56 protein-coding genes and 1 pseudogene (2 of these 57 cut by a window edge) are annotated in these 55,121 nt (G+C 61.2%); 34 read left to right on the plus strand and 23 right to left on the minus strand.

Going from position 1 to position 55,121, the window contains the following annotated elements:
* Together M2397_RS01640 and yaaA are read right to left on the minus strand one after the other, a co-directional pair.
* On the minus strand, positions 1 to 858 hold the 5' portion of the coding sequence (locus M2397_RS01640; protein WP_131698349.1) for a nucleotide sugar dehydrogenase. 459 nt of this gene lie to the left of the window's left edge; the window shows 858 of its 1,317 coding nt (coding positions 1–858); it begins with the start codon at positions 856 to 858; the stop codon falls past the left edge of the window.
* An 888-nt stretch (positions 859 to 1,746) separates the two neighbouring features.
* Entirely contained in the window at positions 1,747 to 2,526 is a 780-nt protein-coding gene (yaaA, locus tag M2397_RS01645) for a peroxide stress protein YaaA (RefSeq protein WP_184744599.1), read from the minus strand.
* Positions 2,527 to 2,645: 119 nt separating this feature from the next.
* Between yaaA and M2397_RS01650 the strand changes: the two genes are divergently transcribed.
* From M2397_RS01650 to moaE, 5 genes are all read left to right on the plus strand, one after another.
* Positions 2,646 to 3,770 (plus strand): polysaccharide deacetylase family protein, encoded by a 1,125-nt coding sequence (locus M2397_RS01650; protein WP_145335271.1) that lies wholly within the window; start codon positions 2,646 to 2,648, stop codon positions 3,768 to 3,770.
* 347 nt (positions 3,771 to 4,117) lie between these two features.
* The gene (locus tag M2397_RS01655; protein WP_131698346.1) at positions 4,118 to 5,512 is read left to right on the plus strand and encodes a PhoH family protein; all 1,395 of its coding nucleotides are present in this window, start codon (positions 4,118 to 4,120) and stop codon (positions 5,510 to 5,512) included.
* Between the two features lie 88 nt (positions 5,513 to 5,600).
* Positions 5,601 to 6,074: a cyclic pyranopterin monophosphate synthase MoaC gene (moaC, locus tag M2397_RS01660; RefSeq protein ID WP_131698345.1), complete on the plus strand. Its 474-nt coding sequence runs from the start codon at positions 5,601 to 5,603 to the stop codon at positions 6,072 to 6,074.
* The gene (gene moaD / locus M2397_RS01665; RefSeq protein ID WP_131698344.1) at positions 6,071 to 6,313 is read left to right on the plus strand and encodes a molybdopterin converting factor subunit 1; all 243 of its coding nucleotides are present in this window, start codon (positions 6,071 to 6,073) and stop codon (positions 6,311 to 6,313) included. The genes moaC and moaD overlap by 4 nt, the downstream gene beginning before the upstream one ends.
* Before the next feature lie 2 nt (positions 6,314 to 6,315).
* A complete protein-coding gene (gene moaE, locus M2397_RS01670; protein WP_145335269.1) occupies positions 6,316 to 6,765 on the plus strand; it encodes a molybdopterin synthase catalytic subunit MoaE in 450 nt (149 codons plus the stop codon).
* Between the two features lie 130 nt (positions 6,766 to 6,895).
* On the opposite strand, the gene rhlB is transcribed toward moaE, so the two are convergent.
* Positions 6,896 to 8,359, minus strand: coding sequence for an ATP-dependent RNA helicase RhlB (rhlB, locus tag M2397_RS01675; RefSeq protein WP_167654877.1), 1,464 nt, complete (start codon positions 8,357 to 8,359; stop codon positions 6,896 to 6,898).
* 95 nt (positions 8,360 to 8,454) lie between these two features.
* Complete coding sequence (locus M2397_RS01680) at positions 8,455 to 9,111, minus strand: alpha/beta hydrolase (protein WP_131698341.1); 657 nt, start codon at positions 9,109 to 9,111, stop codon at positions 8,455 to 8,457.
* A 345-nt stretch (positions 9,112 to 9,456) separates the two neighbouring features.
* On the opposite strand from M2397_RS01680, the gene M2397_RS01685 reads away from it, so the two are divergent.
* The 6 genes from M2397_RS01685 to M2397_RS01710 all read left to right on the plus strand — a co-directional run bounded on the left by M2397_RS01685 (position 9,457) and on the right by M2397_RS01710 (position 15,801).
* On the plus strand, positions 9,457 to 10,488 hold the full coding sequence (locus M2397_RS01685) for an amino acid ABC transporter substrate-binding protein (RefSeq protein WP_131698340.1): 1,032 nt from the start codon (positions 9,457 to 9,459) through the stop codon (positions 10,486 to 10,488).
* Positions 10,489 to 10,560: 72 nt separating this feature from the next.
* Complete coding sequence (locus tag M2397_RS01690; protein WP_131698339.1) at positions 10,561 to 11,742, plus strand: amino acid ABC transporter permease; 1,182 nt, start codon at positions 10,561 to 10,563, stop codon at positions 11,740 to 11,742.
* 10 nt (positions 11,743 to 11,752) lie between these two features.
* Positions 11,753 to 12,850, plus strand: a complete 1,098-nt coding sequence (locus M2397_RS01695; RefSeq protein WP_131698338.1) for an amino acid ABC transporter permease — start codon at positions 11,753 to 11,755, stop codon at positions 12,848 to 12,850.
* Between the two features lie 11 nt (positions 12,851 to 12,861).
* Positions 12,862 to 13,626: an amino acid ABC transporter ATP-binding protein gene (locus tag M2397_RS01700; RefSeq protein WP_003171943.1), complete on the plus strand. Its 765-nt coding sequence runs from the start codon at positions 12,862 to 12,864 to the stop codon at positions 13,624 to 13,626.
* Positions 13,627 to 13,886: 260 nt separating this feature from the next.
* On the plus strand, positions 13,887 to 14,546 hold the full coding sequence (locus M2397_RS01705) for a FadR/GntR family transcriptional regulator (protein ID WP_131698337.1): 660 nt from the start codon (positions 13,887 to 13,889) through the stop codon (positions 14,544 to 14,546).
* On the plus strand, positions 14,536 to 15,801 hold the full coding sequence (locus M2397_RS01710; RefSeq protein ID WP_131698336.1) for a CynX/NimT family MFS transporter: 1,266 nt from the start codon (positions 14,536 to 14,538) through the stop codon (positions 15,799 to 15,801). Before M2397_RS01705 ends, M2397_RS01710 begins: the two co-directional genes overlap by 11 nt.
* On the opposite strand, the pseudogene M2397_RS01715 reads toward M2397_RS01710, so the two are convergent.
* The 8 genes and pseudogenes from M2397_RS01715 to M2397_RS01750 all read right to left on the minus strand — a co-directional run bounded on the left by M2397_RS01715 (position 15,798) and on the right by M2397_RS01750 (position 23,514).
* A pseudogene (locus M2397_RS01715) lies at positions 15,798 to 16,445 on the minus strand (DUF1120 domain-containing protein). The gene M2397_RS01710 and the pseudogene M2397_RS01715 sit on opposite strands and share 4 nt — an antisense overlap.
* A gap of 17 nt (positions 16,446 to 16,462) precedes the next feature.
* Positions 16,463 to 17,602 (minus strand): DUF1120 domain-containing protein, encoded by a 1,140-nt coding sequence (locus M2397_RS01720; RefSeq protein WP_259242180.1) that lies wholly within the window; start codon positions 17,600 to 17,602, stop codon positions 16,463 to 16,465.
* 11 nt (positions 17,603 to 17,613) lie between these two features.
* Complete coding sequence (locus tag M2397_RS01725; RefSeq protein WP_259242181.1) at positions 17,614 to 20,046, minus strand: fimbria/pilus outer membrane usher protein; 2,433 nt, start codon at positions 20,044 to 20,046, stop codon at positions 17,614 to 17,616.
* Positions 20,047 to 20,125: 79 nt separating this feature from the next.
* A complete protein-coding gene (locus tag M2397_RS01730; RefSeq protein WP_184744593.1) occupies positions 20,126 to 20,830 on the minus strand; it encodes a fimbria/pilus chaperone family protein in 705 nt (234 codons plus the stop codon).
* A 32-nt stretch (positions 20,831 to 20,862) separates the two neighbouring features.
* Positions 20,863 to 21,489, minus strand: a complete 627-nt coding sequence (locus M2397_RS01735; RefSeq protein WP_259242182.1) for a DUF1120 domain-containing protein — start codon at positions 21,487 to 21,489, stop codon at positions 20,863 to 20,865.
* A gap of 89 nt (positions 21,490 to 21,578) precedes the next feature.
* On the minus strand, positions 21,579 to 22,199 hold the full coding sequence (locus M2397_RS01740) for a DUF1120 domain-containing protein (protein WP_259242183.1): 621 nt from the start codon (positions 22,197 to 22,199) through the stop codon (positions 21,579 to 21,581).
* 31 nt (positions 22,200 to 22,230) lie between these two features.
* Complete coding sequence (locus M2397_RS01745) at positions 22,231 to 22,845, minus strand: DUF1120 domain-containing protein (protein WP_131698330.1); 615 nt, start codon at positions 22,843 to 22,845, stop codon at positions 22,231 to 22,233.
* 42 nt (positions 22,846 to 22,887) lie between these two features.
* Entirely contained in the window at positions 22,888 to 23,514 is a 627-nt protein-coding gene (locus tag M2397_RS01750) for a DUF1120 domain-containing protein (RefSeq protein WP_131698329.1), read from the minus strand.
* 629 nt (positions 23,515 to 24,143) lie between these two features.
* Here M2397_RS01750 and M2397_RS01755 point away from each other — a divergent pair.
* The 7 genes from M2397_RS01755 to dacB all read left to right on the plus strand — a co-directional run bounded on the left by M2397_RS01755 (position 24,144) and on the right by dacB (position 31,304).
* Positions 24,144 to 24,392, plus strand: coding sequence for a hypothetical protein (locus tag M2397_RS01755; protein WP_145622915.1), 249 nt, complete (start codon positions 24,144 to 24,146; stop codon positions 24,390 to 24,392).
* A 207-nt stretch (positions 24,393 to 24,599) separates the two neighbouring features.
* Complete coding sequence (locus M2397_RS01760) at positions 24,600 to 25,235, plus strand: response regulator transcription factor (RefSeq protein WP_131698327.1); 636 nt, start codon at positions 24,600 to 24,602, stop codon at positions 25,233 to 25,235.
* Between the two features lie 96 nt (positions 25,236 to 25,331).
* Entirely contained in the window at positions 25,332 to 25,802 is a 471-nt protein-coding gene (locus tag M2397_RS01765; RefSeq protein ID WP_065938610.1) for a nuclear transport factor 2 family protein, read from the plus strand.
* A gap of 36 nt (positions 25,803 to 25,838) precedes the next feature.
* Positions 25,839 to 26,114 (plus strand): GIY-YIG nuclease family protein, encoded by a 276-nt coding sequence (locus tag M2397_RS01770; RefSeq protein WP_090409144.1) that lies wholly within the window; start codon positions 25,839 to 25,841, stop codon positions 26,112 to 26,114.
* A 75-nt stretch (positions 26,115 to 26,189) separates the two neighbouring features.
* Positions 26,190 to 27,125: a glutathione S-transferase family protein gene (locus M2397_RS01775; protein WP_131698326.1), complete on the plus strand. Its 936-nt coding sequence runs from the start codon at positions 26,190 to 26,192 to the stop codon at positions 27,123 to 27,125.
* Positions 27,126 to 27,234: 109 nt separating this feature from the next.
* Positions 27,235 to 29,652: a TonB-dependent receptor gene (locus tag M2397_RS01780; RefSeq protein WP_167654763.1), complete on the plus strand. Its 2,418-nt coding sequence runs from the start codon at positions 27,235 to 27,237 to the stop codon at positions 29,650 to 29,652.
* Positions 29,653 to 29,858: 206 nt separating this feature from the next.
* Positions 29,859 to 31,304 carry a D-alanyl-D-alanine carboxypeptidase/D-alanyl-D-alanine-endopeptidase gene (dacB, locus tag M2397_RS01785; protein ID WP_259242184.1) on the plus strand — a complete coding sequence of 482 codons (1,446 nt, stop codon included), beginning with the start codon at positions 29,859 to 29,861 and terminating at the stop codon, positions 31,302 to 31,304.
* A gap of 1 nt (position 31,305) precedes the next feature.
* On the opposite strand, the gene M2397_RS01790 is transcribed toward dacB, so the two are convergent.
* Positions 31,306 to 32,085, minus strand: coding sequence for an IclR family transcriptional regulator (locus M2397_RS01790; RefSeq protein ID WP_131698323.1), 780 nt, complete (start codon positions 32,083 to 32,085; stop codon positions 31,306 to 31,308).
* Positions 32,086 to 32,205: 120 nt separating this feature from the next.
* On the opposite strand from M2397_RS01790, the gene hmgA reads away from it, so the two are divergent.
* Genes hmgA through maiA form a run of 3 tightly spaced genes read left to right on the plus strand, consistent with a single transcriptional unit; the run spans position 32,206 to position 35,427 of the window.
* On the plus strand, positions 32,206 to 33,489 hold the full coding sequence (gene hmgA, locus M2397_RS01795) for a homogentisate 1,2-dioxygenase (protein WP_167654765.1): 1,284 nt from the start codon (positions 32,206 to 32,208) through the stop codon (positions 33,487 to 33,489).
* A gap of 3 nt (positions 33,490 to 33,492) precedes the next feature.
* Entirely contained in the window at positions 33,493 to 34,779 is a 1,287-nt protein-coding gene (gene fahA / locus M2397_RS01800; RefSeq protein WP_167654766.1) for a fumarylacetoacetase, read from the plus strand.
* A 12-nt stretch (positions 34,780 to 34,791) separates the two neighbouring features.
* On the plus strand, positions 34,792 to 35,427 hold the full coding sequence (maiA, locus tag M2397_RS01805) for a maleylacetoacetate isomerase (protein WP_259242185.1): 636 nt from the start codon (positions 34,792 to 34,794) through the stop codon (positions 35,425 to 35,427).
* A gap of 161 nt (positions 35,428 to 35,588) precedes the next feature.
* On the opposite strand, the gene M2397_RS01810 is transcribed toward maiA, so the two are convergent.
* Entirely contained in the window at positions 35,589 to 36,392 is an 804-nt protein-coding gene (locus M2397_RS01810; RefSeq protein WP_131698319.1) for a SirB1 family protein, read from the minus strand.
* A 184-nt stretch (positions 36,393 to 36,576) separates the two neighbouring features.
* Between M2397_RS01810 and M2397_RS01815 the strand changes: the two genes are divergently transcribed.
* Positions 36,577 to 37,596: a Glu/Leu/Phe/Val dehydrogenase dimerization domain-containing protein gene (locus M2397_RS01815; RefSeq protein ID WP_027604689.1), complete on the plus strand. Its 1,020-nt coding sequence runs from the start codon at positions 36,577 to 36,579 to the stop codon at positions 37,594 to 37,596.
* 55 nt (positions 37,597 to 37,651) lie between these two features.
* On the opposite strand, the gene M2397_RS01820 is transcribed toward M2397_RS01815, so the two are convergent.
* Complete coding sequence (locus tag M2397_RS01820) at positions 37,652 to 37,912, minus strand: YebG family protein (RefSeq protein WP_012722374.1); 261 nt, start codon at positions 37,910 to 37,912, stop codon at positions 37,652 to 37,654.
* A gap of 423 nt (positions 37,913 to 38,335) precedes the next feature.
* Here M2397_RS01820 and M2397_RS01825 point away from each other — a divergent pair, with 423 nt between their 5' ends.
* From M2397_RS01825 to M2397_RS01840, 4 genes are all read left to right on the plus strand, one after another.
* Positions 38,336 to 38,581: a DUF6124 family protein gene (locus M2397_RS01825; protein ID WP_065924200.1), complete on the plus strand. Its 246-nt coding sequence runs from the start codon at positions 38,336 to 38,338 to the stop codon at positions 38,579 to 38,581.
* A 154-nt stretch (positions 38,582 to 38,735) separates the two neighbouring features.
* Positions 38,736 to 38,924 (plus strand): antitoxin, encoded by a 189-nt coding sequence (locus tag M2397_RS01830; RefSeq protein WP_115487608.1) that lies wholly within the window; start codon positions 38,736 to 38,738, stop codon positions 38,922 to 38,924.
* Positions 38,914 to 39,183, plus strand: coding sequence for a type II toxin-antitoxin system RelE/ParE family toxin (locus M2397_RS01835; protein WP_145335240.1), 270 nt, complete (start codon positions 38,914 to 38,916; stop codon positions 39,181 to 39,183). Before M2397_RS01830 ends, M2397_RS01835 begins: the two co-directional genes overlap by 11 nt.
* Before the next feature lie 168 nt (positions 39,184 to 39,351).
* Entirely contained in the window at positions 39,352 to 39,840 is a 489-nt protein-coding gene (locus M2397_RS01840) for a phosphate-starvation-inducible protein PsiE (RefSeq protein ID WP_027604688.1), read from the plus strand.
* Here M2397_RS01840 and M2397_RS01845 read toward each other — a convergent pair.
* Together M2397_RS01845 and M2397_RS01850 are read right to left on the minus strand one after the other, a co-directional pair.
* Complete coding sequence (locus tag M2397_RS01845) at positions 39,837 to 40,154, minus strand: DUF3509 domain-containing protein (protein WP_131698318.1); 318 nt, start codon at positions 40,152 to 40,154, stop codon at positions 39,837 to 39,839. The two genes, M2397_RS01840 and M2397_RS01845, sit on opposite strands and share 4 nt — an antisense overlap.
* Positions 40,155 to 40,491: 337 nt before the next feature.
* Complete coding sequence (locus M2397_RS01850; protein WP_184744581.1) at positions 40,492 to 41,868, minus strand: L-serine ammonia-lyase; 1,377 nt, start codon at positions 41,866 to 41,868, stop codon at positions 40,492 to 40,494.
* Between the two features lie 137 nt (positions 41,869 to 42,005).
* Here M2397_RS01850 and M2397_RS01855 point away from each other — a divergent pair, with 137 nt between their 5' ends.
* Both M2397_RS01855 and M2397_RS01860 read left to right on the plus strand, forming a co-directional pair.
* On the plus strand, positions 42,006 to 42,953 hold the full coding sequence (locus M2397_RS01855; RefSeq protein ID WP_131698316.1) for a LysR substrate-binding domain-containing protein: 948 nt from the start codon (positions 42,006 to 42,008) through the stop codon (positions 42,951 to 42,953).
* 213 nt (positions 42,954 to 43,166) lie between these two features.
* Entirely contained in the window at positions 43,167 to 43,577 is a 411-nt protein-coding gene (locus M2397_RS01860; protein WP_131698315.1) for an HPF/RaiA family ribosome-associated protein, read from the plus strand.
* Positions 43,578 to 43,626: 49 nt separating this feature from the next.
* On the opposite strand, the gene M2397_RS01865 is transcribed toward M2397_RS01860, so the two are convergent.
* Complete coding sequence (locus M2397_RS01865; RefSeq protein ID WP_184744579.1) at positions 43,627 to 45,138, minus strand: MFS transporter; 1,512 nt, start codon at positions 45,136 to 45,138, stop codon at positions 43,627 to 43,629.
* A gap of 104 nt (positions 45,139 to 45,242) precedes the next feature.
* Here M2397_RS01865 and M2397_RS01870 point away from each other — a divergent pair, with 104 nt between their 5' ends.
* Positions 45,243 to 46,115, plus strand: a complete 873-nt coding sequence (locus tag M2397_RS01870) for a LysR family transcriptional regulator (protein ID WP_184744577.1) — start codon at positions 45,243 to 45,245, stop codon at positions 46,113 to 46,115.
* Here the strand turns inward: M2397_RS01870 and fecA are convergent.
* The 3 genes from fecA to M2397_RS01885 form a co-directional block, all read right to left on the minus strand.
* The gene (fecA, locus tag M2397_RS01875; protein WP_184744575.1) at positions 46,112 to 48,451 is read right to left on the minus strand and encodes a TonB-dependent Fe(3+) dicitrate receptor FecA; all 2,340 of its coding nucleotides are present in this window, start codon (positions 48,449 to 48,451) and stop codon (positions 46,112 to 46,114) included. The genes M2397_RS01870 and fecA overlap by 4 nt on opposite strands.
* A 90-nt stretch (positions 48,452 to 48,541) precedes the next feature.
* Positions 48,542 to 49,483, minus strand: coding sequence for a FecR domain-containing protein (locus M2397_RS01880; RefSeq protein WP_184744573.1), 942 nt, complete (start codon positions 49,481 to 49,483; stop codon positions 48,542 to 48,544).
* On the minus strand, positions 49,480 to 49,968 hold the full coding sequence (locus M2397_RS01885) for a sigma-70 family RNA polymerase sigma factor (RefSeq protein ID WP_131698310.1): 489 nt from the start codon (positions 49,966 to 49,968) through the stop codon (positions 49,480 to 49,482). Before M2397_RS01885 ends, M2397_RS01880 begins: the two co-directional genes overlap by 4 nt.
* A 183-nt stretch (positions 49,969 to 50,151) precedes the next feature.
* Here M2397_RS01885 and M2397_RS01890 point away from each other — a divergent pair, with 183 nt between their 5' ends.
* From M2397_RS01890 to M2397_RS01910, 5 genes are read left to right on the plus strand one after another with little or no spacing between them, the layout of a single operon-like run.
* On the plus strand, positions 50,152 to 50,454 hold the full coding sequence (locus tag M2397_RS01890; protein WP_184744571.1) for a DUF3649 domain-containing protein: 303 nt from the start codon (positions 50,152 to 50,154) through the stop codon (positions 50,452 to 50,454).
* Entirely contained in the window at positions 50,451 to 52,025 is a 1,575-nt protein-coding gene (locus M2397_RS01895) for a PepSY domain-containing protein (protein ID WP_259242186.1), read from the plus strand. The genes M2397_RS01890 and M2397_RS01895 overlap by 4 nt, the downstream gene beginning before the upstream one ends.
* On the plus strand, positions 52,026 to 52,352 hold the full coding sequence (locus M2397_RS01900; RefSeq protein WP_131698307.1) for a DUF3325 domain-containing protein: 327 nt from the start codon (positions 52,026 to 52,028) through the stop codon (positions 52,350 to 52,352). It begins immediately after the preceding gene.
* A gap of 9 nt (positions 52,353 to 52,361) precedes the next feature.
* Positions 52,362 to 52,940, plus strand: coding sequence for an RNA polymerase sigma factor (locus M2397_RS01905; RefSeq protein WP_131698306.1), 579 nt, complete (start codon positions 52,362 to 52,364; stop codon positions 52,938 to 52,940).
* Positions 52,937 to 53,914, plus strand: a complete 978-nt coding sequence (locus tag M2397_RS01910; protein ID WP_145335222.1) for a FecR family protein — start codon at positions 52,937 to 52,939, stop codon at positions 53,912 to 53,914. Before M2397_RS01905 ends, M2397_RS01910 begins: the two co-directional genes overlap by 4 nt.
* Here the strand turns inward: M2397_RS01910 and M2397_RS01915 are convergent, their stop codons facing one another.
* Positions 53,915 to 54,265 carry a glutaredoxin family protein gene (locus tag M2397_RS01915; protein ID WP_131698304.1) on the minus strand — a complete coding sequence of 117 codons (351 nt, stop codon included), beginning with the start codon at positions 54,263 to 54,265 and terminating at the stop codon, positions 53,915 to 53,917.
* Positions 54,265 to 55,121, minus strand: partial view of a nucleoid-associated protein YejK gene (gene yejK / locus M2397_RS01920; RefSeq protein WP_131698303.1) — the 3' portion only. The gene runs 148 nt beyond the window's last position; 857 of the gene's 1,005 nt are visible here — the last part of the coding sequence; its start codon lies off the right edge, out of view; the stop codon is at positions 54,265 to 54,267. Before yejK ends, M2397_RS01915 begins: the two co-directional genes overlap by 1 nt.

Raw genomic sequence — 55,121 nt, forward strand, 5'->3', positions numbered from 1 at the left:
TTCCACGTCCAGGGAGCTGGCGCGGTAGGTCAGGGCGCGAACGTCTTTAGGCAGGCAGGAGCCGCCGAAGGCAAAGCCTGGGCGCATGTAGTACTGGGACAGGTTGAGGGTCTTGTCCTGGCAGACCACTTCCATCACTTCGCGACCGTCGACGCCGACTGCCTTGGCAATGTTGCCGATCTCGTTGGCGAAGGTGACCTTGGTGGCGTGCCACACGTTGCAGGTGTACTTGATCATCTCGGCCACAGCGATGTCCTTGCGGATGATCGGTGCGTCGAGTTCTTCGTACAGCGACTGCAGGACATCGCCGGAGGCTTTGTCGAATTCGCCGATGACGGTCATCGGTGGCAGGTCGTAATCGGCGATGGCGGTGGATTCGCGCAGGAATTCCGGGTTGACCGCAACGCCGAAGTCGACGCCGGCTTTCTTGCCGGAGCAGTCTTCGAGGATCGGGATCACCACGTTGGCGACGGTGCCCGGCAACACGGTGCTGCGTACCACGATGGTGTGGCGGGTGGTCTTGTCACGCAGGACAAAACCGATCTCGCGGCATACCGATTCGATGTAGTTGAGTTCCAGGTCGCCGTTTTTCTTACTCGGCGTGCCGACGCAAATCATCGACAGGTCAGTATCACGGATGGCTTCGGCGAAGTTGGTGGTGCCGCGCAGTCGACCGTTTGCGATGCCCTGGCTCAACAGTTCGCCCAGACCCGGCTCGACGATCGGCGATTTGCCGGCGTTGATCAGGTCGATCTTTTCCTTGGAGATGTCTACGCCAACCACTTCGTGGCCACGGGCAGACAGGCAACCGGCACACACTGCGCCAACGTAACCCAAACCAAATATGCTGATGCGCATCGCAATTACCTCTGTATTTAAATCATGCCATTAGATGGCCGGAGTTCATGTTTGCAAACGTCACAAATGCCGCGAAAGTTGGGCGAATAGACGCCGACTTGCCGCGTACAGGCATGTTGAATAACGAGTGACTAACTATTGCACTCAAGTTGTGCGCAACTTGGCCTTGTTATTGGGGCCTGCCCTGAAATGCAGCCAGCCTTCTTGGGAGAAGGGTCTGGCGCCAGTGCCGCAGGGCCTTGATAGAGGCTGTAAGCCTTTAAATATCAACGCCTTGGGGTGTCTCACTGACCCATTAGGGTAAGCACAGCCTTGGCCTTATAGTTCGTGGCAATGGATCCTTATCGCCGCTCTCAACTAATCGGTTGGTAATGTGACCACTGAGTCAAAGTTGAATATGACAACTTCGCTACTTCCGTTGGTCCGCCTTGTAAGTCATCTCCTACAGAAACAGAGAATTTCGTTACCGGTGGTATGAGCGGTGCTTTAGGACGAAGTTCCTGGCCGCTCATCCTGTTTCCGGAAATTTCTTGAAATATAGGCAAAGATGGCACTGGTACTATATTGATAGCACTTGCTATTTGGGCCAGTAGTTACAGGTAGTTGGTGTACGGGGATAGTTTTGTGCCACTAGTGATTTTAAAAAGTGGTGCCACTACGAAAAAAAATTGGAAATGTCGAGTGAAAGAATTGTTAGGGATGTGTCGGTATATTTTTTGACGTCAAATAAGTGACGATTTTTGGTGTGGAATGCAGGCAAAAATGTGGGAGGGGGCTTGCCCCCGATTGCGTTGTGTCAGTCGACTATGTATCGACTGATGCACTGCCATCGGGGGCAAGCCCCCTCCCACATTTGGATTTCGTTGTCTGAAAGAGGCTGGTACGGCGTTATTCCGGTGCGTGATCGCGCAAGAACACCAGATTGTCCGGCTTGGACTGCTCCGCATTGAAGCGGTAACCCTGCACATCGAACTGCTTGAGCTTGGCCGGATCGTTGATGCGCTCTTCGATCACGAAGCGGCTCATCATGCCTCGGGCCTTTTTTGCGTAGAAGCTGATGATCTTGTACTGGCCGTTCTTCAGGTCCTTGAACTCGGTGTTGATGATCCGCGCGTTCAGGGCCGTGCGCTTGACCGCCGAGAAGTACTCGTTGGAGGCCAGGTTGAGCAGTACGTCGTCGCCTTGTTCGGCCAGGGCTTCGTTCAGCCACTCGCTGATGCGCGTGCCCCAGAAGGCGTACAGGTCCTTGCCACGGGCGTTGGCGAGTTTGGTGCCCATCTCCAGGCGGTACGGCATCATCAGGTCCAAGGGGCGCAGCAGGCCGTACAGGCCCGAGAGCATGCGCAGGTGGTCCTGGGCGTAGCTGAAGTCGGCAGCGGTGAAGGTCTCGGCGTTCAGGCCGGTGTACACGTCGCCCTTGAACGCCAGCAAGGCCTGCTTGGCATTCTCAGGGGTGAAGGCCGGGGTCCAGCTGCCGAAGCGGGCGGCGTTGAGGCCGCCGATCTTGTCGGACACGTGCATCAATTCGCTGATCTGCGCCGGGCTCAGTTCGCGCAGTTGCTCGATCAGCACCTGGGAATGGTCCAGGTACTGCGGCTGGGTAAAGCGCTGGGTCACCGCTGGGGTCTCGAAATCGAGGGTTTTGGCGGGGGAAATCACCATCAGCATGAAGTCGTCTCCTGTAATCGTGCGGGGATTCTAGGGGCTCGGGCGTTTTGACTCCACCTATGATGGCGATAGGCGCGATCCGCTATGATGGCCGGTGACTCTGGAGAGGGAGACCCTGTGTGCGAATAGCGCTTTTGTTGTCGGCTTGCCTGCTGTGCCTGAATGCCCAGGCGGCGCCGGTGGATGTAGCCAGTCTGGATCGTGGTACCTGGCCGGAAAAACTCAGCAGCCCGGCGCTGTTCGATGTGGCTTCGCGTGCGGAAATCCTGATGTTCGCCCACAGCCTGCTGGCCAGTGAATCCCTGGACGAAGCCGCACTCAAGCAGCGCCTGGGCTTGAAGATCATCAACCTGGCGGCCATCGACGACCTGCGCCGCGAGCTTTGGCAGCGCCTGCTGGAGAACTACACCTTTGCCCAGCAGAGCTGCGAAGTCGACGCCTCGTTCTGCTACCTGGTGGAGAGCATGGACGACCTGCGCGAGCAGGCCGGCAAGTTGGCGATCAGCGAAGACTCTTTCTATATAGGCTGGGCAGCCCCCAGCCATGCCTTCCATGAGCGCTATCTGGACGAACTGCTGCGCAAGGCCGCGCTGTTTCCGCAGATCAGCAGCGAAGTTGCGCGCTTTGGCGAGCATGAACGCAATGGCGACGAGTTCAACGACCGCCTCTTCCTGCTGACCTTCGACGGCGGACCGGCGCCGGTCGGCGGCAATACCGACTGGGTCGCCGACTACCTGCGCAAGCAGAAGATGAACGCCACCTTCTTTGCCCTCGGCAGCAGCCTGCAAACCCGTGTGGAGCGCAGTTCCGCCGCGGAGGTGGAGGCGTTGTACCAGGGGCAGTGCGTCGGCACCCAGGGCTGGCAGTACCGTTCCCACAGCCATTGGGTGGACTGGCAAGGCTCCATCACCCGCAGCGCGCAGTTGGTGCAGAACCTGATGCCGGAAAACTACGTGCCGCTGTTCCGCCCGCCTTACGGGCAACGTCGCGCGGACAGCCAGGGGTTTTTCCAGTCGCAGGGCTTGCAGGTGGCGTTATGGGACATCGATTCCCAGGACGAGCCGGGCAAGCTCAAGGCCGATGAGTCGGCGCAGCGGGTGCTGACGTTGATGCTGTTGTGGCGCAAAGGCGTGATTGTGTTTCACGACACCCAGGACAAGGCGCGGGTGGCACTGCCGATGTTGCTGCAGGCAACGGCGCAAAGTGGGCTGGGTTGGCAGGACTGCCGGGAGGCATTTCGTTAAAAAGATGAAGTGCCCGGCCCTGTTGGGCGAGAGGCATTTTTGGGGCAATTTTGTGCGACATTTCGATGCAGGCGGACTTCCGACTTTAACGGTGCATCGGGCACTCGGCTAGTGCTATTCGTCATCCTGAAAAATAAACTTCAAAAAAGCGTCAAAGTGCTTTTTCCTGTCATGGGTTTTGCGGTATTACGAAGTCAGATCGCCGAAACCTGCAACACAGGTGGCGTCTTCCAAGACTCCTCATGTGGGCACTGCGCTTGACGTCACTCAGGTGCAGTCGGTGGTCGAATCGAGGCGCAGCACTGTCGTGGTATTGCGTCGACTGGCTCCCACAAAGGTGACCGAGTATGGATGATCATGGACGCACCCCTTCTTCCGACCAGCCAATCCTTTATGTGCTTGATACCAATGTATTGATCCACGATCCAAACGCACTGCTTAACTTCGAAGAACACCACGTCGCCATCCCGATGATCGTGCTTGAGGAGCTCGACAAACTCAAAAGCGGCCACCACAGCGTGGCTGCCGAATGCCGCCAGGCCATCCGCCTGATCGACAAGACCCTGGGCGAAGCGTCACCCGACGACGTTGAGGTCGGTGTGCCGATCCAACGCGGCAAAAGCGGGCCCAAGGGCTTGCTGTCGATCCTGATGAGCAAGCGCAGCGAGCCCAACAGCCTGCTGCCGGAAAACCTCAACGACAACAAAATCATCAACCAATTGATCGACCTGCACGCTCGCGACAAGGACCTGCGCGTGGTGCTGGTGACCAAAGACATCAATATGCGCCTCAAGGCACGAGCGTGTGGGATCGCCGCCGAGGACTACAGTACCGACCAACTGGTCGATGACGTGTCGATGCTGTCCCGTGGTTATCACATGATGACCGGCTCGTTCTGGGACCGTGTCAGCAAGGTCGAGACCCGTCAGGACCATGGCCGCACCTGGCACCAGGTACAGTTGATCGACAACCTGCCGGCCGTGCATATCAATGAATTCATCGTCGACGAGCAGGGCTTCGTGGGGTGGATCAAAGAGATCCAGGTCGACAAGCTGCTGATCCTCGACCTGCATCAGGAACCCCTGTTGCACCAGGAAGCCTGGGGCCTGAAACCGCGTGACATCTACCAGAGCCTGGCGCTGTATGCGCTGCTCGACCCGGACATCCACCTGGTCAACCTGACGGGTGCTGCCGGTTCCGGTAAAACCATCCTCGCCCTGGCCGCCGCCATTGAGCAGACCATGGTGACCAAGCGCTATCGCCGCATCATCGCCACCCGCTCCGTGCAGGGCCTGGACCAGGAAATCGGCTTCCTGCCCGGCACCGAGGCGGAAAAAATGGAGCCGTGGCTGGGGGCGATCACCGACAACCTCGAAGCCTTGCACATGGATGACGAAAACACCCATGGCAGCGTCGACTACATCCTCAGCAAAGTGCCGTTGCAGTTCAAATCCCTCAACTACATCCGAGGTCGCAGCTTCCAGCAAAGCCTGATTTTGATCGATGAATGCCAGAACCTGACCCCGCACCAGATGAAAACCATCATCACCCGTGCCGGTGCCGGTTCCAAAGTGGTGTGCCTGGGCAACCTGGCACAGATCGACACCCCTTACCTGTCCGCGACCAGCTCCGGGCTGACTTACCTGACGGAACGCTTCAAGGATTTCCCGAACGGCGTGCACATTGCGCTGCAAGGGGTACCTCGCTCGATTCTGGCTGAATACGCCGAATCGCATTTGTAAACGCGGTCAGTGTGGGAGGGGGCTTGCTCCCTCCCACATTTCTTATGCATTGGGTTTACAATCGCTGCTCCTGATCAGGAGTATCCCTGTGCTGACTCATCTCGATTCCCAAGGTCGCGCCCATATGGTCGACGTCACCGACAAGTCCGTGACGTTCCGGGAGGCGGTGGCCGAAGCGCGGGTGCGCATGCTGCCCGAAACCCTGCAAATGATTGTCGACGGCGCCCATCCCAAGGGCGACGTGTTTGCCGTGGCCCGCATTGCCGGGATCCAGGCGGCGAAAAAAACCAGTGATTTGATCCCCCTGTGTCACCCGCTGATGTTGACCGGGGTCAAGGTCGAACTGAGTGCCGAGGGCGCAGACTCGGTGCACATCGTCGCGCGCTGCAAGCTGTCCGGGCAGACCGGCGTGGAGATGGAGGCGTTGACGGCGGCCAGTGTCGCCGCGCTGACCATCTACGACATGTGCAAGGCCGTGGATCGCGGCATGACCATCGAAACCATTCGCCTGCTGGAAAAGCTCGGCGGTAAAAGCGGGCATTTCAAGGCGGATGAACAATGAGCATCAACGTACTGTTTTTCGCGCGTTACAGCGAAAAAATAGGCCTGGATTCACTTGAGATGGAGGGCGACTTCGCCACTGTCGACGCCGTGCGCCAGGCGCTGGCCGCTGATCCGGGCTTTGAAGTGCTCAACGAAACCAGCTTGATGTGTGCTCGCAACCAGGAGTTGTGCGGTCTCGATGAGCCGTTGCAGGCCGGTGATGAAGTTGCGTTCTTCCCGCCCGTGACCGGAGGCTGAACATGGCCATTCGTGTACAGGTCGAACCGTTTGACCCCGGTGCCGAGGTCAACGCGATGCACGCCGCGAATGTGGGCGTGGGCGCGGTGGTGAGTTTTGTCGGCTATGTGCGCGATTTCAACGAGGGCCGAGATGTGTCCGGGATGTTCCTCGAACACTATCCGGGCATGACTGAAAAAGCCCTGGCCAAGATCGGCGTCGAAGCCGAACAACGCTGGCCGCTGCTCAAGCTCGAAGTGCTGCATCGTATCGGTGCGCTGGAGCCGGGTGAGCCGATTGTGTTCGTGGCGGCCGCCAGTGCCCATCGCCAGGCCGCGTTTGATGCCTGTGCGTTTGTGATGGATTACCTGAAAACCCGTGCGCCGTTCTGGAAGAAGGAGAACACCAGCGAAGGTGCGCGTTGGGTGGAAGGTCGGGACAGCGACCACGCTGCAGCGGATCGCTGGAAATAGCCAGCCGAACACAGAACCAAATGTGGGAGGGGGCTTGCTCCCGATGGCAGTGGCACATTCAACATCTCTGTTGAATGATCCACCGCCATCGGGAGCAAGCCCCCTCCCACATTTTTATCGCATTTAAGCTTTACGGGCGTTTGCGTTCTACAGCCCGCAGCAAGTGCGTCGGCGGTGTCTCGCAGCTGATCTTGCGCCCCAGCAAGGTCTCGATCGACGGCAACTGATACGAGTCATCTTCCCCGGCAAAGCTGATCGACACACCCGCTGCGCCCGCCCGGCCGGTGCGGCCAATACGGTGCACATAGTCGTCCGGCACTTCCGGCAGGGTGAAGTTGATCACGTGGCTGATGCCGTCGATGTGAATCCCGCGCCCGGCCACGTCGGTGGCCACCAGCACGCGAATCTTGCCTTCGCGGAAGCCTTCCAGGGTCTTGATGCGTTTGTGTTGCGGCACGTCGCCGGACAGTTGCGCGGCGTTGACGCCATCGCGCACCAGGCGCTCTTCGATGCGGCGCACTTCGTCCTTGCGGTTGGCGAACACCATCACGCGCTCCCAACCGTTGTCGTTGACCAGGTTATAGAGCAGCTTGTACTTGTCGGCACCGGCCACGGCATAGATGTGCTGTTCGACATTTTCGCTGGCGACGTTCAGCGCCTCGATTTCGACGATGGACGGCTCGGTGGTCCACTGCTTGGCGAGGTTCATCACGTCTTCGGTGAAGGTCGCGGAGAACAGCAGGGTCTGGCGCTCTGCCTTTGGTGGCGTCTGACGAATGATCTGGCGCACTTGTGGGATGAAGCCCATGTCGAGCATGCGGTCGGCTTCGTCCAGCACCATCACTTCGACCATGTCCAGGTGCACATCACCGCGCTGGTTGAAGTCCAGCAGGCGGCCGGGGGTGGCGACCAGGATGTCGCAGTGGCGGGCTTCGAGGTGCTTGAGCTGCTTGTCGAAGTCCATGCCGCCCACGAACGTCATCACGTTGAGGCCGGTGTACTTGGTCAGGTCGGCGGCGTCCTTGGCGATCTGTACCACCAGTTCACGGGTAGGCGCGATGATCAGCGCGCGCGGTTCACCCATGTAGCGCTCTTTCGGCGGCGGCGTTTGCAGCAACTGGGTGATGATCGAGATCAGGAACGCGGCGGTCTTGCCGGTACCGGTCTGGGCGCGGCCGATGGCGTCTTTGCCGGCCAGGGTGAAGCCCAATACCTGCGCCTGGATCGGCGTGCAGTATGGGAACCCCAGGTCCTGGATGGCGTGCATCAGTTCCGGGGCCAGTTTGAAATCGTGGAAGCGGGTTTTGCCTTCCTGAGGCTCGACGACGAAGTCTTCGAGTTTCCACGGGATCACCGGCGGTTTGGGGGCGCGTTCCCGGCGAGGCTTGGGGGCGGGGGCGGCTTGCGTCTCAGGTTTTGCCTGTTCGGGCGGTGTCACCGTCGGCGTCTTTGGCTGGGCGACAGGTGCAGTCCGGCCTGGCTGTTGACCGTCATTGCGGCTGCCGGAGGAGGGGACAGGAGCACTGGGAACAGGCGCGAGCGGCTCAGCCTCGCTTTTGCCGAACATTTTCTTGAGTGCTTTGAGCACGGTGATCTCATTAATTGGTTAAGGAATGTACGCCGGCCAGTGTAATGCAAGAATCGGGCGCGGCGTAGTGCGTCTGTCATACGGCTACATAAACGTGGGTTTCAGCCCAGGCGAGCGGTCAACCAAGTCCCTATATCGTGTATCTCCTGCGGTAACACTTCGTGGCCCATTGGGTATTCCTGCCATGTCACGGTGACACCACGGGTTTTCAGATGCTCGTAGGCGCTGCGGCCCATGGCGTTCTGTACTACCTCGTCGTACTGACCATGCAGGCACAGGGTGGGAATGCGTTGCTGGCTGGCCGACAATTCGAGCTCGTCACTGAAGGTGGGCGCGTAGGTGGAGAGGGCGATTACGCCGCCCAATGGCCCCTCCCAATTCAGGAACGCGGTGTGGAATACCACGGCCCCACCTTGGGAAAAGCCCGCGAGGAAAATCCGCGAAGCGTCTATTCCGGTTCTCTTCTGTGCTTCGATCAGATCGGTCACCATTTTTGCCGACACTTCCAGCTCTTCCAGGCTGATCGAGCGCGCAGGGCTCATGGCCTTGATGTCGTACCAACTGGGCATCTCGTAGCCGCCGTTGATCGTCACTGGGCGGGTCGGTGCCTGGGGCAATACAAAGCGGGTGGACAGCAAGCTTTCCTGCAGCGCCTCGGCCACCGGCAGGAAGTCGTAGCGATCGGCACCCAGGCCATGCAACCAGATTACGCAGGCGTCTGCGGGCTTGGCGGGCTGAAGAATCAAGGGTTCGGTCATGTCTGCTCCATATATGTGCGTGCGCTCCGATTGGGTGCGTCGGAACGGTGCGCGACAGGTTGATCTGTTAAGAGAATGTCGCAAGGGTGAATCTTTTTCCATTGACTAGGGGCTGAAACGACTCAGCCGCCGTTCTGGTACGCGCCTTGCTATGTGTAGGGCGATGTCAGAACTTTCCTGAGACGGTAACACTATCAGTGACTGCCGCTTTCGGGATAGCAGCTGGAATTTCCGCGAAAGCCTCATGCCGCTTGACCCCAAAAAAAGCCAACACGGGTCGATATCGCCTCATAAGGGTGCGCTGAGGTTGGAGCTTCGACACAACAAGAGCAACTGGAGGTTTGAATGAAGGTATTGAAATCCACCCTGGCCATCGTTTCTGCGGCGGCTGTACTGGGTGTCAGTGGTTTCGCCCAGGCTGGCGCTACGCTGGACGCCGTGCAGAAGAAAGGTTTTGTGCAATGTGGCGTGAGTGACGGCTTGCCGGGTTTCTCGGTACCGGATGCCAGCGGCAAGATCCTCGGGATCGATGCTGACGTTTGCCGTGCCGTGGCCGCTGCCGTTTTTGGCGACGCCACCAAGGTCAAATTCAGCCAGTTGAACGCCAAGGAGCGTTTCACCGCGCTTCAGTCCGGCGAAGTCGACATCCTGTCGCGTAACACCACCATGACCAGCTCCCGCGATGCGGGTATGGGCCTGAAATTCCCAGGCTTCATCACTTACTACGACGGCATCGGCTTCCTGGTTAACAGTAAGCTGGGCGTCAAAAGTGCCAAGGAACTGGACGGTGCAACCATCTGCATCCAGGCCGGTACTACCACCGAGCTGAACGTTTCCGACTACTTCCGCGGCAACAACCTCAAGTACACCCCGATCACCTTCGACACCTCCGATGAAAGCGCCAAATCGCTGGAATCCGGTCGTTGCGACGTACTGACCTCCGACAAGTCCCAACTGTTCGCCCAGCGCAGCAAGCTGGCCGCGCCGAAGGACTACGTGGTTCTGCCGGAAACCATCTCCAAGGAGCCACTGGGCCCGGTCGTGCGTAATGGCGACGACGAGTGGCTGGCCATCGTGCGCTGGGTTGGCTACGCCATGCTCAACGCTGAAGAAGCTGGCATCACTTCCAAAAACGTTGAAGCTGAAGCCAAGTCCACCAAGAACCCGGACGTTGCACGTCTGCTCGGTGCTGACGGCGAATACGGCAAAGACCTGAAAGTGAAGAAAGATTGGGTCGTACAGATCGTCAAGCAAGTCGGTAACTACGGTGAAGTGTTCGAGCGCAACCTGGGCAAGAGCACCCCGCTGGAAATCGACCGTGGCCTGAACGCGCTGTGGAACAACGGCGGCATTCAATACGCACCACCTGTGCGCTGATCGCTGATGGTTCTGTCACCCGGTGGGCCAACCGCCGGGTGATGTTCTGTTCCATTCTCTCCGGGGCACTTCATGCAAAATCAAATCGGCGCACCAAAGCAGAAGCTCAGCTTCAGCGATCCCAAAGTGCGTGCGTGGCTCTTCCAGATCATCACGATTGTGGCGGTGATCTCGCTGGGCTGGTACCTCTTCGACAATACCCAGACCAACCTTCAGCACCGGGGCATTACCTCGGGTTTCGACTTTCTTGAGCGCAGTGCCGGCTTCGGCATCGCGCAGCATCTGATCGACTACACCGAATCGGACAGCTATGCCCGCGTCTTTGTCATCGGCTTGCTCAACACCTTGCTGGTGACCGTGATCGGGGTGGTCCTGGCGACGCTGCTCGGCTTCATCATCGGTGTGGCACGTCTGTCCCCGAACTGGATGATCAACAAGCTGGCGACCGTGTATGTGGAAGTGTTCCGCAACATTCCGCCGCTGCTGCAGATCCTGTTCTGGTACTTCGCGGTGTTCCTGACCATGCCGGGGCCACGCAACAGCCATAACTTCGACGACACCTTCTTTGTCAGCAGCCGTGGCCTGAACATGCCGGCAGCGCTGGCCGCTGACGGGTTCTGGCCGTTTGTGGCCAGCATCGTGGTTGCCATTGTGGCAATCGTGCTGATGGCGCGTTGGGCCAACAAGCGCTTTGAAGCGACCGGCGTACCCTTCCATAAGTTCTGGGCGGGCCTGGCGCTGTTTATCGTGATCCCAGCGTTGTGTGCCTTGATCTTCGGCGCGCCGCTGCACTGGGAAATGCCCAAGCTGCAAGGCTTCAACTTTGTCGGCGGCTGGGTACTGATCCCTGAACTGCTGGCGCTGACCCTGGCGCTTACCGTGTACACGGCAGCGTTTATCGCCGAGATCGTGCGTTCGGGCATCAAGTCCGTCAGCCACGGCCAGACCGAAGCTGCGCGCTCCCTGGGCCTGCGTCCTGGGCCGACGCTGCGCAAGGTCATCATCCCGCAAGCCCTGCGGGTGATCATTCCGCCGCTGACCAGCCAGTACCTGAACCTGGCGAAGAACTCGTCGCTGGCCGCCGGTATCGGTTACCCGGAAATGGTTTCGCTGTTTGCCGGCACGGTGCTCAACCAGACCGGCCAGGCCATCGAGGTTATTGCCATCACCATGAGCGTGTACCTGGCGATCAGCATCAGCATTTCCCTGCTGATGAACTGGTACAACAAGCGCATTGCGCTGATCGAGCGGTGAGGAAACGCACATGAGTTCGCATACTTTCAAACCTGATATGCCGCCGCCGAGTAAAGTCTTCGGACCGATGGCCTGGATGCGTGCCAACCTGTTTTCCAGTTGGCTCAATACCCTGCTGACGCTGTTGGCGTTTTACCTGATCTACCTGGTGGTGCCGCCGATCCTGCATTGGGCCATCCTCGATGCCAACTGGGTCGGCACTACTCGCGCCGATTGCACTAAAGAGGGCGCGTGCTGGGTGTTTATCCAACAGCGCTTCGGGCAGTTCATGTACGGCTACTACCCCGGCGACCTGCGCTGGCGTGTAGACCTGACCGTGTGGCTGGCCATTGTCGGCGTGGCACCGTTGTTCATCTCGCGTTTCCCGCGCAAGGCGATTTACGGCCTGGGCTTCCTGGTGTTGTACCCGATCATCGCGTTTTTCCTGCTGCACGGCGGGATCTTCGGCTTGACCAACGTGGCCACCAGCCAATGGGGCGGCCTGATGCTGACCCTGGTCATCGCCACCGTCGGCATCGCCGGTGCCTTGCCACTGGGTATTGTGCTGGCGCTGGGACGGCGTTCGAACATGCCGGCGATTCGTGTGGTCTGCGTGACGTTTATCGAGTTCTGGCGCGGCGTGCCGTTGATCACCGTGCTGTTCATGTCCTCGGTGATGCTGCCGTTGTTCCTGCCTGAAGGCATGGGCATCGACAAGCTGCTGCGGGCGTTGATCGGCGTGATCCTGTTCCAGTCGGCCTACGTGGCCGAAGTGGTGCGCGGTGGCTTGCAGGCGATTCCTAAAGGTCAGTACGAAGCGGCCGCGGCGATGGGCCTGGGTTACTGGCGCAGCATGGGCCTGGTGATTCTGCCGCAAGCCCTGAAGATGGTAATCCCGGGCATCGTCAACACGTTTATCGCGTTGTTCAAGGACACCAGCCTGGTGATCATCATCGGTTTGTTCGACCTGCTCAACAGCGTCAAGCAAGCCGCCGCCGACCCTAAATGGTTGGGCATGGCCACCGAAGGCTATGTGTTTGCCGCCTTGGTGTTCTGGATTTTCTGTTTTGGTATGTCGCGCTATTCCATTCATTTGGAACACAAGCTCGACACAGGCCACAAGCGTTAGGAGTTGATGTTATGAGCGAAGCGATCAAACAGCCTGTGAGCCCTGAAGGCATTATCCAGATGCAGGGCGTCAACAAGTGGTACGGCCAGTTCCACGTGTTGAAAGACATCAACCTCAACGTCAAGCAGGGCGAGCGTATCGTGCTGTGCGGCCCGTCGGGTTCGGGCAAGTCCACCACCATTCGCTGCCTCAACCGTCTGGAAGAGCACCAGCAGGGCCGCATCGTGGTCGATGGCGTGGAGCTGACCAACGACCTCAAGCAGATCGAAGCGATTCGCCGCGAAGTCGGCATGGTGTTCCAGCACTTCAACCTGTTCCCGCACCTGACCATCCTGCAGAACTGCACGCTGGCGCCGATGTGGGTGCGCAAGATGCCCAAGCGCAAGGCCGAGGAAATCGCCATGCACTACCTGGAGCGTGTGCGCATCCCGGAGCAGGCCCACAAGTTTCCGGGGCAACTGTCCGGCGGCCAGCAACAGCGTGTGGCGATTGCCCGTGCCCTGTGCATGAAGCCGAAAATCATGCTGTTCGACGAGCCGACCTCGGCCCTCGACCCGGAAATGGTCAAGGAAGTACTCGATACCATGATCGGCCTGGCCGAAGACGGCATGACCATGTTGTGCGTGACCCACGAAATGGGCTTCGCCCGCACCGTGGCCAACCGCGTGATCTTCATGGACAAGGGCGAGATCGTCGAACAGGCGGCGCCGAATGACTTCTTCGACAACCCGCAGAATGACCGGACCAAGCTGTTCTTGAGCCAGATCCTGCATTGATCGATGCTTGAAAAAATAAACCCGGCCTGGCCGGGTTTATTTTTGTCTGTTCAGGAGGCCTTGATCACCGCCAGATCGTAATGAGGTGTGTACTTTTCCATAAGACACCTGCGCTGAATAATTACCCTCTAAGGGTAATTGTACCAATCGAAAATACTGCTCCTTTTCCAGCCTAAGAACCCTAGTGCGTTGCCTTTGTAGGCAACTCTGAATAGGCTGTAGGAAAATTCATCCTATGATTGGACGAAAGCCTGCATCCCATGACTGACATCGCTCCCCTGATCAAACGCTCCCTGGTGGACCAGGCCCTTGAGCAATTGCGCTGGCGCATCAGCGAAGGCAGGTGGGCCGTCGGCGAACGTCTGCCCACCGAGCCGGAGCTGGCCGCCGAGCTGGGCATCAGCCGCAACACCGTGCGCGAAGCCATGCGTGTGTTGGCGTTCTCCGGGTTGATCGAGATCCGCCAGGGCGACGGCAGTTACCTGCGCTCCATGACCGACCCGCTGGGGGCCATGCGCGCGTTATCTCACTGCAGCCTGGAGCAGGCGCAGGAGACGCGGCAGATCCTGGAAGTGGAGGCCATCGGGCTCGCGGCGTTGCGCCGTACCGAAGCCGACCTTACGGGTTTGCACGAGGCACTCAAAGCCAGCGCGGTGCTGTACCACGGTGACCTGGAGGCCTATATCAGCGCCGACCTGGTATTCCACAAACGCCTGGTGGACGCCGCGCACAACCCGGCATTGAGCGAGCTGTACCAGTACTTTTCCGCCATCGTCGGCGCCCAGTTGCGCCAGACCCTGAACATTTCGCCGCGCCGCCAGGCGGTGTTCGACCTGCATATCGCCCTGCTCGAAGCCGTGGAACACCAGGACGCGGAACGCGCCAAATCCCTTTGCCGGCAGTTGATCAATGAACCCTGAAACCAAACGTACGACCGAGTTGGAAGAGCTGTTGATCGACGCCGAAGCCGATGACGAAGTGGTGCAAGCCAGTCACCCGCTGGTAAGCCGCCCTTGGCTGTTGCTGCTGGGCCTGATCCTGGTGGCGTTGAACCTGCGCCCGGCGTTGTCGAGCGTGGCGCCGTTGCTGGCCGAGGTTTCCAGCAGCCTGGGATTGTCGGCGGCCAAGGCCGGTTTGCTGACCACCTTGCCGGTGTTGTGCCTCGGCTTGTTCGCGCCCATGGCCCCGATCCTGGCCCGGCGGTTTGGCGCCGAGCGAGTGGTGTTGGGGATTTTGCTGAGCCTGGCCGCCGGCATCATCCTGCGCAGTTCGTTTGGCGAAGTGGGGTTGTTCGCCGGCAGCCTGATTGCCGGTGCGAGCATCGGCATCATCGGCGTATTGCTGCCGGGCATCATCAAGCGCGATTTCGCCAGACACGCCGGCGCCATGACCGGTGTGTACACCATGGCCCTGTGTCTGGGCGCAGCATTGGCGGCGGGCGCCACGGTGCCGCTGAGTCATTACTTCGGCGACCGCTGGACCATTGGCCTGGGCTTCTGGATTCTGCCGGCGTTGGTGGCAGCGTTGTTCTGGTTACCGCAGGTCGGCCAGAAACACGGCGCCCACCAGGTCGCCTACCGAGTGAAGGGCCTGTTGCGTGACCCGTTGGCCTGGCAGGTCACCCTGTACATGGGTCTGCAATCGTCCCTGTCGTACATCGTGTTTGGCTGGCTGCCGTCGATTTTGATCGGTCGTGGCCTGAGTGCCACCGAAGCCGGTTTGGCGTTGTCCGGCTCCATCATCATGCAGTTGTTCAGTTCCCTGGCCGCACCGTGGCTTGCCACGCGCGGCAAGGACCAGCGCCTGGCGATTGTGGTGGTGATGCTGTTCACCCTGGTTGGATTGTTCGGTTGCCTGTATGCACCGCTGGACGGTCTGTGGGGCTGGGCCATTCTGCTCGGCCTGGGGCAGGGCGGCACGTTCAGCCTGGCGCTGACCTTGATCGTGCTGCGCTCGCGTGATTCCCATGTGGCCGCCAACCTGTCGAGCATGGCCCAGGGCTTCGGTTACACCCTCGCGTCCGTCGGTCCATTCGCGGTGGGCCTGGTGCACGACTGGACCGGCGGTTGGTCGGCCATTGGCTGGATCTTCGCGGTGATCGGCGTGGGTGCGATCATCGCCGGGCTGGGCGCGGGGCGGGCGCTGTATGTGCAGGTCAGCAGCGAGAAACGCTAGAGATACACCACCTCCAGCGTCGCCGAGCCGTCGAGCAAGGTGTCGCTGCTCAGGTCCAGGTTCTTCGTGGCGTTGATCACGGTTTCGACCTTGACCGTGCTGATCAGCTCCCGGATCGCTGACGGGCCGGTTGTGCTGCCGGCCGTGTCGGTGAAGCCCAGGTAACTGTTGGCACCTATGTCGATCGTGTTGAGGTCGGCCGTGCGCCAGGCTATGCCACCGGTGGTGGATTCGGTCCCTTAGACCGGCGCGGTGGTGTCGACCTGGGTCTGGCGAGGGTCGAAACTCAAGGAATAGAGACCGATGCGGTTGCCGCTTTTGTCCAGCCCCAGCCCATAGTAAATCTCGCTGTTGACCGTGGCCGTGCCGTCGCGATTGTCGCGCATGCGCAGGGCGAAGCGACTCGGCGCGTTGCAACCGATACTGACTTGCAGCTGCTTGACCGGCAGGCGTGTGCCCTTGTCGACGTTGAGGTCTTGTTGGGACAGCTTGCCGTAGTCGATCACCCCGCCACTGGACAGCAGCGGTGTGCAGGCGGTCGGCGTGATCCGGCCTTTGACGTTAAGGTCCACGGAGGAAGCGGCCAGCGCTGGCTGGGCTGAGCACAGCAGCAGGGCAGAAAAACTCAGGCAGTACGTGTTCACGAGGGAAGCTCCACAGGCTAGAGGTAGATGATTTCGAGAGTGCCGGAACCATTGATCTGCACCACTTGGCGCAGGTCCAGCGATTGCAGGGGGGCCAGGTAAGCCTTGATGCGCAGGGTGCCGGTGAGGTGTTGGATCGCAACGGGCCCCTGGGTGCTGCCGGACTTGTCGGTAAAGCCCATATAGCTGTTGGCGGCGATAGGGATCTGTCTGGCACTTGCGCTGCTCCAGGCCGTGCCATTGCTGGTGGAGTCGGTGCGATAGAGCGTGCCGTAGGCATCGGCGACAAAGTCTGCCGGGTCAATGTTCACGTAGAAGCGGCCGATCTTGTTCTGGCTGTTATCCCGGTCCAATCCATAAGCGGTTTCATCGGTGCCGCCCGTGGCCGAGCCGTCGCGGTTGTCGTGCATGCGCAAGGCGAAGCGTGCCGGCCCATCACAGCCGACGGAAAATTGCAGCGGGCGGGTGGGCAGCGGGTTTTCGTGGGTGGCGCTCAGGTCCTTGGCCAGCAGCGTGCCGTAATCCACCAGGCCGCCGTTGGAGAGCTGCGGTGTGCAGGCGGCGGGCGCAAAGTGGGCGCGCAGGGTCAACTCCCGATAGCGACCGCTCTGGTGGGCGTCGAATGTTCCGGACACTTCCCACGTGGTGGCCTCGCGGACATGGGTGGCCGCCATGTCCGCCCAGGCGCTGAGGCTCAGTTGCAAGGACAGGTGTTTACCCCGTAGCACGGCCCCGCCTTGCACCGGCGCCACGCCATAGCCCGGGCGCCAATTCACTGCGCTACCGATGGCGGCGGGCGGCTGCGCGGCGGCCTGCAGCAACCCCAGCTCAACCGTCCGGCCATCCAGCACGCCATCGCTGACTTCAATTGCATAACTGCCGTGTTCGGTAAATTGCAGGCGTTGTGCGTCGGCCGCCAGGGCCCGATAGAACACACTCATGTCCGTCGTTTCCGGGCAGTTGAGGTTCAGGCTCAAGCGGCGCTCGCCGAGCAGGCGTTGGGGGGCGCTGTCGTTTTGTGCGAGGCGCTTCATCAGCCCGAAGTCCAGCAAAGGTTCGCTGATGTTCAACTGGCACTCGTCGTCGGCCAAGGCGGTGCCGACGAGACTGACGGTCATCAAGACGGCCGTCAGCCATGGGGCGCGAATAAAGGGCATGGCGATCTTCCTCATGAAGGGGTGCAGCGTGCGGGCGCGGTTTCGAAATACACCAGGGGGTCGCCCTTGGGCGGTAACTCGAACTGCAGTCGGCAGCGCGTCAATCCCGGCGCGCTGACCCACAACCCTGATTGCTCCAGGACGTTGGGTAGAAACACTTGGCCACTGTCCTGGACCAGGGTCACGAACTCGCCCGCATCGGTACTGACGGAGGCACCACGGGGCAGCAGTGCACCGTGTTCGGTGCGTACGGTGAGCAACACCCGACGAGTCAATGTCACGGCAAAATCGACCCGATCCACTGCACCACGCCCGGCCGAGATCATCGCCAGGCCGTTGTTGATATCGGCATTGCGCGGCAGTGAACGGGGCTGTACTTCAACCGGGCTGCGGCCATAGGCGCTCACGTGGGGAACCACGGCCTGGCCTTGCCAATCGGTCCAGACCGGGCCGCTGGGGGTACTCAGTTTTACGCCGCTCATCTCGCCCACCGAGACCAGGGCGAAGGTGTCACGCACCGGATACGGCGACAACGTCACCCCGGCGCCATGCAGCACCACGCCGCCTCGGGCACTGCCTTGATAGCTTGAGCGTTCGGCATCGGCGCGGCTGTAGCTGAAGTCGAGTTGGCTGTAGCGGGGCAGTGCCGAAAGACCGAGGGTGGTCTCCACCTGTTCGTCACGGGTGTCATGTTCGGCGCTGACGCGGTAGCTCAGTTGATCGTCGATCTGTTCATTCAACCCCACACCGGTGCGATGTTCGCCGCCCGAGTTGCGTACCCAGGCTCGCACTCGACGGCTCTCGCCCAGGGGCAGGCTGACATTCAGGTAGACGGCATTGTCCTGCTGCTGGCGTCCGCCCATCTGCCATTCGGCACTCGCCGACAGCGATACCCCGCCGACGTTCGTGCCCCACGACGCCAGGCCGCGGCTGCTGGTGTTGCCGTCAAAATTGCTGGAGCGCGAAACCCCGGCACTGAATGCGCCCAGCCATGGGTGGGACCAGCCCAGCGTGGCGCTTTGTTGGTCGCGATAACGGGAGCGTCGTTGCTGGGTAGATTCAGGCGCGTAGGTCGCTTCCTCCAGCTCGCGATAACCCGGTGAACGCCAGGAGTTGGCGGCGCTGAACGACCATTGATCATTCAAGCGCTGGGACCATGACAGGTCGGTTTGCACGCCACGTACGGCGTGCGGCGCCTTGGTGTCGGCAACCTGGGTGGACAGTTGGACTTGGCTGTCCAACCATGGCAGCCAACCCAGGCTCACACCCGCAGCCCGGTATTCGCTGGACGCCAGCACGCCGCTGCCCAAGGACAGCTGCGGGTGCACGGCACCGGTCCAGCCCGCGCTGACTACCCAAGGCTCGTCGCCTTGGCCGTCACCGATATTGCGCACCCGTCCCGCCGCCACCGAGTATCCGGGCGCCGCCATCCCAAGGCCGAGCATGGCCGCCGGTACGGTAAAGCGGCGCTCGCCACCGCTGCTTTCCTTGATCGTGACTTCGACGTCAGAGCGTGAGTTCAGGCGCCGTACATCGGTCAGCGAAAACGGCCCGGCGGGAACCACCGTGGAATGAATCAACGCACCGTTCTGTCGCACCTCGACTTGCGCAGGGCTGTTGGCGATACCGTCGATGGTCGCGCCCTGGCCTTGTTCTTGAAGGGCCTGTTCGGTGAGGACCTGGACCCCGGTGATCTGCGCCCCTGACAACACCGGGTTGTAGAGGTTGATTTGCCCCGCTTGCAGCACCGCCTGATGGCTGGCGAAGGTACGCTGGGCATAGGCCTCCAGATGCGTACTGCGCGAGAGGCCATCCTGCCAGGTCTGTACCTGGCGGCTGCGTACGACCCAGTCGCCGGCGTTGAACCCTACCTCGGTATTGGCCGAACCGAACCGGCTGTTGTCGTCACCGAAGCGGTTATAAAAACCGGTGAGGTCGTAATTGAGCAGGCCGGCAAAACCACCGGTTTCGTACCCTGAGACGTCCTGCTGCAGCGGTCGTAGCGCTTCAGTCGGTACCACCAGCGACACCGTGAGCGTGGCGGGGTCCGGTTCCACCAGGGTTTGCGGGTACTGGTCGAGAAAGGCGTGGCAGCGCTCGCTGTCGTCGGGAATGATCAGGTTGGCGAGATCCAGCAACGCACGGTCGAAACACAAGGCACCGTCTTGATCAAAGCCGACCTCCAGTCGCCCGCGGCGCTGGCCATTGACCAGCAGGCTCACGGCATGCCGTCCTGCGGCAAAACGCGGGGCGTCCAGCAGCAGGTTGGCGAGCGTCGGATCAATTCCACGTTGGTGCAAGGTGGTGGCATCAAAGCTCGGTCGTTCATCCGCCCAGGCCTTGGTGGGCAGCAGTGCGCACGCCAACAGTATCGTCGGCAGTGCAAAACGGGGTGGCCTGTCGGGCAGGGCTTCGCCGTCACGGTAACTCAATACTGTTTTCACGAAAGGCACTCGAAGGGTGTGGTGACGGTCAGTGAGCCGTCACTTCGTGATACAGGCGCCTGGACGCCCGGGGTTTTCGTCAGAAGGTGAGGGGCGCTTCATAAGCGCCTACGGCAAAGCCATAGACCGTTGCCGGCTGCAACCGGACTGTACTGGCCGCACCGCCGGTGGCTGCAATGCTCAGGTGTTCCCCGGGCAACACATAGGTGCGCGGCAACATCGCTCGACCATTGCCAGGCAACAGGCGCAGTTCCTGGGCCAGTCGCACCACATAAGGGGTGTCGTTACGCACCTGCAACGTACCGCCGTTGAGTGACCAGGTCAGGCCGGTCCAGGGCGTGCGGTTGGGGGCGAGCCCTTTGGGGTGAATGATGACGGGCAGGTTCTGACGTACCGTCACGCCGACCCGCGCGTGTCCGGCTTCGGTCGCCGATCGGCCTTGGGGCATACCTTCGAAAATCACGCGCTTGAGCCGTTGGGTGTGCAGCGGTTGGGGGCTTTGCAAAATGAAACGCACCAGTTGCGATTTGGACGGCTCCACCCGCGACAGCGGCGGAGTCACCACCAGCAGCGGCTCGGGGTCTTCGGGAATGTCCTCCAGCGTGACGTGGAGCAGGGCCAGTTGGCTATCGGTGTTAGTGACCGACACAGCGGCTTCACCCTCGGCTTCGTGAACGATCACGACGGAGGTGTCCGGGACCATGCCGTCAGCCTGTGCACCCGTGGCAAGCAGCAGCGTCAGGGCCAAGAAGCAGGTGGCGGTGTTGAACAATGTCGTCGTCATGACGGGGTTTTCCATTGGGGCTGTGTGAAAAATCAGAGGTAACGAAGATCCAGCACGATGGAGCCATCGAGGGGAACTTCCTGATTCAGGGTCAGGTACTGGGCAAAGTTGATGGCGGTGTCGATGCGCAACTGAGCGCGCAGTTGGCCGATAAAGTCGGGCTGGCGATCACCGAGCGGCGCAAAGCCCATGTAGGCTTTGGGGTAGGCATTGGGCTCCGGGGCCCAGGTTTCACCATTATCGTTGGAGGCCAGCACCTGTAGGGACTGCGCGTCGCCTACCGGGTTTTGATAAGACACTGCCACGGATCCCAGGCGCTCCTGCGGGGCGTGGGGGTTTTTGCCCAGGCCGTAGAACGATCCGGGCGCCAGTGAAGACTCCACTCGGTTATCAAGCCCCACCAAGGTGAACAGCATTGGTCGGCTGCACTGCACATTCAGCTCCAGCACGCGGCTGGGCAGGGCGGTGAACTCGCTGGCGTTGAGCGTATGGGAGGGGATTTTCCCGTGGTCGACCGTACCCTCGTCTGACAGCGTGACGTGACAGGCATCCGGGGTCAGGCGGCCGGTTACGGTGAGGTCGACAGCGGATGCAGCGAAGACCGGATGAGTGGTTGTCAGCAAGAGCAAAACCGCCGGCAGGCGAGGGAGCGTGTTCATGGGAAGGCGCCACGTGTCGAGGTGAATGCGGGCGATACGAAAAACACGCCCAGGCCTGCGAATCACGCCAGGCATGGGCGCCCATGGGCTTACAGGTACTTCACTTCAAGGGTGGCCGAACCGTCGAGGGTGACCTCGTTGCTCAGGTCCAAGCCATCGGTGCGGGCGATAGAGGTATCCACCACCAGCTCCGTCACCAGTTCCTTGACCGAGGCCGGCTGTGTGGCGTCATCCATCGTGGCGACCGACATATACAAGCCTGCGTCCCAGAGTTTTTCGCTGTACCAGGTATTGCCACCGTCCTCGGAGGCAATGGTTTGCATCGGCGTACCGTCGGCGACGGCATTGCGCAGCGTCAGTTGAAACCAGCCGAGTTTCTGGGTGCCGTTGATCAGGCCCAGGCCGTAGTCGGAGGTGGATATCGATGACCCGGCACGGTTGTCGACGGAGTGCAGGGCAAATTGAATCGGTGCATCGCAGGTTACCGCCATGGTCATGACGTGAGTCCCGATGTGCGTGGCGTTATCCGGGCGCAGGTCTTTGGCGGAAATCTTGCCGTGGTCGATGACCCCGCCGCTGGTCAGGTTGGGTGTGCAGGCACTGGGCACGATCAGGCCCTTGACCGTCAGGTCTACGGTGGAGGCCGCATAGGTGGAAGCGCAGGTCAGCAGCATCAGGCTGGTGGCGACGGTACTGAGCAGTATCTTCATGGTGATCGAACTCCTTTCGCTAAGAGGGTGGTTACAAGTACTTGAGCTGGACCGTGGCGTGCCCGTCGATGGGGACTTCGTCCAGCAGGGTCAAGGTGTCGGCAGGGGCGACATGGGTATACAGGCGGATCTCGGCGTCAAAGTCCCGAACGGCGATAGGCAGCCGCTGATCGCCGATTGCCACGGCCGTCAGTTTCATGTGATTGAGCTGATTGGTCGGCTCCCAAGTCACACCGCCATCGCTTGAAGTAATGATGGTTGCGGCAATGCCATCCGCCACCGGTGTGTACAGGTGAAAGGCGGTGCCGCCGAGCTTTTCATCGTTTGGCGTCATACCCAGGCCATGCCAATGATCGTGGTTGGCCGACGAGCCAGTGCGGTTATCAATGGTATTGAGGGTGAAAAATGTCGGCCCTTCGCAGCGCACACTCAATTGCATGCTTTGGTTGGGCAGCACGGTGTGTTGCTCTGCATTGAGCGACTTGGCCGACATCTTCCCGAATTCGATCACACCGCCACCGGAGACCAGTGGGGCACAGGCACTGGGAGTGATGCTGCCTTTGACTGTCAGATCGGTGGTGCTGGCGGCAAACGCTGGCGGAGTGAACAGCAGCATCAGCATGAGCCGTGAGGCTAGAGCGTTCATAGGCACGGTTTCCTTGTCAGGAGGGTTCAACGGATCGTCGGGTTACAGGTACTTCACTTCCAGGGTCGCCGAACCGTCCAGAGCGACTTCGTCGGTCAGGGTCAGGGTGTTTGCCGGGGCGATCCAGGTGTTGAACAAGACTTCCACGGAGGCATTTTCGAGGGGGTGGGGCAAGTAACCGACATCCGGAACGAAGCTGCCGAATGCAATCAATCGGTTCGGCGCGACGTAGTCATCGTCCCATTGCATCCGCCATGCGCCGTCGCGAAATTGCAGCATATCGGACGGGATATCGGCGACCGGGTTACGCACGATCACGACATACAAGCCGAGTTTTTCCGTGCCGTTGATCAGTCCCAGCCCGTAGCCTGCGATGTTGCTGTTGGACGATGTCCCGGCCCGGTTATCGACTGGATTGATCGCAAACAGAGTCTGGGCCTCGCAGTTCACCGTCAACTGAAGGGTTTTGTCTTCAAGTCGTGTCGTTCCGTCCTGATTCAAGTCTTTGGCCGAGATCTTCCCGAAGTCGACCGTACCCGGCAGTGTGAGGGTGCAGGCGCTTGGAGTGATCAGGCCCTTGACGGTCAGGTCCACGCTGCTGGCGGCAAAGGTGGATGTAGCACTGGTGAGCAACAGGGCGGCGCTCAACAGGATTAGGGACTTGCTCATTTCTATACGTTCCACTACAGGGCTGGCTGATAAAGCGCGCGCACGGCATCGTCCGGTCTTTCGGCGAAGGCGGCGAGCAAGGCGGCGGGTTGTATTTGGTCAGGGCCGCTTAAGTCAGCGAGACCATTCCCTCTTTGCGGGGTGGCGGCAATTTAGCCGGGGGGCGGGATGGGGGAAATACAACTATTACGACAATCGAAGTAACAGGTATTTGGGCGTTAGTTCGTGGGAATTTATGTTCTTAGTCGTAGGAAAACTAGATTTTTCGTAGTTGTTGTATCGTCTTTTTTACATCCTTAGGGATATTCATTGTTGCTTATGACAGTCATATGAGCGCCACGGGAATTTTGCACGCTGTTCGTTGATCTGGCTGTTGCATCTTCCAACCCCACTCAGATGGGTATTGATGAACTCATGGGCTGAACAATCAATGTAAGCGCAGTGAGGTGACCATGGTGACAAGGGTATTTTCCAATCAAGTACCTGTCCTGAAGTTGGCACCCTCGCCCCCACCACCGCTAGTGGAGGCGCCGGCGTGTTGTGCAGGTGCGATCGCGTGGCCGACGCGTGCCCGCCTGATCGACATTTTCGGCAGTGATGAGATGGTGAACCGGGCGCTGGCCAGCCTGATGGATGAAGCACGTGAAGACAACGCGTTGTTGGACCTGGCGCAGGCCCGCGCCGATGCGTCATTGGTGGTGGAGCGATTGCACCGACTCGTGGGCAGCCTGGCGTTCGTCGGGGGCGTTGACCTGGAGCGCCGCGCCGAGCAGTTGATCGCTCGAGTCCAGGCCCGTGGTGTGGTGGCGAACATGCCGCAGTTGCAAGTCTTTCAGCGTAACTTGCGCGTATACATTGCTTATCTAAGCCGGTTATGAATCCTTGGAATAGAGAGTCTTGTAGGATGTTTCCCCTTTGTGTTGGAGGCTTTGTATGTAGGTAGTTTCTTTTTGTTTTGTAGGTATAAGTTTGTCAGCTATCAAACACGGGTCGCGGTCCGGAACGTGTCGCACCGAGTGGTTGTTGACGCGCGAGGACACAGGTATTTTTGCGCCAATTCCAGTTGCCATCATTCGTGGGTATTTATGCTGCGTGTAATTATTGCCGACGATCACCCCATTGTGCGCATCGGGCAACGGGTGGTGATTGAGGCGGGCGGTAGATGCAAAGTGGTCGGTGAGGCCGACGGTCCCGATGAGTTACTCCGGTTGTTGAGTACGGTGGCGTGTGACGTGCTGGTGACTGACTTCGCCATGCCGGGTGGTCAGCAGGCGGACGGCTACGGGTTGCTGGGATTGTTGCGACGCCAGTACCCTAATTTGCCGGTGATTCTGGTCACCATGTTTGCCAATGTGGCGACGTTGCGTGCTTCCTTTGCCCATGGGGCACGGGCGATTGTCGCCAAGAGCGCCTCGGCCAGGGAGCTGCCCACCGCCATCGGTACAGTGATCAAGGGCGAGACATTTGTCAGTGAATGCCTGCGGGCCCAGTTGGTGGAGGCGGGCACCGGAGATCAACTGCAACAGCCGCAGTTATCCAGCAAGGAACGCGAAGTGGTGAGGATGCTGGCCAGCGGCATGACCGTCAGCCAGATTGCGGCCCGGGTCAATCGCAGTATTTCCACGATCAGCAAGCAGAAAAGCACCGCCATGAGCCGGCTGTGCATTTCCACCGACGTGGATCTGTTTGCCTATGCCCGCAGCTGCGGCATGGTGCCGTAGCGCCGGGTGGGTCATTCCCGGTGTAAATGGCGATAGAGTTTTACCGGCGCCCGGACTATCTTGGACGGCTTAAAACCCCTGGTTTGGAACCTGCCCATGAGCGACGCACACAACGCCCTGATCACCGAGTTCTACAGCGCCTTCCAGCGGCTGGATGCCGAGGCCATGGCGGCCTGCTACACCGAGGATGTGCTGTTCAGCGACCCGGCTTTCGGTGAATTGCGCGGGCGTGACGCCGGCGATATGTGGCGCATGCTCACTACCCGGGCCAAGGATTTTTCCCTGACGTTCGACCATGTACGCAGCGATGAAACGACCGGCAGCGCGCACTGGGTCGCGACTTACCTGTTCAGCGCCACCGGCAATACGGTGGTCAACGATATCGGCGCGCGGTTCGTGTTTCGCGATGGCAAGATCTGCGAACACCACGACCACTTCGACCTGTGGCGCTGGTCGCGTCAGGCCCTGGGCCTCAAGGGCCTGTTGCTGGGCTGGTCGCCGGCGCTGAAAAACGCCGTGCGTGCCCAGGCACTCAAAGGCCTCAGGGCATTTCAGGCCGGTCGTTGATAAGCTTGGCGCTCTTCTGGTTTGCCGAATCGACCCGTGACTGATCCTTCTGAACCCAAACCCTGGTTTGTGTACCTGGTACGCGCCGCCAATGGCGCGTTGTATTGCGGCATCAGCAATGACCCGGTGCGTCGTTTTGCCTCTCATCAGAGCGGCAAGGGCGCACGGTTTTTCCTGTCCAGCCCGGCGGTCGCGCTGGTGTACACGGAGCAATGCGCGAGCAAAGGCGAGGCGTTGCGTCAGGAACGCTTGATCAAGAAGTTGAAGAAAAGCGCCAAGGAGTGCCTGGCGGCGAGTGGCTCATTGATTTGATTGATGGGTTGCCATCGTCCCCACGCGCGGTGTTGCAGGCTAAGCTAGTGGCTCACTTCGCCAACGGAGCCGGGCATGTCCGAGCTGATCCTGCACCACTACCCGCAGTCCCCATTCGCTGAAAAAGCCCGCCTGTTGCTGGGCTTCAAGGGCTTGTCCTGGCACTCGGTGCATATCTCGCCGGTGATGCCCAAGCCTGACCTGACCGCCCTCACCGGCGGCTATCGCAAGACCCCGGTGTTGCAAGTCGGCGCCGATATCTACTGCGACACCGCGTTGATCGCCCGGCGCCTGGAGCAGGATAAAGCGGCACCGGCGCTGTTTCCCCAAGGCCTGGAACTGGTCACCCAAGGCTTCGCGGCCTGGGCGGATTCGGTGGTGTTTTCCCATGCCGTAGCGCTGGTGTTCCAGCCCGAATCCCTGGCGGTCAAATTTGCCAAGGTACCGCCGGAGCTGCTTCAGGTGCTGGTGGCTGACCGCAGCAAACTGTTCAGCGATGGCACGGCAGCCCGTGTGCAACTCGATCAGGCCAAGCACCAATGGCCGGTCATCATCGGCCGCATTGATCAGCAATTGCAGCACGCGCCTGGGGATTTCCTGTTCGGCGAACCTTCGATTGCCGACTTTGCCCTGGCGCACCCGCTGTGGTTCCTCAAAGGCTCTTCGGTGACGGCGCCGCTGGTGGACGCCTATCCCGCCGTAGTCGCCTGGCTTGACCGCGTGCTGAGCTTCGGCCATGGCACTGCTACCCAGATGAGCGCCGAGCAAGCCCTGGACGTGGCGCGCAATGCCACACCGGCGGCGCTGCCCGAAGCGCTGTTCGAGGACTTGAACGGCTTCAAGCCCGGCCAGCAGGTGAGCATCTCGGCCACTGACTACGGCACCGACCCGGTCGTGGGTGAGCTGTTGTTTGCCGGGCGCGAAGAACTGATCCTGCGCCGCACCGATGAACGCGCCGGCACCGTGCATGTGCATTTCCCACGCTGGGGGTTCCGCATTCAGGCGCAATAAATAAAAATATTTGCCAACAAAGGTGAGGTAAATCGCCCGCCCATCCGTGTAGTGCTTGAAACTGCGATCTATTCGCATTAATGGCATTTTCTACACGGGTTCTCACAGCATGAAGTCGACGGCGGGCGGTTTGGTTAAACAGTGGCTGGGAGCCTCGGTATTGGCGGTGTCGGGGCTGGCGTTGCTGCCCCTCGGCGTGGCGCAGGCGCAGGAGCAGCAAAGCGCCCAGTTCACCTTTGCCCTGGCAGCCAAGCCGCTGCCCCAGGCCCTGAGCGATTTCAGCCGGGTCACCGGGATCAGCGTGATCTACACCGATGAAGCGCCTTACGGCCTCAGTGCCCCGGCGGTCAGCGGGCAAATGAGTGCCAACCAGGCCCTGCAACGTCTGCTGGGCAACTCCGGCTTCACGTTCCGCCAGATCGACGCCCGCACCTTGGCCCTGGAACCGGTGCCCACCGATGGCGCGCTCAACCTCGGCGCGACCACCATCAGCGGCGTCGGCCAAACCGAGGACAGCACCAGCTACCAGCCCCCGCCCACCAGCTCGGTGATGCGCTCCCGTGCTTTGCTGCTGGAAACCCCGCAAACCGTCAACGTGGTCCCCGCCCAAGTGCTGCGCGACCAGACCCCGCGCAACCTGGATGATGCCCTGGCCAACATCAGCGGCATCACCCAGGCCAATACCCTGGCCAGCACCCAGGACGCGGTGATGCTGCGCGGTTTTGGCGACAACCGTAACGGTTCGATCATGCGCGATGGCATGCCGGTGGTGCAGGGCCGGGCGTTGAATTCAACCGCAGAACGGGTCGAAGTGCTCAAGGGCCCGTCGTCGCTGCTGTATGGCATCCAGGACCCGGGCGGCGTAGTCAATATCGTCAGCAAAAAGCCGCAACTGACCCAGGCCACGTCCCTGACCGTGCGCGGCTCGACCTTCGGCGACGGCAAGAACGGCAGTGGCGGCAACCTCGACACCACCGGCCCCATCGGGGATTCGGGCCTGGCGTATCGCCTGATCGTCGACCATGAAGACGAAGACTACTGGCGCAACTTCGGCACTCACCGCGAGTCACTGGTGGCGCCGTCCCTGGCCTGGTATGGCGATTCAACCAAGTTATTGTTCGCCTACGAACACCGCGAATTTCTCTCGCCGTTCGACCGCGGCACGGCCATCGACAAGTCCAACCACCCATTGGACATCCCGGCCACTCGCCGTCTGGATGAGCCGTTCAACAACATGGAAGGCCGTTCCGACCTGTACCGCTTTGAAGCCGACCACGACTTGAACGACGACTGGAAAGCCCATTTCGGCTACAGCTGGAACCGTGAGACCTACGACGCCAGCCAGGTGCGCGTCAGCGCGGTGAGCACCAACGGCACCCTGACCCGCAAGATGGACGGCACCCAGGGCGCGATCACCACTGACCGCTTCACCACGGCGAGCCTGGAAGGCAAGGTCAATGTACTGGGCATGCAGCATGACCTGGTGTTCGGCCTGGACGACGAGTACCGCAAGATCTACCGCGCCGACCTGATTCGCCAGAACTCGCGCGGCACCTTCAACTACAACAACCCGGTGTACGGCAACGAAGTCGCGGGCACCAGCGTCAGTGCCGCCGACAGCGCCCAGACCGACCTGTTGCGCAGCGACTCGCTGTTCTTCCAGGACGCGATTCACCTGACCGACCAGTGGATCTTCGTGGCCGGTGCGCGCTATCAGATGTATGACCAGTACGCCGGCAAGGGCGTGCCGTTCAAGGCCAACACCGACGGCAACGGCCAGGCCTGGGTGCCGCGTGCCGGCCTGGTGTATCGCTACACCGATGAGCTGTCGTTCTACGGCAGCTACACCGAGTCGTTCAAACCCAACTCCACCATCGCCCCTTTGCTCGATGGCAGCACGCTGACCGGTGACCTCACGCCTGAGGAATCCAAGTCGTGGGAGTTGGGCGCCAAGCTCGATATCCCGGGGCGCATCACCGCCAGTGCCGCGTTGTTCACTATCGACAAGCGCAATGTGCTGGTGTCGGTGGGCTCCGGTGCGAACACCGTCTACAGCATCGCGGGGCAAGTACGTTCCCGTGGCCTGGAACTGGACGCCACCGGCCAATTGACCGACAAGTGGAGCCTGATCGGCAGCTACGCCTTTACCGATGCCGAAGACATCAAGGACAACAACCCGGCGCTTGAAGGCAACCGCCTGCAAAACGTGGCCAGGCACACCGGTTCGCTGTCGGTCGCGTACGACTTCGGCAACATTTTCGGCGGCGATCAGTTGCGTGTCGGCACCGGTGCGCGGTATGTCGGCGAGCGCGCAGGCGACGCCGCAAACGACTTCAACCTGCCGGGCTACACCGTGGCGGATGCCTTCGCCACCTACGACACCAGGATCGACGGGCAGAAGGTCAAATTCCAGGTCAACGTGAAGAACCTGTTCGACCGCGTCTACTACACCTCGGCGGCCAGCCGCTTGTTTGTGTCCATGGGCGATGCGCGGCAGGTGTCGGTGTCCAGCACCCTGGAGTTCTAAACCCCGGCGGGTTCCCTGTGGTGAGCGGGCTTGCCCCGCGTTGGGCTGCGAAGCGGCCCCAAAACAGGTTCTGCGGTGTTCCTGAAAAAACACGGCGGCATTAGTAAGGGCGGCTTCGCCACCCAGCGCGGGGCGAGCCCGCTCGCCACAAAGGTACGGAGCTGTTAGCGTTGCGGCCATTAATGGCTTTGCGGAACACAGTACCGATGCACTTTGGACGATGGCTACACCTGCTGTGCCTGAGCGTTTTACTGGGCGGCTGCGCGAGTGTTTCGCAGCCTTCCACGCCTTCAACACTGGATCACCTGCTGGCCGATCCGGCCCTCGATGGCGCCACGGTTTCCGTCATGGTGCGCGACGCCCGCAGCGGCAGCACCCTCTATCAACACAATCCGCGCACACGCCTGATCCCGGCCTCCAACCTCAAGTTGCTCACCACCGCTGCGGCGATGGATGTGCTGGGGCCGCAATACCGCTTCTCCACCCAACTGTTGAGCGACGGCACCCGGCAAGGTGAACGTCTTGCCGGCAACCTGTACCTGCGCGGCCTCGGCGACCCGACCACGCAGTTCGCCGATTACCAGGCATTGGCCGCCCAGTTGGCCAGCCAGGGCGTGCGCCAGGTGCAAGGCGACCTGGTGTTCGATGACACGTGGTTCGACGCCGAGCGCCTGGGCGTGGATTGGGCCCAGGACGACGAAAGTACCTACTACGGCGCGCAGATTTCGGCGCTGACGGTGTCGCCGAATGCGGATTTTGACGCGGGCACCTTGCTCGTTACGGCGAAGGCTCCCGTCGCACTGGGCCAGCCAGTGAGCGTGGTGGTGAGCCCGTCCACCGACTACGTGCAACTAAGCAACCGCGCTGTCAGTGGCCCCGGCAACAGCTACGGCATCACCCGCCAGCACGGCACCAACCTGCTGCAACTCACCGGCGCGCTCGCACCGGGCAAGCAAAGCCGGCAATGGGTGAGTGTGTGGGAACCGACGCAACTGGTGGCCAATCTGTTTGAGCAGGCCTTGGCGCAGCAGGGCATCCACGTGCTGGGCCGGCGCGTGATCGGTGGCACCAGCCCCGCGACGGCGACGGTGTTGGCGGAGCATCAATCGGCGCCGTTGCAGGGCTTGATCACGCCGCTGCTCAAGCTCTCGAACAACAACATGTCCGAAGCCTTGCTCAAGGCCATGGGCCGCAAAACCGCCAATGCCGGCACGGCGGCCGCGGGCGTGGCAGCGGTGACAGCCTTTATGCAGCGTCAGGGCCTGGACCCGGCGACGTTGAATCAGGTGGACGGTTCGGGTCTATCGCGACGTAATCTGGTGTCGTCACAGAATCTGACCGATCTGTTGTTGGCCACTTCCAAACAACCCTGGTTCGACGCCTGGTACAACGCCTTGCCGATTGCCGGCAATGCCGACCGTATGACCGGCGGCAGCCTGCGATATCGCCTGCGCGGGACGGCTGCCCAAAACAACCTGCACGCCAAGACCGGCTCCATGGCCGGCGTATCATCGTTGAGCGGCTATATCACCGATGCCGACGGACGGCGCCTGGTATTTTCGATGATCAGCAATAACTACGTCAGCGACGCAGCCCCTATCCGCGCCCTCGAAAATCGCCTGGCGCTGGCGCTGTCCCAGTGGCACGACTAGCTCAGGGCTGGTAGCCCATCCGCCAACTCACGGCCCGGGTCGCCGCCAGCAAGCGCTGCGCCGCCGGGCCATCTTCGTCGGCGTGGAACAGCGAGGTGGGACCGACCACGGTCATCACCGCCGCCACTTGCCCGACCGCGTTGAACACCGGCGCCGACAACGCATCCACCCCCGGCATCAGCAGGCCATGCACAAAGTGCAGGCCGCGCTGGCGGATCTGTTCACAGGCCGTGGCGTAGGCCTGGTCGTTGGCGAGGGCATGGGCGGTACCGGCCTGAATTTCACGCTCACGCAACTCGACGGTTTCCCGCGACGGCAGGAAGGCACTGAACACCAGGCCGGTGGATGAACTGAGCAGCGGTAACACCGAACCCAATTGCGTCACCACCGTCACGGCGCGCACGGCCGGTTCGATCTGTACCACGGTTGCGCCCTGGTTGCCCCATACCGCCAGAAAGCAGGTTTCATTCAAATCGTCGCGCAGCTCTGCCAGGGGCATCGCGCCGACTTTCAGCACGTCCATGCTACCCAGCGCGGCCAGGCCAACACGCAATGCTTCGCGCCCCAGGCCGTAATGGTTGGTGGCGGTGTTCTGTTCGGCAAAACCTGAGGCGATCAGCGCCTGTAAATAACGGTGCACCTTGCTCGCCGGCATCTGCACATGGTCGGCCAGCCGCGACAACGACGTGGAGGGCGACAGTTCGGCCAGGGCCTTGAGGATGTCGGTGCCCACTTCGGCCGAGCGGACTTTCTGTTTACCGGTGTCGCGGGGCTTTTCCATGGAGAGGCGAGAATCCGAGAGATGAATGGGCGTCTTTATAGCTTGACGGTCGACAGTGATCAAATTACGTTATGCGTAACTGGATTACGATAAAAACAACTTCCGCATAGAGGATGATCCATGAACCTCGAATACCTGTCGGGCTTCGGCAATGAATTCGCCAGCGAAGCCTTGCTCGGCGCCTTGCCGGTCGGGCAGAACTCCCCGCAAAAAGCGCCCTACGGGCTGTATACCGAACTGTTTTCCGGCACCGCCTTCACCATGGTGCGCAGCGAAGCCCGCCGCACCTGGCTGTACCGCATCCAACCGTCGGCCAATCACCCGGCGTTTATCAAGCTGGAGCGGCAGTTGGCCGGTGGCCCTTTGGGCGCAGTGACGCCCAATCGCCTGCGCTGGAACCCGTTGGATATTCCGACTGAGCCGACGGACTTTATCGACGGCCTGGTCGGCATGGTGGCCAACGCCGTGTCGGAAAAACCCTCGGGCATCAGCATCTATAACTACTGCGCTAATCGCTCCATGGACCGTGTGTTCTTCAATGCCGACGGCGAACTGTTGATCGTGCCCGAGCAGGGCCGCCTGCGCATCGCCACCGAATTGGGCGTGCTGGACGTCGAGCCGCTGGACATTGCGGTGTTGCCCCGTGGCCTCAAATTTCGCGTTGAACTGCTGGATGCACAAGCGCGCGGTTACGTCGCCGAAAACCATGGCGCACCGCTGCGCCTGCCGGACCTGGGGCCTATCGGCAGCAACGGCCTGGCCAATCCGCGTGACTTCCTCACCCCGGTGGCCCACTACGAAGACCTCAAGCAACCGACCACGCTGGTGCAGAAATTCCTCGGTGAACTGTGGGCCTGCGAGCTGGACCATTCACCGCTGAACGTGGTGGCCTGGCACGGCAACAACGTGCCGTACAAATACGACCTGCGCCGTTTCAACACCATTGGCACGGTAAGTTTCGATCACCCCGACCCGTCGATCTTCACTGTATTGACCTCGCCCACCAGCACTCATGGCCTGGCCAACCTCGACTTCGTGATATTCCCGCCGCGCTGGATGGTGGCCGAGAACACCTTCCGTCCGCCGTGGTTCCACCGCAACCTGATGAACGAATACATGGGCTTGATCCAGGGCGCCTACGACGCCAAGGCCGAAGGCTTCCTGCCCGGCGGCGCGTCGCTGCACAGCTGCATGAGCGCCCACGGCCCGGACGGCGAGACCTGCACCAAAGCCATCAACGTGGACCTGGCGCCGCACAAGATCGACAACACCATGGCCTTCATGTTCGAGACCAGCCAAGTGCTGCGTCCGACCCAGTTCGCCCTGGAGTGCCCGCAACTGCAACCTTCTTATGACGCGTGCTGGGCCTCGCTGCCCGCCACCTTCAACCCGAACCGGAGATAACCCATGACGCAGCCAACCCTTACCCGCAGCTGGGTAGCCTCCGCCAACGGTCACCGCGATTTCCCCCTGCAAAACCTGCCGCTGGGGGTGTTCAGCATCAATGGCTCGGCCCCGCGCAGCGGCGTCGCGATTGGCGACGCGATCCTCGACCTGCACGCCGCCCTGGATGAGTTTGAAGGCGAGGCCCGCCAAGCCGTTGAATCCACCGTGGGCGGCCAGTTGAACGCCTTTTTCGAGCTGGGCCGTGGCCCGCGCGTGGCCTTGCGCGAGCGCCTGCTGGAACTGCTGGCGGAGGGCAGCAAACTGCAAACCCGTGAAGCGCAGGTGCTGCACCGCGCCGCCGATTGCCAGATGCACCTGCCGGCGAAGATCAACGACTACACCGACTTCTACGTCGGCATCGAGCACGCGCAGAACGTCGGCAAACTGTTCCGCCCGGATAACCCGCTGCTGCCGAACTACAAGTACGTCCCGATCGGTTATCACGGCCGCGCCTCGACCATTCGCACCTCGGGTGCCGAGGTACGTCGCCCCAAAGGCCAGACCTTGCCGGCCGGCCAGACTGAGCCGAGCTTCGGCCCCTGCGCACGCCTGGACTATGAGCTGGAACTGGGCATCTGGATCGGCCAGGGCAATGCCATGGGCGACTCGATTGCCATTGGCGATGCGGCCGAGCATATCGCCGGTTTCTGCCTGCTCAATGACTGGTCGGCGCGGGACATCCAGGCCTGGGAATACCAGCCGCTGGGGCCGTTCCTGTCGAAGAGCTTCATCACCACCATTTCACCGTGGGTGGTCACGGCCGAAGCCCTGGAACCGTTCCGCAAAGCACAACCAGCGCGGCCCGAAGGCGATCCGCAACCGCTGCCGTACCTGCTGGATAAACGCGATCAGGCGGCCGGCGCCTTCGATATAGAACTGGAAGTACTGCTCACCACGGCGTCGATGCGCGAGCAAAACCTGCCGGCCCATCGTCTGGCCCTGAGCAACAGCCTGCATATGTACTGGACCGTCGCGCAGTTGGTGGCGCACCACAGCGTCAACGGCTGCCAATTGCAGGCCGGCGACCTGTTCGGTTCGGGCACCTTGTCCGGCCCTGAGGCAGGGCAGTTCGGCAGCCTGCTGGAGATGACCGAGGGCGGTAAGAAGGTCATCGAACTGCCTTCCGGCGAAGTGCGCAGGTTCCTTGAAGACGGTGATGAAGTCATTCTGCGCGCCCGTTGCAACCGTGAAGGCTTTGCCTCCATCGGCTTCGGCGAATGCCGTGGCACCGTGGTCGCGGCGCGCTAGGAGGGCTGGGCGATGGAACTCTATACCTACTACCGTTCAACGGCGTCATACCGGGTGCGCATCGCCCTCGCGCTCAAGGGCCTGGATTTCACTGCGGTGCCCGTCAACCTGCTGGTGCCGGCGGGTGGCGCCAATCGCCAGCCCGAATACCTGGCCATCAACCCCCAAGGTCGCGTCCCGGCCTTGCGCACCGATGAGAGCGAGTTGCTGATTCAGTCCGCGGCGATCATTGAATATCTGGACGAACGTTATCCACAGGCGCCGCTGCTTTCCAAGGACATGGTCACCCGTGCCCATGAACGCGCGGTGGCGTCGATCATCGGCTGCGATATTCACCCGTTGCACAATTCCAGCACCCAGAACCTGCTGCGTCAGTGGGGGCATGATGAAGTGCAGGTGCTGGAGTGGATCGGGCATTGGATCAGCCTGGGGCTGGGTGCGGTGGAGCAGTTGATTGGCGATAAGGGTTATTGCTTTGGCGAGCAGCCGGGGATGGCGGACGCATTCCTGATTCCCCAGTTGTATGCGGCGGAGCGCTTCAAGGTGCCATTGGCGGCTTACCCGCGCATCGGCAGGGTGGCGGCGTTGGCGGCGCAGCATCCGGCATTCGTCCAGGCCCATCCTGCCAGCCAACCCGATACGCCTTGAATGATCGTTCCCTCGCGCGGGAACAATAAAAACCTTGATGTTCCTGTTTGCCGGCACCTTCGCCATCGGCATGGCCTGGTTTTACCGATCGATTGAAGAGCAAATTGTCCTGTGGCAAGTCCGCTCGCCACAGGACAATTTGCTGCTGAAAAGTCGTGGGTTCAATGCACCACGAAGTTGGGCGGCAGGTGCCCCAGCCGCTCAGTCAGGCGTAGGCGTTGGATCGGGTCTTCGCTGAGCATCAGCGCGTGTTCGAGGTCGAAGCGCTCGGCGTTGGGGCAGTCCAGGCGCTGATACAAGCTGGCCCGCGCGAGGTAATCGGCAGCGCTGGCATTGCCCAGTTCCAGCACGCGCTCGGCGTCGATCAACGCGGCCAAAGGGTTGTCATTGGCCAGGTGCAACTGGCGCAGGTTGCGGGACAGCCGTTGCAGGATCGAACGGGGTTCGGCGGTGTGCAGGTGGTCGACCTGCAACTTGAGGTTGGGGCCGTACTGGCGTTGCAGCAGCTCGCGGCAATCGTTGGGGTACAGGCGTCGCCCGCCGCAGGGGTCCAGCAGGTGATCGGCACCGGGCACCCGCAACAGGAAGTGGCCGGGGAAGTTGACGCCGACCATGGGGATCCCCAGGCGTCGAGCCAGCTCCATGGCAATCAACCCCAGGGCCAGGGGCTGCCCGCGTTTGCGTTGCAACACCTTGTCCAGCAGGGCGGCGGCGGGGCGCAGCGGGGTGAAGTCATCCTGGGCGAAGCCGAGGTCATTCATGCGTCGCAGCAAGGGCTGCCCCAGTTCGTCCGCCGGCAGCAGGGGCATGCCCTGGTTGACCTGTTGCTCGAGCAATTTCAGGTCCTGCATGATCAACGCCGGTAGCACCGCCGGGTCATGCTCGGCGGCAATCCACAGCGCGGCTTCAAACAGCGCGGGGGGCGAACGTTCCAGGCAGGCGAAAAAGGCTTGGCGGGGATTCATTGCTTTCTCCGGCAGATGCCCCGTTTTAGCCTTGCTGGGAAATTTCGTCCAGTGTCTTGAGAGATATCCTACGTGCTTATGTCGCAGGACCTGCAAAACCGAGCGGCTTATTCCAGCGCACTTCGGCAGTTTTCTGCCGCAAGCCTATACTTGGCGACACAAGAAGTGATTCGGGAGCTCGACGATGTTTGCTCTCATGCACAGCACCCGCCTTGAATCGCTGCACCTGAGCATCGACCCGGTGACGGGGTTGAAGGCGGTCATAGCCATCCACAACAGCCGCCTGGGCCCAGCCCTGGGTGGTTGTCGCTACCTTGCTTACCCCGACGATGAAAGCGCCGTGGCGGACGCCGCGCGCCTGGCCCAAGGCATGAGCTACAAGGCCGCCCTGGCCGGGTTGCCGGTGGGTGGCGGTACGGCGGTGATCCTGCGCCCCGCCCATGTGGAAAACCGTGCGGCACTGTTTGAAGCCTTCGGTCGTTGCATCGAGCAACTCGACGGTCGCTACATCACCGCCACCGACAGCGGCACCTCGGTCGCCGACATGGACTGCATCGCTCAACACACCCGTTTCGTTACCAGCACCACCGCCGCCGGGGACCCTTCGCCCCATGCCGCAATGGGCGTGTTCGCCGGTATCCGCACCACCGCCATGGCCCGTCTGGGCAGTGACAACCTCGAAGGCTTGCGCGTGGCCATCCAGGGCCTGGGCAACGTGGGCTTCGCCCTGGCCGAACAACTGCACGCCGCCGGCGCCGAACTGCTGGTCAGCGACATCGATCACGGCAAGGTGCAACTGGCCATGGAACAGCTCGGCGCGCACCCGATCGCCAACGACGCCTTGCTCAGCACCCCGTGCGACATCCTCGCACCCTGCGGCCTGGGCGCCGTGTTCAACCGCCAGAGCGTCGGCCAGCTACGCTGCGCCGCCGTGGCCGGTTCCGCCAGTGCGCAACTGACCAACCTGCAAGTGGCCGACCAACTCGAAGGCCGCGGCATCCTCTACGCCCCGGACTACGTGATCAACTCCGGTGGCCTGATCTACGTCGCCCTCAAGCACAGCGGCGCCGAACTGCCGACCATCACCGCGCACCTGTCCAACATCGGCACGCGCCTGACCGAAATCTTCGCCCACGCCCAGGCCGAAAAACGCTCCCCGGCACGGGTCGCGGACGAACTGGCCGAGCGTTTGCTCTACAAATAGGCCAGGCATTAAAAAGGCCCTGAATCATGGACTCAGGGCCTGTTCAATTCGGACTTTATTCCGCCGGTGCGTTCAGCAGCTCGGACAACGCGTCCGGTTGGCTCTTGAACGCCTTGGCAAACACATCGCGATTCTTCGCCATGTAGATCCCCGCTTCTTCCACCTGCTGCTCGCTCAGGGACGGCACGGCTTTTTGCAACACTTCTGCGAGCAACTCAGCGAGTTCAAGCATCTTGTCATGACGGTCAGCTTCGGCTTTATCCATGAACAAACGCTCCAGATCTCGGCTGCTGCGGTATACCACTTCGACGGCCATTCACCACCTCACATGCCTTCACGATAGTTGTCTTTTGCGACTACTGTATTTATATACAGCTAAAAGGGTAAGCCAAACTGTGGGGTTTGGGTAGCAGTTTTTTAATGTAGCCGGGAAATAGGGGTTTGCTACACCGGAAATTTCTGACAACTTGCCGGGGTTGCGCTGGAATTGTCCGGTGGCTTACTTTCACCGGGCGCTGCAAATGCAGCTAGCGGGCTTGGCGGCCCAACAAGGAAGCGCAACAACACCCCTATAAGACTGCAGGCGTTTTTTGCATTTGCATTCTTGTGTCATGGCGGGTTGCGCATGGACCCTTCGGGGTGCCGGGTTGTTCCTTACCGGTCCGCCAACCTTGTGCAATCCGTCACCCAACCTGCTTGGCGGCAGGCGGTGATGGTTTCTTAACTAAGGAACTAATCTATGAAAAAAATCACTCCCAACCCCCCGTCCACCGATTCGACGCTATTCAGCGTCACGCCTGAAGCTGACACAGAAACCTTACTGGCTAACGCCAGCGAAACCCTGAACAGCGCCCGTGAAATGGCTAATATGCTGGCATTCGACCTTGAAGGTCCGCAGCGAAGTCTGGTATTGGCCATTCACCAATTGGTTGAGATTGGCGGTCTGTTAGTCGACCAAGCGCTAGAGAAAGTCGCACCAGTTTGATGCCAAGCCCTCTGACCGTTCCTACGTTTATGGGAACGGTCAAAAAATAGTCACAAATGGCTTCGATTTTTCCTGTTACTCACTTCATCGCTCGGAGCACGACAGTAAAAACTCCAGCGACTAGACTCCTTCTTCATCGACAACGGAGGCTTTTATGGACACTTCCTTTTCCTCAGGTATCCCCGCAGATACCGAAGAGCAGGCCGACAGCTATGACCGCTGGTTTCGCGCCAAGGTACAGGCCGCTCTTGATGATCCAAGCCCTGGCATTCCTCATGATGAAGTGATGGCAGAGATGCGCGCGTTAATCGAATCCAAACGCAAGAAAGGCGATGCTGATTGAGTGGGCTCCCGCAGCGCGGGTGCAACTCCGGCAAATTACTGATTACATCAGCGACCGCAATCCAGTTGCTGCGCTTGAGCTAAACCAAGCAATAGAAGCCTCCGTGCTGGCTCTTTCTCGTAGGCCCCATCTTTACCGCCCTGGGCGTGTCATCGGCACGCGAGAGATGGTGGTACACCCGAATTATCTGGTCGTTTATAAGGTGACAGACAACATTCGGGTCATCTCGGTTTTACACGCCCGCCAGCGATATCCTTGAAAAATCCGCTTCTCGGATTGGCAAAGTATCTACTCTGCTCATCCTCCCACGTGTCTCATGTCACCCCGCCATCATCTTATACCCGCCTCTGGCCTTTTTTCTGCATGCAGAACAACCGTCACGTCCAACCCGCATTATCCGGTCGAACCGACCTAAGGAAGCACCATCGTGAAATTTAATTGGGCCGAAAAGCTGCGCCATCAAGTCCATGGGCTGGCCGAGTCCCTGGGTAACCTGTTTGTCGAGTCGTTCCACTACCTGGCGTTGTTCGCCATCGGTGCGGTGACCGCCTGGGCAGCGGTGATGGAATTTCTGGGGATGCTGGAGAATGGACACATCAAGATCGATGACATCTTGCTGCTGTTCATCTACCTGGAATTGGGCGCGATGGTCGGGATTTATTTCAAGACCAACCACATGCCGGTGCGCTTCCTGATCTACGTGGCGATCACCGCGCTGACGCGTCTGTTGATCTCCAACGTGTCTCACCACAACCCGCCCGACCTCGGCATCATCTACCTGTGCGGCGGGATTCTGCTGTTGGCGTTTGCGATTCTGGTGGTGCGTTACGCGTCGTCGGCGTTCCCGTCGGTGAAGGTCGAAGGCCCGCGTCGCAAGGGCGAGGCGAGCCTGGAAACCGAGAAGGGTGAGCTTTAAAGCCCGACGCTGAAGGGAAGGGCGCGGGCCGGTGGCCGCTGCAACAATTTGTGGCTGTCGCCGTCCGTCATCACCGTCAGGATCTCCATGGCGCTGTGGCCCTGCTCGATGGCAATGCCGAATTGAATGCTTTGCACCAGGCGTTTGAGCCGTTGCGGGTCGTTGCGTTGTTCGGCGCTGATCATGCGTTTGGCCACTACACCCGTCTCATCCGAGAGGGTGAGCATGATGCTTCCGTCGAGCCGTTGGATGCTCAGGTTGACGCGGTATTTTGGGGTGAAGGTGTCGGTGATGATCTGAAAAGGATTGTCCATGGTGCGTTACCGCCTGATAAGAACATGCAGTCATTGACGACCGGTGTCGTGATTAGTTCGCGTTGCCTGACCACCGGCCACTCCGTCGCTGAGGTTGTACAAATTCCGTTTACCTCATGAGCTGTACAGCAAAGGGCGTGCCGTACAGCGATCTGTCAAACAATGAGCGCCTTATGTGGGAGGGGGCTTGCTCCCGATAGCGGTGCATCAGTCAATGAATACTTGGCTGATTCACCGCTATCGGGAGCAAGCCCCCTCCCACATGGGTTCTATGTTGTTATTGAGATCGGTGATCCGTTTCAGGGCAACACGGAAAAAACGATCGCTGACAGCGCAATCAGCACTCCACCCAGCTGACCGCCAGGCCGCCCCGTGACGTTTCTTTGTATTTGTCATGCATGTCGGCGCCGGTATCGCGCATGGTGCGGATCACCCGGTCGAGGGAAATGAAGTGCTTGCCGTCGCCGCGCAGGGCCATTTGCGTGGCGTTGATGGCCTTGACCGCGGCGATGGCATTGCGCTCGATGCACGGCACTTGCACCAGGCCGCCGACTGGGTCGCAGGTCAGGCCGAGGTTGTGTTCCAGGCCGATTTCGGCGGCGTTTTCCAGTTGTTCGGGGCTGGCGCCGAGGATGTCGGCCAAGCCGGCGGCGGCCATGGCGCAGGCTGACCCGACTTCGCCCTGGCAGCCGACTTCGGCACCGGAGATTGAGGCGTTTTTCTTACACAGAATGCCGACGGCTGCGGCGGCCAGGAAGAAATTGACCACATCGTCGTCGGACGCGTCGGCGTTGAACTTCATGTAGTAATGCAGCACCGCCGGGATGATCCCCGCCGCGCCATTGGTCGGCGCGGTGACCATGCGACCGCCCGCGGCATTTTCTTCGTTGACGGCGAGGGCAAACAGGTTGACCCATTCCATGGCCGACAAGGTCGAGGTGATCACATTGGGTTTGCCGATTTCCAGCAGGCTGCGGTGCAGTTTTGCTGCGCGGCGGGGCACGTCCAGGCCACCTGGGAGGATGCCTTCGTCACGCAGGCCTTGTTCCACGCATTCGCGCATCACCGACCAGATATGCAGCAGGCCGCTGCGGATCTGTTCATCGCTGCGCCATGCGCGCTCGTTGGCCATCATCAATTCGGAAACCCGCAGGCCATGCTTGTTGCACAGGGCCAGCAGTTCGACGGCGCTGGAGAACTCGTAAGGCAATTGCACATCGCCGGTCGGTGCAATGCCCGAAGCGGCTTCAGCGGCGTCGATGATGAAACCGCCACCCACCGAATAATAGGTTTGCTCACTCAGCAGGCCGTTGTCGCCGTAGGCCAGCAGGGACATGGCGTTGGGGTGGTAGGGCAGGCTTTCGTCCAGCAGTAGGAGGTCGCTTTGCCAGTTGAAGGCAATTTCATGCTTGCCGGCCAGTAACAAGCGACCGGACTCGCGCAGTTGCTGGATACGCGGGTTGATCGAGGTGGGATCGACCTGATCCGGCCATTCGCCCATCAGGCCCATGACACAGGCGCGGTCGGTGGCGTGGCCGACACCGGTGGCGGACAGCGAGCCATACAGGCGCACTTCGACGCGGCGCGTTTCACCCAGCCATTGCTGGTCGCTCAGGGCTTGGACGAAGGTCGCCGCCGCGCGCATGGGGCCGACGGTATGGGAGCTGGAAGGGCCGATGCCCACCTTGAATAGATCGAAAACACTGATAGCCATGCTAAAGCCTTACAAGCAATGGAGTAGGAATCGCTGCCATGTTTTGTAGGACGAGCGCAGTTGGCTTGATACTGAGCCTCTGGATCAGCACTGACCAACGAATTATCCTAAGATACCCTTTAGCAGGACTAAACCCTATGGCTCGCCCTCTCAATGGCCAGACTTATGTCTGGCTGCACGTGTTTTCCTGCGCTGCACGGCATTTGTCGTTCACCCGCTGCGCCGAAGAACTGCACATCACACCGGGGGCGGTGAGCCAACAAATCCGCCAGTTGGAGGAGCGTCTTGGGTTTCGGCTGTTTCATCGACGAGCGCGGGGGGTGGAGCTGAGTGCCGAGGGCCAGCGCCTGGCGGCAACGGTGGGGGAGGCTTATGGCAGCATCGACGCCGAGTTGCAGCGCCTGGACGCGGGGATGATCAGCGGCACCTTGCGCCTGCGCTCGATCCCGTCGTTCCTGGGCAAGTGGCTGACTCCGCGTTTACCGCGCTTGCAGCAGCGCTTCCCGGATATCCAACTGCGTATGGTTGCCGAGGACAGCAGCATCGCCCTGCACGAAGGTGACTTCGACCTGGCCATCGACCTCAATGACGGCAGCTACCCCGGGTTGTTATCCACAGCCCTGTTGGATGAGCAGATTTTCCCGGTGTGCGCGCCGAGCCTGTTGCGAGGGCGGCCGCCGTTGCACGGCCCAGCCGACCTCGTGCATTTCCCGCTGCTGCACGACATTACCGCCTGGCGTGGGAGTTATGAGTATGCGGAGTGGGAGTTCTATCTGAATGCCATCGGCTACCACGACGCAGACGTACGCCGTGGCCACACCTTCAACCGCAACCACCTGACCATCGAGGCCGCGATTGCCGGTATGGGCGTCGCCATCGCGCGGCGGACGTTGCTGAACGATGAGCTGGAACGCGGCACCTTGATCGTGCCGTTCGGCCTCGCGGTGCCCAACCACAAACGCTATGTGCTGCTGTATGCGCCGGGCGCGCTGAGCCATCCGGGCGTGCGCGCGGTGCATGACTGGCTGGTAGAGGAAGCAGGGATTTTTCGCGCCTTGCACCCGCTGGGAGAGGGGCAATTGTGAGGATCGCAGGGCGTAAGAAGATGTAACTAACTCCCCACCCTAACAGCGTTTTTGCTTGTCGTCAGGGTTAATTTGTAATGTAGGATTTATCTTTGCAAAGGGGTTGAAATGTTTCTCTGGCTGCTCAATTGTGTAATCAAGAGGTCATGGTTTCACCACCCCGGTGTTGCAGTTTGTGACCTCCCGCGAGCTAGCTGAAATAAGGGAAGAACTATGCAAATCCAAGTCAATAGCGATAACCATATTGAAAGCAGCATCCGACTGGAGGAGTGGGTACGTACTACCATTGAGAGCACGCTCGAACGTTATGAAGAAGACCTGACCCGAGTGGAGGTCTACCTGCGGGATGAGAACGGCGACAAGCCCGGTCCCCACGATTTAAGTTGCCGCCTGGAAGCGCGGCCTAAAGGCCATCAAGCGCTTTCGGTGTCCGCCAAGGGCGATACCCTCGAACAGGCGATTGACAGTGCGGCCACCAAGCTCGATCACGCGTTGGAACATCTGTTTGGCAGACTGCAAGGCAAGCCCCGCGCTGCCGCGAAAAACCAGCCAATCAACAAAGTGAACGAAGACGCGCTGGAACAGGAATTCCTGGAAAACGAAAACGCTGTCATCAACGGCTAACTTTTCTCACCCCCTGCAAACGGGCCTGCATCTGCAGGCCCGTTTTCGTTTAGCGGCCGCGTCGGAAAAAATACCGGCTCAACAGCGCCAACCCGCCAGCACCCAACCCGGCAAACAGCATCGCCCAACCGGCGCCGTGGCGCAGTGCCGCCTGGGCGTCGTTGACTGTCAGCCCCATCGACTCGAGTTTTCCTGCGGCAATGTTTTGACTGATAACCGGCCAATCCATTGCCGTGGTGGCGGGCAGCACCTCGGCCAGTTGATGGCTGATCCCCAGCAACAGCACCCACCCCATCAGGGCAATGTTGAGCGCCAGGGTGATCAGCCGCGCACTGAGGTCGATGCCTGAGGCCATGCCCGCGCGGTCCGCCGACACCGAACCAGTGGTGGTGTTGGTGGTGGGCGAGTTGGTCAGCGCCAGGCCTACGCCGGCGATCACGCAACTGAGCAGCACCAGCTCGATACGTGGGTGCTCGGCGCCGTTGACGGCGGCCATGATCAGAAAGCCCGCGCCCATCAGGCCCAGGCCGAGAGGGATGATGCGTTCGGCGCCATAGCGCAGGGCCAGGCGCTCGGCCAGCGGCGGCACCAGCAAGGTCGGCAGGGTGTAGGCGAGCAACGCGGCGCCGGTGGTCAAGGTGTCGTAACCCAGGCCCGCCTGAAAGTACAACGGCAGGTAGATCATGAACGGCCAGAAGCTGAAGTTCATGCCGATCGAACCCATCAACGCGCCGTTGAAACGCTGGATGCGGAACACCGAGAAGTCGAACATCGGGTGCGCACTGCGAAGCTCGACCGTGATGAACAGCAGCAAGCCGAGCACCGACAACGCCGCCCAACCGAGCATGGCCGGTGTGCCGAAGCCGTGCTCGCTGCCTTGGGTGATGAAGTACACCAGGGCAAACACCGACACGGTCAAGGTGAGCATGCCGGCGATGTCTAGGCGACGGGCGGCCGGGTCACGGGACTCCTGCACGCTGATGCGCAGCAGCACCAGGGTGAACAGGGTGAGCGGCACGTGCACGAGGAACACCCAGCGCCAATCCGTCACCGTCAGGATCAATGCGCCGATCATCGGTCCGAAGCCCAGGCCCACGCCGGCAATCACCCCCCATATTGCAAACGCCCGTGCCCGCGCTACCGGTTCGCTGAACAGGTGCGACAGGATGGCGAACTGGCAAATCATCATCGCTCCGGCACCGATGCCCTGGACAAACCGCGCGGTGATCAACAGCGAGGCATCCTCGGCCAGCCCACAGGCCAGCGAGGCCAGGCCAAACACCCACAGGCACAACACCAGCATGCGGCGACGACCAAAGCGATCCGCCAATGTGCCCGCTGCCATCAGCACGCAGGTGCAGGCGAGGGTGTAGGCGTTCATGATCCATTGGGCGTCCTGGAAGCCCGTGCCCAACTCTCGCTCGAGCGTCGGCAGGATCACCGGGACGCTGGAAATCTCCAGGCCGAACATCAGGGCGACGAGGCACACGGCAGTGAGGGCCAGCCCATCCCTGGCGGTACGCGGGCGGCTGGCGGCGGTTAATGTGGCAGCGGGTGGCATGGGATTCTCCTGTGGATGGGTATCGGGGTATTTTCAGGGGAACAGGGTTCGTTATTCGTGATAAGTTTTCTGTTCATAGGGGAATCAAGGGCGACAATAGAGCCATGGCCACACCGCGTTTTGATGGCGTTGAGCTGTTTCTGCACATCGTCGAAAGCGGCAACCTGACTGAGGCCGCCGAACGGCTGAACCTCACACGCTCTGCGGTTGGCAAGGGCCTGGCGCGATTGGAGGCACGCCTGGGCACGTGCCTGCTGCAGCGCTCCACCCGCCGCCAGCGTCTGACCGAGGACGGCCAGGCGTACTACGAGCATTGCCTGCGGGCGTTGGCGGAACTCGAGGCTGCCGAGTCAGTGCTGGAAAGCGGCCGGCAACAGCCACGCGGACGTTTGCGGGCCAGCCTGCCACTGGCGTTCGGGCACCACTACGCGGCCCCGGCATTGTGGGGATTGATGGCGCGTTATCCGGAACTGGAGATCGAGATCAGCTTCGCCGATCGGCTGGTGGACCTGGCACAGGAAGGCTTCGACGTCGCCGTGCGAATCGGCCCGCTGCCCGACACCGACCGCCTCAGTGCTCGTCGCCTGGGCGAGCAGGCCATGGGACTGGCGGCGTCACCGGCGTACTTGCAGCGCGTCGGGCCGATTGAATGCATTGAAGACCTTGCCGACCACCGCGGCATCGCCTATCGCAGTACCACCCCGCAGCGCAATCGCGTGGCCTCGCCGTTAATGATGGACGACCTCCAGGCCGTGGCCGATGCCGCCATCGCGGGCGTCGGCCTGGCCTGGTTACCGAGTTGGTTGATTGCGCATTACGTGCTGCGTGGGCAGTTGGTCGCGGTGTTGCCCGACTATCGCGACCAACCTGCGCCCATCCATGTGATCTGGCCCACGGCTACGCATATGCCGGCCAAGACACGCTGTGCAATCGATGCGTTGGTCGCGGCCACCCCCAGTTGCCTGGCGGGCAGTTAGAACGCGATGGAGGTCTGCACGTACACCGTACGCGGTTCACCAACGTATTTGCCCTTGTTGTTATCGTCGAACGAGCGCGTGAAGTACTGCTTGTTGAAGATGTTCTTCACGCCGACCGCCACGTTCAGATCCGACAGTTGCGGGCCGAAATCATAGGCCGCGCGGCTGCTGAACAGCATGTAGCCGGGGATTCGACCGTTGGCGCCGTCAGCACTTTCTGCCTGAGTGTTGGCGTTGTCGGCGAACTGGCTGCTCTGATAGCTGCTGTCCACATTGAGTTTCCAGCGCCCTTCGGTGTAACCCACGCCAAGGGTGCCCTTGTGCTTGGACGAGAAGGGCACGCGGTTGCCTTTGTTCGGGCCGTCTTCTCGGATGGTGGCGTCGACATAGGCGTAGGTGGCGTACACATCGAAACCGGCCAACGCCGGGCTCAAACCATCGAGGGCGTAGTTGACGCTGGTTTCAATACCCTGGTGGCGCGTCTCGCCGCGGGCGATCACCGAATCGTTGGTCTGGTTGCTTTCATACTGGTTGTCGAAGTTGATCAGGAACGCGCCGATCTCTGCGCGCAAGGTGCCGTCGTCATAGCGGGTACCCAGTTCCCAAGTGCGGGCTTTTTCCGGTTTCACTTCACCGCTGGTCACACGGTTGGGCATCTGGCTGTACTGCACGCTGCCGAATGAACCTTCGGTGTTGGCGTACAGGTTCCAGTCGTCGGTCAGGTGATAGAGCACGTTCAACGCCGGCAGCGCGGTGTTGTAGTCGCCTTTGTATTTGACGTTGGTCAGGTTGTTGCTCTGCTGGGACTCGATCATCTCGTAGCGGATGCCCGGGGTGATGGTCCATTTGCCGATATCAATCCGGTCATCGACGAAGAACGCATTGGCTTCGGTGCCGCCGCGGGTGTCGCGGTCATTGCGGCTGTCGGTGCTGGGGATTTGCTGGTTATTGGCGGAAATCGGCGTGCGGTAGCGCAACTCGTGGCCGGCTTCGTTGATGTAGCGGTAGCCGACGCCCACTTCATGGCTGGTCGGACCGAGGTCGAAGCCTTGGGCGAAACGGGTTTCCACGCCGCGCACCCAGTATTCACGCGGGGACAGCGACAGGAAGGTGCCCTGGTCCAGGTAGCCACTGCGCAGGGTCTTGGTGAAGAAGCTGTTGACGGTGAATTCGCGGCGGTCCTGCTCGTAGCGATAGCCGACGTTGAACATCGTACGGCGGCCCCAGAATTTGTCGTAGGGACGGGTGGACTGATACGGATCGGCCTTGTAGTCCGCGACGTTCAAGCCCCCAGGCATATCGGCCTGGCCTTCGTAGTACTGCGCCATGGCGTTGAAGCTGTTGGCGTCGTCGAGCTGGTATTTGCCTTTGAGGATCAGGTCGTCGATGCGCGTGTTGCTGTTTTCGCGCCAGTCGCCGCCACGGGTGCCGGAATACAAAATCGCGCCGCCCAGGCCATTCTCGGCAGTGCCGCCGGCCAGCAGGTTGCCGGTGGTCTTGAAGCCGTCATGGCTGGAAGACGGGCTGGTTTCGGTCTGCAAGCCACCTTTGACGGTAGGCGCATCCGGGATCGCACGGGTCACGAAGTTGACCACGCCGCCAACGTTCTGCGGGCCGTAGCGCACCGCGCCGCCGCCACGTACCACGTCCACGGCGTCCATGTTGCCCATGCTGATCGGCGCGAAGGACAACTGCGGTTGGCCGTACGGCGCGAAGGGCACCGGGATGCCGTCCATCAGCACCGTTGAGCGCGATGCCAGGCGCGGGTTGAGGCCGCGAATGCCGAAGTTCAGCGCCATATCGTGGCTGCCGGTGCCGTTATTGTCCGGGGCGTTGACGCCGGGGATGCGATTGAGCACGTCCTTGGCCTGGGTAGCGCCCTGGCGTTCGAACTCTTCGCGGCGGATCACGTCACGGGCGCCGGGGTGTTCGAATATATTGGTTTGTGCCGCATCGCCGAGCCAGTCGCCGACCACGCTAGAGGTCGCCAACTCGACAGTCGCCGGCGCTGTTGCCGGTTGCAGGCTGTAGGCATTGTCGCCCTCGGCGCGGGCTTGCAGGCCGGTGCCTTCCAGCAACTTTTGCAGGCCCTCGGCAGCGCTGTAGTTGCCGGACAAACCACGACTCTGCATGCCCGCGGTGACCTCGGAACCGAAGGAAATCAACACGCCGGCTTCGCGGCCAAACTGGTTCAGGGCTGCTTCCAGCGAGCTTGGCGCGATGTGATACGGCTTGGCATCGGCCGCCATCACGCCAGGCAGTACGGTGAAGCTGAGGCTGGCGCCCAGTAGCAGTTGGCGCAAGGTGCGGGCGAGGAGGGTGGGTTGCTGGGGCATGAAGGGCGGTCCTGAGAAGGAAGGATCAAGGTGGCTTTCCTTCTCTGTCACGCGAGGTGCGGAAAACGGCTCACGGTGGCTGAAAATAATTTACGCACGGGCTTGGACGGTCACCCAATAGCGGGTAAAGCGCCGCACTTTTACCGGCAGGCTGACTTCCAGCAGGTCGAGAATGCGTTCGCTGTCGTCCAGCGGGTAGCTGCCGGACAGCAGCAGGTTGGCGACTTGCGGGTCGCAATTGACCTGGCCCCGGCGATAGCGGCCCAGTTCGGCGAGGAAATCTTCCAGGCGCATATGCGCGGCCACCAGCATGCCGTCTGCCCAGGCGCCGCTGTTGGCGTCGGTAGGGCGCGGGGTGTCCCAGCCCTTGCGGGTGAAATTGACTTGGCGCGCCGCTTCGACCGTCAGTGGCAGGCCGCTGTAGCTGTTGGGCATCACGTCGACGCGGCCGTCGAAGACCGCCAGTTGGGTGTGGTCGTTGAACTGGCGCACATTCAGGCGCGCCGCCTGGCTGCTGAGCAGGCCCTGGCCGGTCAGCACCTGCAGCGGCGCGTTGTCGGCAATGCCGGTGAGCAGGATCTCGCCTTCGAGCAGACGGATCAGCCGTTGCCGGCCGTCGAAATGCACATCCACGGCGCTGCCGGTATTGAGCTGCAACTGGCTGCCGTCGGCCAATTGCACCTTGCGCCGTTGCCCGACCGGGCTGCGGTAGTCGGCGCTCAGCGGCGGCAGGATATGTTGCTGGCGCAGGCTCCAGGCGGCGGCCGAACCAGCGCCGAGGATCAGCAACAACTTCAGGGCCTGGCGCCGGCTGCTGGACTTAGGTGCGTTCAACGCCGCGTGGGCGAGGGGCGAGGGCATGCCGCGCAGGCGTTGGTTGACGCGCTGGATATGGTCCCAGGCGCGCTGGTGTTCGCTGTGGGCATTCAGCCATTGCTGCCAGGCCGCTTGCTGGCGTGGGGTGAGCGCGCCTTGCTGCATTTCCATCAGCCAGTGCACGGCCTGTTCGGCAACCTGGGTCGAGACATTCATAGGGCGAAGTAGCAGCGCAGGGCGGCTTTCTGCAGGTGGCGTTTGACGGTGGCGATGGAGATGCCCAGTTCGGCGCCGATCTGCGCATACGTCAGCCCGTCGAGTTGGGCCAGCAGGAACGCGCGTTTGACCAGGGTGGGCAAGCCGTCAAGCAATTGGTCCAGCTCGACCAGGGTTTGCAGGATGATCGCGCGTTCTTCTTCCGATGGCGCTACCTGTTCAGGCATCTGCGCCAATGCGTCGAGGTAGGCGCGCTCCAGGTCCTGGCGGCGGTAGAAGTTGAACAGCACGCGCTTGGCGACCGTGGTGAGGAAGGCGCGGGGCTCGATCAGCGTCGGCGCTTCCCGTGCGGTCAGGACCCGGATGAAGGTGTCCTGCGCCAGGTCCGCAGCGCTTTCCGGGCAGCCGAGCTTGCGTCGCAACCAGCCGGTGAGCCAGTGGTGATGGTCGTTGTAAAGCACTTCGACAGTGTTGGACGGCTGCAACGCGATCTCCCTTTTTTACAGGCCGGCAAACATCGGCATGCTTTAGAGAACAAGAATTGTTCGCATTGTAGGGGGCCGGAAACCGTTCGGCAATGCGTGAAGGCAGGTGTTTCATCCGTTCTGTTTTGCTTATGAGAATATTTATCATTAATATTGCGCGCTGATGAACCTGGCGCCTCCCGCATGAAAAGCAAAACCTCACTGCCCGCCTCCTACCGCCTCGCTGTCACATCGCGGGTGCTCGCCGCTGTGGTCGGCGGTTACTTGATGGCGTCCCTGGCCAGCATCTGCCTGGCGCTGTGGATGCCGACCTCCCGCGCCGATGCGGTGATCACCGGGATGATGAGTTCGTTTGTGTTCTACCTGTTGGCGGTGCTGTGGTGCTTTGCCTGTCGTACGGCATGGCGCGCCTGGTGTGGCGTGATGCTGCCGAGTGCGGCGTTTGCGACCCTGGCGGGCGTAGGCTTTTGGATGGCACGCACATGAAAGAGGGCTTTCGCCAGGCCATGGCCTGGTTGCACACCTGGGCCGGGCTGATCTTTGGCTGGCTGCTGTTTGCGATTTTCCTGACGGGCACCCTGGCCTATTTCAAGGATGAGATCACTCACTGGATGCAACCCGAGGTACAGGCCCATCCCCTGGATGACGCGCGCAGTCTGAGTGTCGCCCAGGACTACCTGCAGAAGGTCGCACCCACGGCCGCACGCTGGTTCATCACCCTGCCGGATAGCCGCGACCCTGGCCTGTCAGTAATGTGGCAAGACAAAGTCGACCCCGGCAAACGCGGCAATTTCATTCAGAAAACCCTCGATCCCGTGAGCGGGCAAGCCGTAGAGGCCCGGGAAAGCATGGGCGGGGATTTCTTCTACCGCTTCCACTTCCAGCTGCAAATGCCGTATCCCTGGGGCCGCTGGCTGTCGACCATTGCAGCGATGGTGATGTTCGTGGCGTTGATCACCGGCATCATCACCCACAAGAAAATCTTCAAGGACTTCTTCACCTTCCGCCCCCGCAAGGGCCAGCGCTCCTGGCTCGACGGGCATAACGCGGTGGGTGTGCTGGTGCTGCCGTTTCACTTGATGATCACCTACAGCAGCCTGGTGATTTTCATGAGCATGGTGATGCCGGCGCCGATCGTGGCCTCCTATGGCAACGACACCCGGGCCTTCTTCAATGACGTGTTCCCCGCCACCAACAACGCACCGGCGCTGGGTCAGCCAGGCCAATTGCTGTCATTGGTGCCGATGTACGAGCAGGCGAGGGCGCAGTGGGCGGGTGGACATGTCGGGCGGCTGGCGGTGAACAACCCGAGTGATGTAAACGCCTCGGTCAACGTGTTCCGTGCCGGCTCCGACCGCGTGGTGCATGATTTCGGCAGTACCGTGTCGTTCAACGGCAACACCGGCGAGCTGGTACGGGTCAGTGGCGAACAATCGCTGCCGGCGGCGATCGGCGGCAGCTTCTATGGCCTGCACATGGGCCATTTCGCCGGCCCGGTGCTGCGCTGGTTGTACTTTATCTGCGGCCTGGCGGGCACGGCGATGATCGGTACGGGGCTGGTGATCTGGCTCGGCAAGCGTCAACTCAAGCATGCAAAATCCGCGGTGATGCCGTTTGAACTGCGGCTGGTGGAAGTGCTGAACATCGCCAGCATGTCCGGGTTGTTGATCGCCATTGCAGCGTTCTTCTGGGCCAACCGTTTATTGCCGGTGAGCTTCGCCGAGCGCTCCGATTGGGAAGTGCAGGCCTTCTTTATCGCCTGGGGCCTGAGCCTGTTGCATGCGATCCTGCGCCGGGGCCGCCAGGGTTGGGTTGAACAATTGAGCTTCGCAGCACTGCTGTTTGTCGCAATCCCGTTGCTCAATGCCCTGACCACCTCGCAGCACCTGGGCACGTCACTGGCAACGGGCGACTGGGCCATGGCCGGCTTCGACCTGACCTGCCTGGCCAGCGGCGTGTTCCTCGCCTGGGCGGCCTGGAAGATGCAACACCGCAAGGCCTCGCAGCCCAAGGCCGAGCGGGCGCGGCCGCTCCACCTCAAGCAGGAGGCGAACTGAATGCTCCTTGCGCTGCTGATGTGTTACGCCGGGTTCACCGCCTTATGCCTGTCCACCGACCGCCACCACGGCGAACTGCTGCACAGCAAGCCATCGCCTCGGCGGCGGCTTGCTTTGCGCGTCATCGGTTGGCTGCTGCTGACCGTCGCGATCTGGCCCGCAGTGGCTAGTGCCGGTTGGGGCCAGGGCCTGGTGGAGTGGTGCGCGGTGTTGATGCTCAGCGCCCTGTTGCTGGTGCTGTTGTTGCCGTATCGGCCAAGGCTGGCCTTGATCCTGGCAGGCGTCGGCCTGCTGGCCAGCCCCGTTGCGGCCTTCGCTGTTTTCTGAGCCCCTGCCATGATGATCAGCACGCCACCCGATTCCCAGGACAGCCCGCAGACTGACGCGGCGGGTGGGCGCGCGCATTTTCTGCAAGTGTTCTTGTCCCAGCGTTCGCAGATGGAAGCGTTGGTGAGCCGACGTGTAGGGTGCCGCGCCACGGCGGCCGACCTGGTGCAGGACCTGTTCCTGCGCTTTTGGCGTCGGCCATTGGTGCAGGTCGAAGAACTCAGCACCTACCTGCTGCGTTGCGCCGGCAATATCGCCATCGACCACCTGCGCAGCGAAGGCGCGCGGGTACGCAGCAGTGAAGGCTGGCTGCCGGAGCAGCAGGATAACCAGGGTTCCGAACCCCAGGCGGCGCTTGAGGCGGGCAACGACCTGCGGCATGTCGAAGCCGCCCTGCGCAGCCTGCCGGAGCGCACCCGGCAGATCTTCCTGCTCAACCGCATTCACGGGCGCAAGTACGCGCAAATCGCCAAGGCCATGGGCCTGTCCCAAAGCGCCGTGGAAAAACATATGATGCGTGCCCTTGAAGCCTGCAAAGCCAGCCTTCGCGAACCATCGCCATCGCGCACGCCAGGGAAAGCACCGTGAATCTGACCCCCACGCCTGACCAGGAACAAGCCGCGCTGGCCTGGCTGAGCCTGTTGCACGACCAGCCCAGCAGTGGCGACCAGGCCACTTTCAGCCGCTGGCTGAGGGCTGATCCTGCGCACGTCGAAGCGTATGCCCAGGCCCAGGTGCTCTGGGAGTTGAGCGAAGTGGCGGCACGCCAACTGGCGGATGAGGACGCGCTGGCATTGCAGGGCTACCTCAATGCGATGAATACACCGAAGCGCTCGCGGGTGGTGCGCTGGTCCGGCGCTTTGGCCGTGGCGGCGTGCCTGGTGTTGATGGTGTCCATGGGCGCCGGTTGGCAGCCTTCGCGTTGGATCGATGACTTCGGCGCCGATTACGTGACCGCACCGGGTGAAGTGAAGACCTTCACCCTGGCCGATCAGTCCCAGGTCACGCTGGATGCGGACAGTGCAATTGCCGTGGACTTCAGCCACGGTGAGCGGCATATCCAATTGCGTCGCGGTGCAGGGTTTTTCAACGTCACCCACACCGGCGAGTCCTTTGTGGTCGAGGCGGGCAGCGGCGAAGCGCGGGTGCTGGGTACGCAGTTCGAAGTGCGCCTGCAACCGGCGGGGGCCGAGGTGACGGTGTTGTCGGGGCGGGTCGGCGTGACCGCGTCGAAACAGGGCCAGCAGCACATTCTGACGGCGGGCCAGCAAGTGGCCTACGCCGATGGCAGCGCCGATCCCCTGCACGCGGTCGACAGCGAATCCCGCCTGGCCTGGCGGGATGGCTGGCTCAACTACTACAAGGCGCCGCTGGCCGACGTGGTCAAGGACCTGTCGCGTTACTACCCTGGCCGCATCCTGCTGCTCAACGAAGCGATGGGTGCCAGGCGCGTCAGCGGCAGCTTTCCGAGCAAGGACCCCCAGGCGGTACTCAACGCCTTGCAAGCGGTGTTGGGGTTCGAGCAGCACAGTCTGTTGGGGCGGGTGATCGTGGTGCGCTGATTACTTCAGCGCGGCCATGATCGCGTCAGGGTTGTAGTCGCGAATCAGCGTGCCGTTCACATCCACAAACGGAATCCCGCCACCACCCAGCGCCTCATACGCCTTGCGCGCCTGGGCGTCCTTCTCGATATCGAAGGCCTGGTACGGAATGCCCTTCTGGTCGAGGAAGCGGCGGATCTGCTTGCAGTAGCCACACCACTCGGTGGCGTACAGCGCCACCCGCGCCGAGGCTCGCGTCTGCTCCGGCACCACCTGGGAGGGGTTGAACAGCCGCTCGATCTTGCCCCAGTTCTGGATAACCACCACCACCAACAACACCAGCAGGACTTTCTTGAGGACCCCGCCGAGCATCAGTTACGGCGCTTGAGCTGGTCGGTCAGTTGCGTCGGCAGGCCCTTGATGATCAGGGTACCGGCGGCTTCGTCGTACTCGATCTTGTCGCCCAGCAAGTGCGCTTCAAAACTGATCGACAAGCCCTCTGCGCGGCCGGTGAAGCGGCGGAACTGGTTGAGGGTGCGTTTATCGGCCGGGATTTCCGGCGACAGGCCGTAGTCCTTGTTGCGGATATGGTCGTAGAACGCCTTGGGCCGATCTTCATCGATCAACCCCGACAATTCTTCAAGGCCCATGGGTTCGCCGAGCTTGGCCTGGCTGCTGGCGTAATCGACCAGGGTCTTGGTTTTTTCGCGGGCGGATTCGTCCGGCAAATCTTCGCTTTCGACGAAGTCGCTGAAGGCCTTGAGCAGGGTGCGCGTCTCGCCCGGGCCGTCGACGCCTTCCTGGCAACCGATGAAGTCGCGGAAGTACTCCGAGACCTTCTTGCCGTTCTTGCCTTTGATAAACGAGATGTACTGCTTGGACTGCTTGTTGTTCTGCCACTCGGAGACGTTGATACGCGCCGCCAGGTGCAATTGGCCCAGGTCGAGGTGGCGCGACGGAGTCACGTCCAGCTCATCGGTCACCGCCACGCCTTCGCTGTGGTGCAGCAAGGCGATGGCCAGGTAGTCGGTCATGCCTTGCTGGTAGTGGGCAAACAGCACGTGGCCACCGGTGGAGAGGTTGGACTCTTCCATCAGTTTTTGCAGGTGCTCGACGGCGGTGCGGCTGAACGTGGTGAAATCCTGGCCACCCTCGAAATAGTCCTTCAACCAGCCGCTGAACGGGTGCGCGCCGGATTCGGCATGGAAGAAACCCCAGGCCTTGCCTT

The sequence above is a fragment of the Pseudomonas sp. BIGb0381 genome, from assembly GCF_024809815.1.
GTDB lineage: Bacteria > Pseudomonadota > Gammaproteobacteria > Pseudomonadales > Pseudomonadaceae > Aquipseudomonas.

Excerpts from the sequence above, each read along its gene's own strand:
- M2397_RS01760 (WP_131698327.1), top strand. The coding sequence starts at position 24,600 with ATGCTGCGTGTAATTATTGCCGACGATCACCCCATTGTGCGCATCGGG.
- M2397_RS01735 (WP_259242182.1), bottom strand. The coding sequence starts at position 21,489 with ATGAACACGCTCCCTCGCCTGCCGGCGGTTTTGCTCTTGCTGACAACC.
- M2397_RS01830 (WP_115487608.1), top strand. The coding sequence starts at position 38,736 with ATGGACACTTCCTTTTCCTCAGGTATCCCCGCAGATACCGAAGAGCAG.
- M2397_RS01890 (WP_184744571.1), top strand. The coding sequence starts at position 50,152 with ATGAAAAGCAAAACCTCACTGCCCGCCTCCTACCGCCTCGCTGTCACA.
- M2397_RS01705 (WP_131698337.1), top strand. The coding sequence starts at position 13,887 with ATGACTGACATCGCTCCCCTGATCAAACGCTCCCTGGTGGACCAGGCC.
- M2397_RS01680 (WP_131698341.1), bottom strand. The coding sequence starts at position 9,111 with ATGACCGAACCCTTGATTCTTCAGCCCGCCAAGCCCGCAGACGCCTGC.
- M2397_RS01860 (WP_131698315.1), top strand. The coding sequence starts at position 43,167 with ATGCAAATCCAAGTCAATAGCGATAACCATATTGAAAGCAGCATCCGA.
- M2397_RS01775 (WP_131698326.1), top strand. The coding sequence starts at position 26,190 with ATGTCCGAGCTGATCCTGCACCACTACCCGCAGTCCCCATTCGCTGAA.
- M2397_RS01820 (WP_012722374.1), bottom strand. The coding sequence starts at position 37,912 with ATGGCCGTCGAAGTGGTATACCGCAGCAGCCGAGATCTGGAGCGTTTG.
- M2397_RS01750 (WP_131698329.1), bottom strand. The coding sequence starts at position 23,514 with ATGAGCAAGTCCCTAATCCTGTTGAGCGCCGCCCTGTTGCTCACCAGT.
- M2397_RS01700 (WP_003171943.1), top strand. The coding sequence starts at position 12,862 with ATGAGCGAAGCGATCAAACAGCCTGTGAGCCCTGAAGGCATTATCCAG.
- fecA (WP_184744575.1), bottom strand. The coding sequence starts at position 48,451 with ATGCCCCAGCAACCCACCCTCCTCGCCCGCACCTTGCGCCAACTGCTA.
- moaD (WP_131698344.1), top strand. The coding sequence starts at position 6,071 with ATGAGCATCAACGTACTGTTTTTCGCGCGTTACAGCGAAAAAATAGGC.
- M2397_RS01730 (WP_184744593.1), bottom strand. The coding sequence starts at position 20,830 with ATGACGACGACATTGTTCAACACCGCCACCTGCTTCTTGGCCCTGACG.
- M2397_RS01850 (WP_184744581.1), bottom strand. The coding sequence starts at position 41,868 with ATGGCTATCAGTGTTTTCGATCTATTCAAGGTGGGCATCGGCCCTTCC.
- M2397_RS01690 (WP_131698339.1), top strand. The coding sequence starts at position 10,561 with ATGCAAAATCAAATCGGCGCACCAAAGCAGAAGCTCAGCTTCAGCGAT.
- hmgA (WP_167654765.1), top strand. The coding sequence starts at position 32,206 with ATGAACCTCGAATACCTGTCGGGCTTCGGCAATGAATTCGCCAGCGAA.
- M2397_RS01835 (WP_145335240.1), top strand. The coding sequence starts at position 38,914 with ATGCTGATTGAGTGGGCTCCCGCAGCGCGGGTGCAACTCCGGCAAATT.
- M2397_RS01755 (WP_145622915.1), top strand. The coding sequence starts at position 24,144 with ATGGATGAAGCACGTGAAGACAACGCGTTGTTGGACCTGGCGCAGGCC.
- M2397_RS01845 (WP_131698318.1), bottom strand. The coding sequence starts at position 40,154 with ATGGACAATCCTTTTCAGATCATCACCGACACCTTCACCCCAAAATAC.
- M2397_RS01855 (WP_131698316.1), top strand. The coding sequence starts at position 42,006 with ATGGCTCGCCCTCTCAATGGCCAGACTTATGTCTGGCTGCACGTGTTT.
- M2397_RS01780 (WP_167654763.1), top strand. The coding sequence starts at position 27,235 with ATGAAGTCGACGGCGGGCGGTTTGGTTAAACAGTGGCTGGGAGCCTCG.
- M2397_RS01745 (WP_131698330.1), bottom strand. The coding sequence starts at position 22,845 with ATGAACGCTCTAGCCTCACGGCTCATGCTGATGCTGCTGTTCACTCCG.
- M2397_RS01870 (WP_184744577.1), top strand. The coding sequence starts at position 45,243 with ATGGCCACACCGCGTTTTGATGGCGTTGAGCTGTTTCTGCACATCGTC.
- M2397_RS01685 (WP_131698340.1), top strand. The coding sequence starts at position 9,457 with ATGAAGGTATTGAAATCCACCCTGGCCATCGTTTCTGCGGCGGCTGTA.
- M2397_RS01810 (WP_131698319.1), bottom strand. The coding sequence starts at position 36,392 with ATGAATCCCCGCCAAGCCTTTTTCGCCTGCCTGGAACGTTCGCCCCCC.
- maiA (WP_259242185.1), top strand. The coding sequence starts at position 34,792 with ATGGAACTCTATACCTACTACCGTTCAACGGCGTCATACCGGGTGCGC.
- M2397_RS01765 (WP_065938610.1), top strand. The coding sequence starts at position 25,332 with ATGAGCGACGCACACAACGCCCTGATCACCGAGTTCTACAGCGCCTTC.
- M2397_RS01695 (WP_131698338.1), top strand. The coding sequence starts at position 11,753 with ATGAGTTCGCATACTTTCAAACCTGATATGCCGCCGCCGAGTAAAGTC.
- dacB (WP_259242184.1), top strand. The coding sequence starts at position 29,859 with ATGCACTTTGGACGATGGCTACACCTGCTGTGCCTGAGCGTTTTACTG.
- fahA (WP_167654766.1), top strand. The coding sequence starts at position 33,493 with ATGACGCAGCCAACCCTTACCCGCAGCTGGGTAGCCTCCGCCAACGGT.
- M2397_RS01655 (WP_131698346.1), top strand. The coding sequence starts at position 4,118 with ATGGATGATCATGGACGCACCCCTTCTTCCGACCAGCCAATCCTTTAT.
- M2397_RS01865 (WP_184744579.1), bottom strand. The coding sequence starts at position 45,138 with ATGCCACCCGCTGCCACATTAACCGCCGCCAGCCGCCCGCGTACCGCC.
- yaaA (WP_184744599.1), bottom strand. The coding sequence starts at position 2,526 with ATGCTGATGGTGATTTCCCCCGCCAAAACCCTCGATTTCGAGACCCCA.
- M2397_RS01895 (WP_259242186.1), top strand. The coding sequence starts at position 50,451 with ATGAAAGAGGGCTTTCGCCAGGCCATGGCCTGGTTGCACACCTGGGCC.
- M2397_RS01900 (WP_131698307.1), top strand. The coding sequence starts at position 52,026 with ATGCTCCTTGCGCTGCTGATGTGTTACGCCGGGTTCACCGCCTTATGC.
- moaE (WP_145335269.1), top strand. The coding sequence starts at position 6,316 with ATGGCCATTCGTGTACAGGTCGAACCGTTTGACCCCGGTGCCGAGGTC.
- M2397_RS01740 (WP_259242183.1), bottom strand. The coding sequence starts at position 22,199 with ATGAAGATACTGCTCAGTACCGTCGCCACCAGCCTGATGCTGCTGACC.
- M2397_RS01915 (WP_131698304.1), bottom strand. The coding sequence starts at position 54,265 with ATGCTCGGCGGGGTCCTCAAGAAAGTCCTGCTGGTGTTGTTGGTGGTG.
- M2397_RS01815 (WP_027604689.1), top strand. The coding sequence starts at position 36,577 with ATGTTTGCTCTCATGCACAGCACCCGCCTTGAATCGCTGCACCTGAGC.
- M2397_RS01710 (WP_131698336.1), top strand. The coding sequence starts at position 14,536 with ATGAACCCTGAAACCAAACGTACGACCGAGTTGGAAGAGCTGTTGATC.
- M2397_RS01905 (WP_131698306.1), top strand. The coding sequence starts at position 52,362 with ATGATGATCAGCACGCCACCCGATTCCCAGGACAGCCCGCAGACTGAC.
- M2397_RS01790 (WP_131698323.1), bottom strand. The coding sequence starts at position 32,085 with ATGGAAAAGCCCCGCGACACCGGTAAACAGAAAGTCCGCTCGGCCGAA.
- M2397_RS01825 (WP_065924200.1), top strand. The coding sequence starts at position 38,336 with ATGAAAAAAATCACTCCCAACCCCCCGTCCACCGATTCGACGCTATTC.
- M2397_RS01880 (WP_184744573.1), bottom strand. The coding sequence starts at position 49,483 with ATGAATGTCTCGACCCAGGTTGCCGAACAGGCCGTGCACTGGCTGATG.
- M2397_RS01720 (WP_259242180.1), bottom strand. The coding sequence starts at position 17,602 with ATGCCCTTTATTCGCGCCCCATGGCTGACGGCCGTCTTGATGACCGTC.